We start from the raw sequence: 45,094 nt of genomic DNA, 5'->3' as shown, positions 1-45,094 counted from the left end.
ATCCCGTTGGACAAGCTGCAGGCATCGACGCCCGCCGAGCGCAAGCATGGCGTCATCGTGGTCCACGAGCGGCCGGACGGCAGCTACGGCGTCGTCATCGGCAAGCGCTGCCTCAGGCTGCTACAAGAGCTTCACGGACGCGACCTGATCCCAGCCGACACCCCGGTTCAGTGCCTGGTCCTGGACGAAGGCGGGGATCGGTGACCGGTGTCCGGCCAGAAGTCCGCCACTCCGAGCTGTCGTTCGGACGTGGCCGGAGCGCGCCGATTCTCTTGAAAAAGTCGGAGCGCCATTTCCGCGCGCAACAAAGAGACTAAAAGTAGGCGGCCGAAGCACTAAAAGATGCTATATGGCGGCCGGATCTGCAGCAAACTTGCTCGATTTTGCACTCCAAATAGTCGTTCGGGACTTTTTCAACGATATCCGCCATATCCGGACAAGGCCCAGACGTCCCAACACCGGACATTGCCCATCGCGGCGGAATCCACTGCTTTCCGGCTGCGTTGCGCGGGCTTAGGTTTCCATAGGCGGCCACCGCACTCGGCTCCTATCGGTGGACGGGAGCTCTGTGGCCGCTCTTTCCGTCGCGCCCCGGCCCGTCCTGTCGGGATCGCGTGCGGACCTGCCCCGAATTCCAAGCGGAGGCCCTTGATGGAAGTCAAATGGCTGGAGGATTTCCTCAGCCTGTCCGCGACATCGAGCTTCTCCCGCTCCGCGGAGGAGCGACGGGTCACGCAATCGGGCCTGAGCCGCCGCATCCGGCAGCTCGAGACCTGGATCGGCGTGCCGCTGTTCGATCGCACCAGCTATCCCGTCCGGCTGACCGCCGAGGGACAGGAGTTCCTGCCGCGGGCGCGGAAGATCCTGGACCTCGTGCTGCAGACCCGGGCCGACCTGCGCGATCGCCACGCGGCCACTGCCGACGTGGTGACCTTCGCGACGCTGAACACCCTGTCACTGACCTTCTTCCCGAACTGGATCCGGCGCATGGAGGAGTTGGTCGGGCCCACGCGGACCCGCTTTTGCGAGACCCGGTCGACCTTCGCAGGCATCATCGCAACGCTGATCGACGGGCATAGCGACTTCTTGCTGACTTATGCCCATGACTCGGTGCCGCTGATGAGCGAGCTGGCCTATTGCGAGCACTTTCACCTGGGCGAAGAGCGGGTCATCCCGGTCTCCGCACCCGATGCACGGGGCTCGCCGCGGCATGCGATCGAGGCCGGCAATGGGCCCATCCAATATCTCAGCTACGGCAGCGGCTCCTTCTTCGGCCATGGCCTGGTCAAGCTGTTCATCGAGCGCCCGCTGCCGCTCGCGGTGGTCTACGAGAACGCCATGTCGGCCGCGCTCAAGGCCATGGCCCTGGCCGGGCGCGGCCTGGCCTGGATCCCGGAGAGCCTGATCGCAGAGGAACTGCGCTCCGGCGCCCTGGTCCGGGCCGGCAGCCCGTCCTGGACACTCGACGTGGAGATCCGCCTCTATCGCACCTCCGCCGCCAGCCGCCCCTGCGCCGAGCGGTTCTGGTCCGCCGTGCCCGACTCGCGCGAGACGACGCCCCCGCCCCGCCGGGCCTCGGTCGCCTGACCGGCCAGCGCCAGCGCCGGTTCGAGGAAGGAGAGATCGGCCTGCGCGTCCAGCCGGTCGAGGCGGTCGTGGAGGCGGGTGGTTCCGGACGCGTCCAGCACACCGCGGCAGCAATCGGCGAATTTGGCGCGGCGGTCGGCGTCGTCGAAAGGATCGGTGATGGTGCCCTTGGCCGCGGCGCGCTCGCCCGGCAGCACCCGGCCATCGGCGAGACGGATGGTGACCCGGTGCGGCAACGGCCGCCCGGCCGCCCGTTCCGCCTCCGCCGAATGGGCGGTCATGGTGATGCGCGGCAGCAGGGCGCGCGCCGCCTCCGCCCCCACAGCCGCGGCCGTGAAGTCCGACAGCTCCAGCCGGTCCTTCAGCAGCGCCAGGGCGACGCAGTACTGCATCGAGAAGCGCGCCTGCATCTCGTCCGCGGGATCCGGATAGGCCAGGTTGCGCTGGTTGACGAGGCCGACCAGGGTCTCGACCGCCACCACCTCGGCCGCCGCGAAACCGTGCTGCGCCTTGAGGTCTAGGACGATGTCGACCGCGTTGTGGGTCGAGCCGCAGCAGGGATGGCGCTTCGGCATCAGCCCCTCGCTCTCGATCACATGCGGTGCGCCGATCGCGACCCCGTCCCAGCCGGCGGCGTCGGGCCCGCCGAACAGCTCGCGGAAGCCCTGCGGTGCCTCCAGGATGTCGGTCCGGCCGGTCATGCCGCAAGCCGCCAGCGCCGCCGCCTCGACCGCGTTGCGCGCGGCCAGCCCGGCATGCAGCGGCTTCGCCGGCGTGCCGAACTGCCCCTTCACGCCGGAGGCCATGCTGACCGCCAGGCTCATCGCCCGGGCGATGCCGGCTTGGTCCAGGCCGCACAGCCAGGCGACGCCCGCGGCGGTGCCGATGCAGCCGACGGTCGAGGTGGCATGCCAGCCGGCCGTGTAGTGCGACGGGTTGACCCCGCGCCCGACCGCGGCCTGCGCCTCCAGCCCGACCAGATAGGCGTCGACCAGCGCCCACCCCGACGCGCCGCGGGCCAGTGCCGGGCCCAGCAGCGCCGGCACCAGCACGGCCGAGGCGTGGCTGCAGCCCGGGCGGAAATTGTCGTCGTAGTCGAGCGCATGCGCCGCGGTGCCGTTGACCAGGGCCGACAGCGCCTCCGCCGCCTGCCCGCCGCCGACCACGGTGCAGCGCGGCCCGTCCGCGATCGAGCCGGCGAAGGCGGTGCGGACTGCCCGCACCGCCGGATCCCCTGCCCCGGCCAGCATGCAGCCGATGGTGTCGGCGATGGCGTGGTGGGCGCGCTGGCGGGCGAGATCGCCGAATCCGACCCCGGATCGGCTCCAGCGCGCGATCGCCTCGATGATGCCGGCCATGCGGGCCCTCCGGTCTAAGCGGCCATGCCCGCCCTGCGGGCGTCGAGGATCAGGGCGAGCAGCCGGCCGAACTGGAACCGGTCGATCTCCGGTCCCCTCGCCGCCCCGTCGATCTTTTCAGTGTCGGCGCGATGGACGATGACGAGGTCCAGCGGCGGGATGACGACGCAGACATGGCCGCCGGCGCCCTGGGCGCTGTAGGTGCCCTCGGGCACGATCGCGCCGGGGAAGGCAATGCCCTGCCGTGCCACCCACCACATATAGCCATAGGCGCCCCGTGCCCCCGCGTCGGAATAGGGCAGCACGCTGGCCGCCGCCCAGCTCTGCGGCACCACCTCGCGCTCGCCCCAGCGGCCGTCGCGCAGGAACAGCAGACCGAAGCGCGCCAGGTCGCGGCTCGACATCCGGAACGGATAGGCCGGATGGACCGAGCACGGGTCGGGCTGCAGCCAGCCATCTTCCCGCTCCGCATCGAAGCGGAAATCCTGCATGCCCAGCGGCGCGGCGATCCGGTCGCGAAAGGCGGCGTGGATGCCGAGGCCGGTCCGCTGCGTGTAGATCGTGCCGAGCGCGTTGAAGTCCCAGTTGCTGTAGCACCACACCGTGCCCGGCGCGTGGGCGTGGCGCGGCGGCTTCAGTGATTTCATCCACGCCGTCTCGTAGCCCGCCGGGTGGAAGATGCCGGACCGGGCGGTCAGCAGGTCGTAGACCGTCGCCTGCTTCTCGCGCTCGCTCAGCCCCTCGCGGTCGTCGATGCCGAGCGCCGCCAGGGTCAGCGACAGGTCGATGGTTCCGTCGCCCTCATGCGTGCCGATCAAGGCGCTGAGGAAGCTCTTGCGCATCGAATGGCACGGATAGTGCCGGGTGACGTCGCCACGGCTGGCGATCACCCGCCCGCCCTGCACCAGCATCAGGGCGGCGCTGCCGATGCGGTCGGCATAGGCCCAGACCCGGTCCAGATGGTCGAGCGACCAGCCGGCTGCCCGGATGTCCTCGACCATCTCCCACTCGGCGCCGGGCCAGGGGTCCGCTTCGTCGGTCGTGGCGACGCCCGCATCCCACATCATGCCACCGCCCCCTCTTCCACCTCCGGCGCCGGCCGGTAGCCGGTGCTCGCCTCCAGGAAGCCGCGGGTGTAGTCGTCCTGCGCCTGGCGGGCGCGGACGCCCTGTTCCGTCATTTCCTCGACGATGCGGCCGCCATTCATCATGGCGATGCGGTCGCACAGATGGGCGATCACCGGCAGGTCGTGGGTCACCATCAGATAGGTCAGGCCGCGCTCGCGCCGCAGCGCCTTGAGCAGGTTCAGGATCTCGGCCTGGACCGAGACGTCCAGCGCCGAGGTCGGCTCGTCCAGCAGCAGGATCTCCGGCTCGATGATCAGGCTGCGCGCGATGGCGACGCGCTGGCGCTGCCCGCCCGACAGCTCATGCGGATAGCGGTAGCGGAAGGCACGGCCGAGGCCGACCGCGTCGAGCGCCGCGTCGATCCGCTGCTCCTGCCGGTCGAAGCCGTGGATCCTGAGCGGCTCGGACAGCACGGCCCGCACCATCTTGCGCGGATGCAACGAGGCATAGGGGTCCTGGAACACCATCTGCACCCGGCGGAAGAACGCCTTGTCGCGCTTGCGCGGCACCTCGCGGCCGCGGAACAGGATCGACCCCTGATAGCCGGTGTTGAGCCCGGCCAGGGCGCGCAGCACGGTCGACTTGCCGCAGCCGGATTCGCCGATCAGGCCGAAGGATTCACCCTGCTTCAGGACGAAGGACACGTCGTCGACCGCGGTCATCGCCGCGGCGCCGGAGCCGAAGGTGACGCGCAGGCCGATCGCCTCGAGGATCGCGTCGGTCATGCCGCGGCCCCCGCCTGGAAGGTCGGGCCGTCGAGCCAGGCCGGGTCGCGGCTGGGCACCTGCAGCGTGTCGACCGGCCGGTCGAGCTGCGGCAGGCTGTCGAGCAGCGCCCGGGTGTAGGGATGCTGCGCCCGGTGCAGCTCCTTCGCCGGCAGATCCTCCATGATCCGGCCGGCATACATCACCAGCACCCGGTCGCAGAAATCGGCCACCAAGTTGAGGTCGTGGCTGATGAACATCAGCCCGGTGCCGCGCCGGGTCACCAGCTCGTCGAGGATGGTCAGCACCTGCCGCCGCACCGTGACGTCGAGCGCCGAGGTCGGCTCGTCGGCGATGATCAGGTCCGGCTCCGGGATCAGCATCATCGCGATCATGATGCGCTGGCCCATGCCGCCCGAGACCTCGTGCGGGAACAGGCGGAAGACGCGCTCGGGGTCGCGGATATGGACGGCGTCCAGCATCTCCAGCGCCCTTGCCTGCGCCACGCGCGCGCCGACCCGGTGGTGCAGCCGGTAGGCCTCGGTGATCTGCCGGCCCACCCGCATCAGCGGGTTCAGCGAGAATTTCGGGTCCTGCAGGATCATCGAGATGCGGTTGCCGCGGATCGCCCGCATCCGCCGCTCCGAGGTCGTGAGCAGGTCGATGCCGTCAAAGGCGAGCCGTTTCGCCGTCACCCGCGCCGCCTTCGGCGTCAGCTTCAAGACCGCCCGGCCGGTCAGCGATTTGCCGGAGCCGGATTCGCCGACGATGCCGACCTTCTCGCGCCCGACGGCGAAGGAGATGCCGCGCACCGCCTGGATGGTGCCGCGGCCGCCGGAGAAGTCGATGCGCAGGTCCTCGACTGTGAGCAGCGGGTCAGCCATGGCGGGGATCCAGGATGTCGCGCAGCCCGTCGCCGAACAGGTTGAAGGCCAGGCTGGTGAGCAGGATGGCACAGCCGGGGATCGCCGCGATCCACCAGCTGGTCAGCACGAATTCGCGGCCGCTGGACAGCATCGCTCCCCATTCCGGGCTGGGCGGCTGCGCTCCGAGGCCGAGGAAGCCGAGCCCGGCGGCGGTGAGGATGATCGCCGCCATGTTGAGCGTGACCCGCACCACCACCGAGGGCAGGCACATCGGCACCACATGGGACAGGATGATCCGCAGCGAAGACGCGCCCTGCAGCCGGACCGCGGCGATGTAGTCGGAGGACCGGATCGACAGCGTCTCGGCCCGGGCCAGCCGCGCGATCGGCGGCCAGGCGGCCAGCGAGATGGCGATGATCGCGTTCTGGATGCCGGGCCCCAGCGCGGCGACGAAGGCCAGCGCCAGCACCAGGCTTGGGAAGGCCAGGAAGATGTCGACCACGCGCATCAGCACGATGTCGACCCAGCCGCCGAGATAGCCCGAGGTGGTGCCGATCAAAAGGCCGATCGGCGCCACGATCAGCGCCGTCAGCACGGCGATGTAGAGCGTGATACGGGCGCCGAAGACGATGCGGCTGAACACGTCACGGCCGAGCTCGTCGGTGCCGAGGAAATGCGCGGCCGAGGGCGGCTGCAGCCGGGTGGCGAGATCCTGGGCATTGATATCGTGCGTCGCGATCAGCGGCGCGAACACCGCCATGAACGCGATCACCAGCAAGATGACCAGCCCCAGCAGCGCCGGGGGGTTGCCGACCAGCCGCAGCAGCTTGAGCCAGAGCTGCTGGGCGCGGGCCTGCATCGGCGAGGCCGGGACCGGGGCGTGCAGCCAGGCCCTGATCGAGCTGGTGCGAAGGGCGGTGTCGCTGGGCATGTCCGCGCTCATCGGGTGCGAGGGTCGAAGATGCGGTACAGCAGGTCGCACACCAGGTTCAGCGTCACGAAGATGACGCCGATCAGCAGCGTGCAGCCCACCACCGCGTTCATGTCGCCGGCCAGCAGCGTGTTGGTCAGGTAGCGGCCGAAGCCGGGCCAGGCGAAGACCGTCTCGGTCAGCACCGCGCCTTCCAGCAGGAAGGCGTAGGACAGCGCGACCACCGTCACCACCTGCACCGCGATGTTGCGGAAGGCGTGGATCCAGACGGTGCGGGCCCAGGACAGGCCCTTGACCCGCGCCGCCACCACATATTCCTGGTCCAGCTGCTCGATCATGAAGCTGCGGGTCATCCGGCTGATATAGGCCAGCGCGCTGAAGCCGAGGATCGAGGCCGGCAGGATGACGTGGCTGAAGACATTGCCGAACACCTCCCACTGGCCGCGCAGCGCCGTGTCGACCAGCAGGAAGCCGGTCATCGGCTCGATGTCGAACTCGTACAGCACGTCGATCCGGCCAGGCCCGCCGACCCAGCCCAGCGTGGCGTAGAACAGCACCAGCCCCATCAGCCCGAGCCAGAAGGTCGGCGCCGAATAGCCCAGCAGGCCGACGACGCGGACGATGTGGTCGACCGCGCTGTCGCGGTACATCGCCGCCAGCACGCCGAGCGGGATGCCGAGGCCGGTGCCGATGATGATGGCGACCGTGGCCAGCTCCAGCGTCGCCGGGAACACCCGGGCGATGTCCTCGACCACCGGCTTGCCGGTGGTCAGCGCCGTGCCGAGGTCGAGGCTGGCGATGTCGCGCAGGTAGCGCAGGAACTGGACCCAGATCGGCTGGTCCAGCCCGAGCTGCCGGTACACCGCGTCATAGGCGGCCTGGGTGGCGTTGTCGCCGAGGATGGCCGCGACCGGGTCGAGCGGCAGCATCCGCCCGATGAAGAAGGTCAGCGCCGCCAGCCCGAACAGGGTGACGGCGACCGACAGCACGGTCCGGCCGGCGGCCAGTGCCCAGGACGACAGCGGGTTCCGTCCTGGGGGGGCAAGCCGGCGGGGCGCGGCGATGGGGGTGTCGACCATGGCGCTACTTGGCGACGGTTTCGTAATAGGTCCGGAAGCCGTTCCAGCGCCAGTTCTTCAATGTCTTGCGGATCCCGGCGACATTGTAGGTCTGGAACATGACGGCGAAGGGCCCCTCCTGCATCATCTTCAGCTGCAGGTCGCGATAGAGCGCGTTCCGCTTCTCCGGATCCGGCTCCAGCAGCGCCGCCTCGACCGTCCGGTTGGCGTCCTCGGAGGCGTAGGAGGCGTTCCAGCTCGGGTTCTGGGTCAGCTTGGCCTCGGCCCGGTTGTCCGGGTTGTAGACCAGCCGCGAGGCGTTGCCATGCGCATCGGCAACACTGGTCTGCCACGACGACATCGAGGTCTCGAAATCCCGGCCGCGCACCCGGCTGAACAGCTGGGCATTGGCCATCCGCTCGACGGTCAACTCGACGCCGATCCGGGCGGCGTTCTGCTGCACGCTCTGCGCCACCGGCGCGGCATGCGGCAGGGTGCCGATGAAGACGCTGGCCTTGAAGCCGTTGGGGTAGCCGGCCTCGGCCAGCAGCGCCTTGGCCTTGTCGAGGTCGAGCGAGAAGGGTTGCCCTTCCGTCTCATCCAGCGCACCGACCGCGCCGATCTGGGCGAAGCTGGCCCGCGGCACGCCGATATTCGACATCACGGTCTTGGCCAAGCCGTCATAGTCGATGAGGTAGCGCATCGCCAGGCGGACCTTCGGGTTGGCGAAGATCGGGTTGGCGTTGTTGAACGACCAGTAGAACAGCTGCGGCCGGAGGACCCGGACGATCGACACGTCCGGCGAGGTCTCCAGATCCTTCAGATCCTCCGGCGTCAGGTCGCGGGCGACATCGACATCGCCCTGGGTCAGCAGCAGGCGCTGGGTTCCGGCCTCCGCCACATGGCGGATCAGGATGCGCTTCAGCGCCGGCGCCTGGCCCCAATAGGTGTCGTTCGCCTGCAACACCACAGCCTCGCCGGCGTTCCACTGCGCCAGCCGGTAGGGGCCGACGCATTCGGTGCGGGTCGTCAGGTATTTGTTGCCGAGGTCGCCATTCACCTCATTGGCCAGGATGGTCTTGCGGTCATGGGTGAAGGAGACGCGGTTCGCGGCGATCCCCTGCAGCACCAGGTTGGTCGGATAGGGCTTGTCGAGCTTGAGGACCAGCGTGCTGTCGTCCGGCGCGGTGATCTGGGCGTCGACCTTGTCCTTGGTGAAGCCGTACTCGTTCAGCGTCGCCGCATTGCCGAAGCCGAGCTTGACAACGCGCTGCATCGACCAGGCCGTATCGGCCGCCGTCGCCGGGTTGCCGGAGGGGAACACCGCCCCCTTGCGCAGATGGAAGGTGATCTGCTGGCGGTCGTCGGACACGTCCCAGCTCTCGGCGAACAGCGGCACCGCCTTGGCCTCGTCCGCCGGATCGACATCGACCAGCGGATCGCAGGTGGTCTGCACGATCTCGTTGGTCACCACCTCGCCGATCTGGGCGGGATCGAAGGTGCTGATCGCGTCGACGTTCCAGGCCATGACCAGCGCGTTCGACGGCGTGGCCGCCCCGGCGGCGAACGGCGCCGCGCCGAGGACGGCACCGCAGACCGCGCCGAGGATGAGACGAAGCGGACGGGATCCGGGCGGCGCCGGACTCGAAGCAGCGAGCATCGTGGAGCCTCCGTGCTGTGCGGAAATCGGTGTCCGGCGCCGCTACTTGCTGGCCAGGGCGTAGTAGGTGCGGAAGCCGTTCCAGGTCCAGGTCTTCAGCGATTTGCGGATTGCGGCGGGGTCGTACATCTGGAACATGATCGCCATCGGCCCCTGCTGCAGGATCTGCTTCTGCAGGTCGTGATAGATCGCGTTCCGCTTCTCCGGATCGCTCTCCAGCAACGCCGCATCGACCTTCCTGTTCGCGTCCTCGGAATAGAAGGCGGCCCGCCAGGCCGGGTACTGGGTCAGCTTGGCCTCGGCCCGGTTGTCCGGGTTGTAGACCAGCCGCGAGGCGTTGCCGTGCGCGTCGGGCACGCCGGTCTGCCAGGCCTGCATCGCGGTCTGGAACTCGCGGCCGCGGACCTTGCTGAACAGCTGGGCGTTGGCCATCCGCTCCAGCGTCAGCTCGACGCCGACCTTGGCGGCGTTCTGCTGCACGCTCTGCGCGATCGGGGCGGAATGCGGCAGGGTGCCGATGAAGACGGTGGCCTTGAAACCGTTCGGGTAGCCGGCCTCGGCCAGCAGCGCCTTGGCCTTGTCGAGGTCGAGCGAGAAGGGCTGCCCCTCCTTCTCGTCCAGCGCGCCGACGGCGCCGATCTGGACAAAGCTGGCCCGCGGCACGCCGGTATAGGCCATCACCGTCTTGCCGAGGCCGTCATAGTCGATCAGGTAGCGCATCGCCAGGCGCACCTTCTCGTTCGAGAAGATCGGGTCGGCGTTGTTGAAGGTCCAGAAGAACAGCTGCGGCTTCAGCACCCTGACGACCGACACGTCGGCCGAGGTCTCCAGGTCCTTCAGATCCTCCGGCGTCAGGTCACGGGCGATGTCGACATCACCCTGGGCCACCAGCAGGCGCTGCGTCCCCGCCTCCGCCACATGGCGGATCAGCACGCGCTTCAGCTTCGGCGCCTCGCCCCAGTATTTGTCGTTCGCCTGCAGCACCACGGCCTCGCCGGCGTTCCACTGCGCCAGCTTGTACGGGCCGACGCACTCGGTGTGGGTGGCGAGGTACTTGTTGCCAAGGTCGCCGTTCACCTCATTGGCCATGATGGCCTGCTTGTCCATCGTGGCGGCGACGCGGTTCGCGGCGATCGACTGCAGGATCAGGTTGGTCGGATAGGGCTTGTCCAGCTTGATCACGAGGGTGGCGTCGTCCGGCGCGGTGATCTGGGCCTCGACCTTGTCCTTGGTGAAGCCGAATTCGGTCAGCGTCGCCGCGTTGCCGAGGCCGAGCTTGACCACGCGCTGCATCGACCAGGCGGTGTCGGCCGCGGTGACCGGGTTGCCGGACGGGAAGGTGGCGCCCTTGCGCAGATGGAAGGTGATCTGCAGCCGGTCGTCGGAAACCTCCCAGCTCTCGGCGAAGAGCGGGACCACCTTGGCCTCGTCCGCCGGGTCGAAATCGACCAGCGTGTCGCAGATGTTCTTGATGATCTCGTCGGTCACCACCTCACCGATCTGGGCCGGATCGAAGGTGCTGATCGCGTCGATGTTCCTGGCCATCACCAGCGCGTTCGACGGCGTGGCCGCCCCGGCGGCGAACGGCGCCGCGAGGATGGCGGCGCCGCAGGCCGCGCCGAGGAGATGGCGGAGCGGGCGGGATCGGGGTGACGCCGGGATCGGACGGGCGAACATGGATCGAGCCTCCGTGCTTGTTCTGTTGGTGTCGTCCGGCGCCCTCCGCGACCTTGTTCCGGGTGGCCGGCCTCGTTCGTCGGGCCGGCCTGTCCCGCAGAGTCAGTCCACCTTGTCAGGCCGCCTTCGGCCGCGGCTGCAGCGGCGGCTGCACCTCCGCCGGGATCGGGCAGACATAGGGCGTCGCCGCGACCCGCTCCTGGTGGTCCTGCTTGGCCCGGGCCATCAGCAGCTCGTCATTCATCACGTCGAGCGCCGTGCCGGCCATGACCTTGGCGGCATGGACCATGCCCTTGTGCGCGGCCGGCGCCATGCCTTGGGCGGTGATCTGCCAGGAATGGCCGGGCGTGCCGATGGCGTGGGTGGCGACCCGCGCCTGCACCGTCGGCACCACCCAGCTGACATCGGCGACGTCGGTCGACCCGATCATCGGCTCACCCCGGGAGTCCTTCGGCACGATGAAGTCGCACAGCGGCAGGTCCTTGCGCGGCGGCACGCCGACGCGGCGGTAGTCGGTGAGGATGTCCTCCTCGCTCAGCGTCGCCTGGATCTGGGCGGCATAGTCGCGGTCGGCCGCGTCGAACGGCACCGGGCCGAGGCGCAGCAGATGCTGGTGCATCGCCTCCTCCAGCGGCGTGTTGCCGAGCATGTTGGAGACGGCGCTCATGATCGAGATCGCGACCGAGGTCTCGGTCATCATCGCGGCGCCGTGGGCGATCTTCTTGACCCGCTCGTTCAGCGCCAGCATGCCGGCCAGGTCGCGCGCCCGGATGGCGTAGCGCACCTTGGCCGAGGCCTGGACGACATTGGGCGCGATGCCGCCGGAATCGATCATGGCGTAGTGGATGCGCGCGTCGGACGGCATGTGCTCGCGCATGTAGTTGACGCCGACATTCATCAGCTCGACCGCATCCAGCGCGCTGCGGCCGAGATGCGGCGCCGCGGCGGCGTGCGAGGCGCGGCCGGTGAAGTGGAAGTCCATCCGGGTGTTGGCCAGCGACAGCGCCTCATCGACCCGGGTCAGCGACGCCGGATGCCAGGTGATGGCGATGTCGACATCCTCGAAGGCGCCGGCGCGCACCATGAAGGCCTTGGCCGCCCCGCCCTCCTCCGCCGGGCAACCATAGTAGCGCACACGGCCCGGCCGGCCGGTCGCGGCCAGGAAGTCCTTGACCGCGGTGGCCGCCAGCAGGGCGGCGGAGCCGAGCATGTTGTGGCCGCAGCCATGGCCGTAGCCGTTGCCGGGGATCGGCCTGGGCTCGGCGATGTTGGCCTCCTGGCTCAGCCCCGGCAGGGCGTCGTATTCGCCGAGGATGGCGATCACAGGCCCGCCCTCGCCCGCCTCGCCCATCACCGCGGTCGGGATCCCGGCGAGGCTCTCGGTCACGCGGAAGCCCTGGGCCTGCAGCATGGCCGTGTGCTCGGCGACCGACCGGTACTCGGTGTAGGCGATCTCGGGCATGCCCCAGATCCGGTCGCTCAGCCCCACGAACTCCGTCCGCTTGGCGTCGACCAGCTGCCAGATCTTGTCGGAATTCTGCATGGTTCTCGCTTTCGATCAGAGATGGCGGTCGAGGAAGGCGGCGACGGCGCCGAAGACGTCGTGCCGGTTCTCACGCCGCGCGAAGCCGTGCCCTTCATGCGGCACGCGGATGTAGTCGACCGGGCGGCCCAGGCCGCGCAGGCCGGAATGGATCATCTCGCTCTCGCCCGGCGGCACGCGCGGATCGTCCAGCCCCTGGGCCATCAGCAGCGGCACGCGGATGCGGTCCAGCTTGTGGATCGGCGAGATGCGCTCGAGCAGGTCCTTGTCGGAGACCGGGTCGCCATATTCGGCCGCCCGCAGGCGCCGGCGCCATGGGCCGGTGGTCTGCAGCAGGGTGTGGAAGCTGGCAATGCCGTAGAACTCGATGCCGAGGCGCCAGAGCTCCGGGTATTCGGTCAGCGCCGCCAGCACCATGAAGCCGCCATAGGACCGGCCGAAGACGCCGATCCGGGCCTCATCGACATCGTCCCGCGCGCCCAGCGCCAGTCGCACTGCCCGGAGGTCGGCGACGCTGTCCATCCGCAGCCCGACATCGTCGAGCTGATGGTAGGGCCGGCCATAGCCGGTGCTGCCACGGACATTCGGCGCCACGACCATGATGCCCTGCGCCAGCATGTACTGGATGTCGGCCCGGAAGGTCGGGGTCCACTGCGCCTCCGGCCCGCCATGGACGATGATCATCGCCGGGAAGCCGCCGGCCGGTGCCTCGCCCTGCGGCCGGTACAGCAGGAACGGCACCTGCAGCCCGTCGAAGCTGGCGATGCGCTGCACCTCCGGCTCGACGAAGCTATCGATCAGCTCGCTCGCGGGAGCATCGGTCAGCCGGCTCGCGATTCCCGTGGCAACGTCGTAGCCCCAGATCCCCGGCGGCGTCGCCGCGCCTTCCAGCGGGAAGACCAGGCCGCTGCCGTCGGGACGCCAGGACACCGAGCCGATCACGCCGGGCGGCAGCCCCGCCACCGCCGTCTCCGCGCCGCTGGCGAGGTCGCGGATCAGGAGGCGGGTCCAGCCCTCCTCGTTGATCACATAGGCCAGCCGGCCCTGGTCGGGCGACAGCGCCATCGCCTCGACATCCTGCCCCTCGGGCGCCGCCACCCATTCCAGGCTACGGCCGGCGAAGGACAGGAAGGCGATGCCCTGGAAGTCCCGGCCCTGGTCGGTCAGCAGATAGAGGCCGCTGCCGTCCTTCCGGGTCTTGGCGGCGACGTAGCGCGCCCGTCCGTCATGCGGCAGGAACGGCTCATAGGCGCCGGTCGCGAGGTCCAGCCGGAACAGGTCCTGGTCCATCGTGGCCCGGATGGAATCGCGCACCAGCAGCGCCTGCCCGTCCGGGAAGAAGGCCATGACCTCGCGGAACAGCTCGCCCTGATAGACGCAGCGCGCTTCCCGCGTGGCGACCTCCATCACATGGATGTCCATGTGGAAGCGGTCGCGGGCGTTCGACGCGTAGGCGATCCGCGTGCCGTCCGGCGACCAGGCGCCCCAGACATGGACCACGGTCGGGTCGTCGGTCAGCGCTAGCGGCGTGCCGTCGGCGCCCGGGATCAGCCACAGCTGGTGCCGCTCGTCGCCGCCGCAATCCATGGTGAAGACCAGATCCCGGCTCTTCGGGCTGAAGGCCAGGGCGCCGACCGGCTCCGGCGTCTCCGCCGCGCGCCAGGCGGCGCCGCCCGCGGCCGGCTGCAGCCAGATCTGGGGAAAGCCGGTCCGGTCGCCGAGGAAGGCCAGCAGCCCACCATCTGGCGACAGCGCCGGGCTCTTGGCGCCGGGGATGTCGAGATAAGGGCGGATCGCGGCGTCGGGCGTCATCGGGATCTCCTCACGCGGCCGCGCACGCCGGGGGTGTCGCACAGGCGATCGCTCACGGCACCCAGCGCCAGAGTCAGGGCCGGGGCGCGGTCGGTCGCCGCGTGGCTGGTCTCGTCGACGATGGTGGAGCGGGCCTCGGGCCAGGTCCGGTGCAGCGCCCAGCCCGTGGCCATCGGGGTCACGGTGTCGTAGCGGCCCTGCACGATCCCTGCAGGCAGCTCGCGGAGATCGTCGACCTTCAGCCGACGATTCCGGGATACCGCCGACCCCGCCTGGATGGCCCCGCCATCGGACACGTGACTGCCCCCTGCCAAACTGCCGGCCGTCTGTCGCGGCCGCCCGCCCAGCAAATGGGCAGGCCTAAATTATGATCATGATGTCGGTCGGCCGGAGGGGCGGCCAATTCATAATTGTCCGACTTCTATTCCAGATCGGCATAAAGATCTCGGCCGTTTCGGAGTCAGATGCTGGCCATAGCCGCATCGGCAGTATCGCCACCGGCGAGGGCTGGAGCCGCACCCTGATTGCGCATTCCCCCCCCGATCGCGCGTTCGCGGCCTCTCGCCCGAGGGCGGCGTGGCAACCGAGAGCTCCTGACGGACTAACGGTGCACGGCTGGAGGACTTGGCGAACCCTCCGTTCAAGTGGCAGGCAAGCTGGGCCTACACCGTTCCTTGAAAGTGGCCGCCCAATCTCGAGCGATCGTCAGTGACAGGCACGGAGCACGGCCGACCCGCCCTGCCCGGCTGGGGCTTGTACTCACTACACTTGCTGAAGTGAATGACGACCCCGGGAGCTTTAGGTCGACCAGCGACGGCAGCGGCGCTCAGCCATCGCTGGTCGATCAGGCTCTTTTCGTTCTTAGTGCGGGGGCGCCATTATCAATGGAGGCGCTACAACGGAACCCCCGGAACCTGCCAGATTCATATTGCCCTGGCGAAAAAACCGTTCGGGTTTGATGCAAGCGGGATTTTGAAGCGTAACTTGGATCGTATTGCCACGAGTGCCGGTGTTCTCCGCATCATAGCCACCACTGATGGGCCCGCCCGACACCCCGGCACTGACCCAAGTATTACGATGGCCGGGCTTACGTCCGTACCCACACTGACTGTATACTTGACATCGAAGACAATATTGAAAATAGCGTTGGCTTCGAACATTTACAAACCTACACGTTCATTTGGATTTTTATTCTCTGCCTCTTGTCTATATCCCGCTATCACCGCGTAAGTTTGATCCATAGCGTTGCCAATCTTTATTTCCTCTGGGGCACCACACTCCGCGGACTTTGCGTTCCGCACGAAGAAAGGAATAGTCCGGCGGTCAACACTACGATCTTATTCATTTAGACCTCCGATGAAGGTCGTTCGTTGAAATGTGCCGCATGCCCAAGATATGCCGCTTGGGCTCGTTTGTCGGCTTCTCTCTTTGGCCAACGCCTACGTGCCAACCCGGAATCGGGGAAGTAGGAAATCGCGCGGTGGCGCTCTCCCCTCCTCCCCGGCCGACCTGAGCCGGCCGAGGTGCGCCATTTCCGGCCATTGCCGTGGCATCCCGAAACCGGACATCGTCCAGGCCGACGAAGCTCTCGGTCCGGGCGCTGCCGCAATCGGTCTACACAGCGGAGTCGTCGATCCGAGCCAATAAGCCTTCATTCGGAATGGTCGCACCCACTGGAGCAACAATCTCAACAACACGGCCGTTGCATGGGCTCGGGATTTCGCTAGTTGCCTTGCTTGTTTCGACCTCCAGGAGAGGCTGGTCCCGCGTAACCAGTGAACCTACCTGCACCAGCCACTGCTGTACTGTTCCTTCATCGATGTCTTCGCCGAGTTGCGGCATAAGGACGTCGACCATGGTACCTCCGCAGGATGAAGGGTGTGAGATCACGAGCCCCGCCCAACATGGAGGCGTTCGACCGTGTGTGTTCGAAGGGCTTCAAAACGCCTGGGTAAATGTATCCGGTCGGCTCGACAAAAAGGAGCATATTCCCGTAGCGGCCTTGTGGCACTCGCCCCCCGCTGCAACTCCCAAGAAACTCGAGCCGGACTTACTCCTCTTGACGTCGGCGGCGCCGAGCTCCACCGAGCCGCCGATCATCCCATGCAGACGATGAGTCCGGCAGGAGCGCGCCATATCCGGCCATCGCCCTCGGCTCTACGAAGCGGACACGCCCCGGCCAAGCCAGTGCGACCTATTGCGTCAGAGCCAAGCGGCTCTACCTGGACCTCACGTAGGCGAAGCAGTCACGCGGCTCGCTGCCGACATTCGGGTGCACGATCCATCGCCGAAGCAGCCCTTCACGCTCCAGACCGGCCTTCTCCATCGCCCTTGCGGAGCCGATATTCTCGCAGTTGCAGACATCTCCGATCCGCCAGATGTCGGCTTGGTCCAATGCCCATTGCGCCGCATGCGAAAGCACTTCAGTCATCAGTCCCATCCCCCAGAACGGGCGAGCAAGGACATACCCGTATCCGACGCAGTGCCGGGCGGGGGGCGCCACAGCGCGAAGGACCCGATGACCTTACCGTCCCACTTGCCGACGAGCACATAGTTCTTCGATTGCATCTCGAGCTGGCAACGAGCGATGTGCGCCTCTGTCTCTGCGATCGTGGCATGGGTCCTCCATGTCAGAAAGCGGTTCACCTCTGGATCCTGAGCATACCCATCGAAAAAATGGCCACGGCATCGATCGGCGCGATCGGTCGAAGCAGAAGTCTGGCGGTCTCAAGGCGCTCTGGGAACATGCACGCCACCCTGCCATGAAACTGAGATCTGTCAGCCGGTCCACCGTCCCGCAGCGTCCAGCTGGCTTGGCTCGGACGTGCCAAATGCGGCCATCGCGATCAGGCCTCCAAAGCGGAAATGGCCGCATGCGAACCCGAAGCGGACTTGCTGTCCCGGTTGGGATAGGCTGGCGCCATGAGTCGCACCGGCATTTCACTCGCCCTGCTGTCCGCGATCTTGTTCGGGGCCAGCACTCCTTTTGCCAAGCTGCTCCTCGGAACCGTCGATCCCTGGATGATGGCCGGCCTTCTCTACCTCGGGGCAGGGATTGGCTTGGCGTCCATTCACCTGTCGCGGGCCGTCTTGCGGCTTCCCGAGGTCGAAGCTCCGCTCCGTCGCTCGGATATTCCCTGGCTGGGTCTAGTGATCCTCGCGGGCGGCATCGGGGGACCGTTGTTGCTGATGTTCGGCCTCGCCCGCACCGATGCGGCCAATGCCTCGCTGTTGCTCAATCTTGAGGGCCTGGCCACCATGACCATCGCCTGGCTGGCGTTCCACGAGAATGTGGATCGGCGACTTCTGATCGGTGCTGTCGCGATCTTGGCCGGCGCCGCACTGCTGTCCTGGCAGGGGAGAGCGTCCTTCGACTGGAGTGCGCTGCTGATCGCCGGCGCTTGCCTGTGCTGGGGGATCGACAACAACCTGACGCGCAAGTTGTCGTCGGCCGACCCGGTGCAGATCGCCATGCTCAAAGGGCTCGTCGCGGGCGCGGTCAATCTGATCCTGGCATTCACCAGTGGCGGGAAACTTCCGGCGGCGGACATCGTCTTGGCTGCAGGGATCGTCGGCTTCCTCGGGTACGGCGTGAGCCTCACGCTCTTCGTTCTAGGCCTGCGTCATCTTGGCGCCGCGCGGACGGGAGCCTACTTCTCGCTCGCGCCGTTCGTTGGCGCGGTGCTGGCCGTCACAATGTTGGGGGAGCCGCTCTCGGCAAAGCTGTTGATCGCGGGTTGCTTGATGGCTTTGGGGCTTTGGCTTCATCTGTCCGAGCGGCACGACCACGAGCACACCCACGAGGCGATGGATCACGAGCACCGACATCGGCACGACGAGCACCATCACCACGAGCACGGGTCCGACGTGCCGCCTGGAGAACCCCACACGCACTGGCACCGGCATACGCCTCTCGTGCATCGACACCCCCACTACCCCGACCTACACCATCGGCATGGCCATGGGCATGGACACTGAGATCTGAAGGAAGGTCCGGAATCCGCCGATTCTGTTGAAAAAGTCGGAGCGCCATTTCCGCGCGCAACAAAGAGACTAAAAGTAGGCGGCCGGAGCACAAAAAGATGCTAGATGGCGGCCGGATCTGCAGCAAACTCGCTCGATTTTGCACTCCAAGTAGTCGTTCGGGACTTTTTCAACGATATCCGCCCATTCCTGCCGGCGCGACCAGGCTGAGATGCGCCATTGCCAGCCGTCCTGCCCAGTCCCCAACAACGGACATCGACTGAATTGGAGGATCCCTCCCATTTCGGTTGAGGGTGACGAATAACGGCGTCCCAAAAAACAGACGCAGCTGGCGCTGCCGCATTGCGGACAGTTGGGCCGCAAAAGGCAGTGTTTCCCGTATCGCACTTTCGGTGAGGATCGATCGGCTCTTCGTCGTGTTGATCCGGTCGGATGTGTTTACTCAGTTCGGAGGGCCAGAGATGAACGACCACCCGGAGACCGCCCGGGTGTCCACGGGCAGCAAGGGGCTGGACGACATTCTCTGTGGGGGGCTCGACCCCGACCGGCTCTATCTCTACGAAGGCCAGCCCGGCACCGGGAAGACGACGATCGCGCTGCAGTTCCTGCTCGAAGGAGTCCGGAACGGCGAGCGCGTGCTGTTCGTGACGCTGTCCGAGACGGAACGCGAGCTCACGCTGGTGGCGCAGCGTCATGGCTGGTCACTCAAAGGCATCGACATCTTCGAGCTGGTACCCCCGGAGACCACCCTCGACCCGGCGCAGCAGGTCACCGTGTTCCATCCGGCCGAGATGGAGCTGAGCGAGACGATCAACCTGATCTTCGAGCGCGTGCAGCAGTTCGATCCGACCCGGGTGGTGATCGACAGCCTGTCCGAGCTGCGGCTGCTGGCGCAGAACCCGCTGCGTTATCGACGCCAGGTGCTGGCCCTGAAGCACTTCTTCGCCAAGCGCCGCTGCACCGTGATCGTGCTCGATGACCTGACATCGGCGCAGAACGACCTGCAGCTGCATTCGATCTCGCACGGCGTCGTGCTGCTGGAGCAGTTGGCGGTCGACTACGGCAGCGAACGGCGTCGCCTGCGCGTGGTCAAGATGCGCGGCATTCAATTCCGGGGCGGCTATCACGATTTCACCATCACCTCCGGCGGCCTGCGGGTCTTCCCGCGGCTCGTCGCGTCCGAGCACCACGCGGAGTTTCCCGCGAGCGTGGCGCCCAGCGGGAACGCCGATCTGGACGCGCTGCTCGGCGGCGGGCTTGACCGCGGCACCAACGCGCTGCTGATCGGCGCCGCCGGCGTCGGCAAATCATCGCTGGCCCTCACCTTCGCCATCGCCGCGGCACAGCGCGGCGAACACGCGGTGATCTTCGCCTTCGACGAAGGGCGCGGCACGGTCGAGGCGCGTGCCCGCGCGCTCGGCCTGCCGCTCGACGAAGCCCTGGCCTCGGGGCGGATCCAGTTCCGCCAGGTCGACCCGGCCGAGCTGTCGCCCGGCGAGTTCGCTAGGCTGGTGCGCGACGCCGTCGAACACGACGGTGCCAGGCTGATCGTCATCGACAGCCTAAACGGCTATCTCAACGCGATGCCGGACGAACGCTTCCTCGTGTTGCAGATGCACGAGCTGCTGAGCTATCTCAACCAGCAGGGCGTGCTGACGCTGCTGCTGCTGGCACAGCACGGCATGGTCGGGCCGCAGGAGACGCCGATCGACATCAGCTATCTCAGCGACGCGGTGATCATGGTCCGGTACTTCGAGGCGATGGGGGAGGTCCGCCGCGCTCTCTCGGTCGTCAAGAAGCGGACCGGAAACCACGAGCACACGATCCGGGAGTTTCGCCTCACCAGCACGGGCATCCATATCGGGCCGCCGCTCTCGGACTTCCGGGGCGTCCTGACCGGGACGCCGGAATATGTCGGAAACGCCGAGCCGCTGCTGCAGCCCAGTGGACAGAATGGAGCCTGATCCGCACAGCCTGCGCGTCCTGGTGTTCGCGCCCATCGGGCGGGACGGCCCGGCCTCCGCGGAGATCCTGACGCGGGAGGGCCTGACCGCAGCGATCTGCAGCAATCTCGACCAGCTGCTGGCGGAGCTGGAGGCCGGGGCCGGCGCGGCCTTCGTCGCCGAGGAAGCCATCGTGGGCCGGGACATCACCGGCCTGCTCCGATGGGTGGACGCCCAGCCGCCCTGGTCCGACCTGCCCTTCGTCCTCCTCACCAGCCACCGCGAGCCGGAGGCGGTCGCCGCTTGGCGCCTGGACATCGTCCAGCGCCTGCGCAACGTCACCCTGGTCGAGCGGCCGGTGCAGCCGATCAGCCTGTCCAGCACGCTGCAGGCGGCGCTGCGCGGCCGACAGCGGCAATACGATGTGCGCGGCTTCATCGAGGCCCGGGAGCGCACGGCCCAGGAGCTCGAGGCCCAGGTCGCCGCCCGGACGGCGGAGCTGAACGCCAGCAACGCCCAGCTGCGCGAGGAGATGGCGGAGCGCGCGCGCGGCGAGGAGCAGTTCCGGCTGCTGATCCAGAGCGTGACCGACTACGCCATCTACATGCTGGACCCCCGGGGCCGGATCAGCAGTTGGAACGCCGGGGCCGAGCGCATCAAGGGCTACACTCCATCGGAGATCATCGGCGAGCACTTTTCCCGCTTCTACACGGATGAGGACCGCGCCGCCGGCCTGCCGGCGATCGGCCTCGCAACAGCAACACGGGAAGGGCGGTTCGAGAGGGAAGGATGGCGGGTCCGCAAGGATGGGACTCGGTTCTGGGCGCATGTGGTCATCGATGCGATCCGTGATGATGCCGGAACCCTGACCGGCTTCGCCAAGGTGACCCGCGACATCACCGAGCGCCTGAAGTCGCAGAAGCAGCTGGAGGAGGCCAGGGAGGCCCTGTTCCAGTCGCAGAAGCTGGAGGCGATCGGGCAGTTGACCGGCGGCATCGCCCATGACTTCAACAACCTGCTGATGGTCATCCTCGGCAGCCTTGCGCTGATGCGCAAGCGCCTGCCGCCGGAGACGGGCGCCGCCCTGTCGCTGCTCGACAATGCCGTCCAAGCGGCCCAGCGCGGCGCGACTCTGACCAAGCGGATGCTGGCCTTCGCCCGCCGCCAGGAGCTGAAGATCATGGCCGTCGACATTCCCGACCTGGTGCGCGGCATGGCCGACCTGCTGCAGCGCTCGCTGGGGCCGTCCATCACCATCGAAACCCGGTTCCCGCTCGGACTGCCGAAGGCGTCGACCGATCCCAACCAGTTGGAATCCGCCCTGCTGAACATCGCGGTCAATGCCCGGGACGCTATGCCGGAGGGCGGATCGATCACCATCGCCGCCAAGGCCGCGACCGCCGACGAACCGGCTCCCGGCCGCTATGTCTGCCTGTCGGTGACCGACACCGGGCAGGGCATGGACCCGGAGACGCTCGCCCGGGCGACGGAACCGTTCTTCACCACCAAGGGCATCGGCAAGGGAACCGGGCTCGGCCTGTCGACGGTGCATGGGCTGATGGAGCAGTCGCATGGCCGGATGGTGCTGGCCAGCCGGAAGGGGACCGGCACCACGATCGAGCTGTGGCTGCCCGTGGCGTCCGCCGAGGCCGATCTGTCGCCGCCGGCGGACGAAGCCTCGGTTCCGAAGGCATTGGCTGGCCCAACCGGACTGCACATCATGGCTGTGGACGACGACGGCTTGGTGCTGATGAACACGATCGCGATGCTGGAGGAGTTGGGCCATGTCGTCGTCGGGGCGATCACGGGGGCCCAGGCACTTGAGTCGCTCCGCCGCAAGGCTGCGGATCTCGTAATCACTGACCATGCCATGCCGGGGATGACCGGAGCCGAGCTGGCCGAGCGGATCGCGGCGGAATGGCCTGGGCTTCCGGTGATCCTGGCTACCGGCTATGCCGAGTTGCCGATGGGGATTGCGGCCAATCTGCCGAAGCTCGCCAAGCCCTTCTCGCTGGACGAGTTGGAGTCGGCGATCCGCTCCGCTGCCTCTGCCCAAACGTAGATTGTACCGCTCAGCGCGAGCGGTCGACCTGCTGGGCCAATCGTAATCGGCTGTGGTGCGCCACAAGCGGCCGCTGCAGTGACATCTCGAGACCGGACATTGTTTCAGCCCGGTAGAATCCGGCGCTCTCGTCAACTTATTCTCAGAGTGCGGCCAGAAGGATCTCTGCCGCGGTCCCTGGTGACCGGCGGCACCCATGCTCGATCCGGGGGATCGCAGCGGATAGGGAATGCGGGGATGCCGCCGGCGGCGAGATCATGATGGTCTCCTCGTGATCGGGGTTGGGTTTCCCGGCGCTCACGCCCCCGCGGCAATTTCGGTCGCGAAATCGCGATAGGAGTGCAGCGGCCGACCTAAGATCCTGGTCAGGCGCTCGACGTCGCCGGCCTCCGGGATCATGCCGTCGCTGACGTAACGCTCGGCCATCAGGCGCATCTCATAGGCCATCCACTTCGGCATGAAGGTCGCCAGGTTCTGCTCGAACCCGGTGGGATCGTCGCCGGCATAGAGGACCGGGCGGCCCAGGATCTTCGACCAGATCGCGGCCACGTCCGGGCCCGTCAGCGTGTCAGGACCGACCAGGTTGATGGTTTCGATCGGTAGCTTGCCCGGCGCCTGGTCACGGCGGATCAGCTCGATCGCCGCCACCTCCGCGATGTCGCGGGCGTCGACCATGGCGACACCCTTGCCGCCGATCGGCATCGGATAGACGCCGTGGTTGAGGATGACGTCCTTGATCATCAGCTCGTTGTCGATGAAGTAGGACGGACGCAGGATCGTGGCGCTGAAGCCCATCTGTTCGATCATCCGCTCAGCGCCGGATTTCACCGCGAAGTGCGGCACGTTCACGAAGCGGTCCGCGTGGATCACCGACAGGTAGACGACGCGATCGACGCCCGACTCGCGGGCGATGTTCAGGGTAACGAGCGCCTGGGTGAATTCGTCGCCCGTGACCGCGTTGAGCAGGAACAGCGTGCTGACGCCGGCGAATGCGGAGCGCAGCGCGTCGATATCGAGCAGGTCGCCCTGTGCGACCTCCACGCCGGCCGGGAAACCGGCCTTCGCGGGATCGCGGGTCAGCACGCGCACCGCGGCGCCGCGCTTGACGAGCTGGTTAACGACATGGCGGCCGACACGACCGGTGGCGCCGATAACAAGGATGGTCATGGGGATGACTCCGGTTTGGGGCGAAAGACATCCTGTAAATGACCGATCCATTTCCGAGCCGGGAGACGCTATATTTGGACACACCGTCTCATTAGTGGAACATCGATGGATCTGCTTGCTCTCGCTGATTTCAATCTCGTCGCCCGCCACCGCGGGTTCGGTCGAGCCGCACGCGCTGCGGGGCGTCCCAAGGCGACCCTGTCCCGGCGGGTTGCCGAGCTGGAAGCCGCCCTCGGCCTGCGCCTGTTCGAGCGCGGCTCGCGCGCGCTGAAGCTCACTGAGGAAGGACGCGCGCTGTTCGTGCGGGCGGGTCCATTGCTGACCGAGCTCGAAGAGACGGCGGCGGCGATCGCCTCCGGCGGTGAAAGGCCGCGAGGCCGGTTGCGGATCAGCGCCCCGTTGCTGTTCTCCCAGACCGCGATGGGCAAGATCGCCGCCGGGTTCGCCCTGACATACCCGGAGGTGAGGCTCGAGGTCTCGACCGAGGACCGTGCCGTCGACCTGATCGAGGAGGGATTCGATCTGGTGATCCGGGTCAACCCGGATCCCGATGACAGCCTGGTTGGACGGGCCTTCCTGCACGACCGGCTGGTGGTCGTGGCAAGCCCCGGGCTCGACCGGCCAGCCGGAGATCTCGCGGCTCCTGCCGTCGTCCGCTCGGCAGCCGATCGAGTGGCCTGGACTGTGAAGACGCCCGCTGGCCGGGCCATGATCGCGATCGAGCCGGTCCTCGCCCTGTCATCGCTCATCATGGTCCGGGATGCCGTGCGGGCGGGCGTCGGTGCCGGCCGCCTCCCCGTGTCGCTCGTGAGCCATGATCTGGCCGACGGCTCGCTGGTGCACTGGGGCGATGTCGAGGGACCCGACATCGCCTTGTGGGCTCTCTACCCGTCCAGGCGGCTGCTCAGCGCTCGGGTATCTGCCTTTCTCGACTATCTGAAACAGGCATTTCCGATGGGTACGCCCGACGAGCTGGCGGCCTACATCGGCAAGTGACGGCCGCTGGATTGATAATCGAACAGGCCGCGAACGCCTCGATGCCGGAGGTCTCCACGGGTGGCATCGCCGCCCTCGAGGCGCACCGCGATGCGACAGGCGAGGCTGCAACGGCGCCTCCCGAGGTTCGGCGCCCCGTGCCGCTGAACGTCGTCGGCGACGCTGCCGAGAGGTCGGCGTCCGTCCCTACCTGCCAGCATTGCTTGGCTCGACCGCGCCAATAGGAGACATAGCGACCACGCCTCAGAAGCGGACGCGGTAGTCGCCTGTGGTAGGATTGGCTCGCCCACATCGGCGGGCGTTGGCGCGGGAGGGAGGCCTTGGAGTGATAGGCCATGCCGATCACCAGTGATCCAAACTCCTCAACGAGTCGACGAGTCCCATGGAACAAGGGCCGGCTAGTTGGACAGAAGCGGCCGCTGAGGCCGAAGGACGTCTGGTCCATACGCGCACGGCTCGAAATCGATGGCCGCGAGCGAGATCTAACCCTGTTCAATCTCGCCATCGACAGCAAGCTCGGGGCCAGCGACCTGGTCAGCTTGAAGGTTGAAGACGTTCAGGTCGGTGGCCGCACCCGCGAGCGAGCAACCATCATTCAACAGAAAACTGCCCGGCCGGTCCAATTCGAGCTGACCGACAGCACTCGCAAGTCGATACTGGCTTGGTTGGCGCGCCTCGGCTCAGATGCAGGCTTCCTGTTCCCCAGCCCACCAGGAGCCAAACCCATCTTTCGACACGCCAGTACGCGCGCATCGTCCACGGCTGGGTGTCAGATGCCGGCCGGACAGCCCAGCCTACGGAACACACTCGATGCGTCGTACAAAGGCGGCCCAGATCTACCGCAAGACTGGCAGTCTGAGAGCGGTCCAGCTCCTGCTCGGGCATAGGAAGCTAGAGAGTACCGTCCGATACCTCGGCATCGAGGTTGACGACGCCCTCGGCATTTCTGAACAGCTCGACCTGTGAGGTTGTTTGGAGGGGGGCTCGCCGCCCCGACGCATCTCGCCGGTCGGGAGCGGAAGTCCTCTGCCCCGGCCGGCCCGCGCCATGTGGGACCTTCGCAATCGGACGCAATGCGGACATTCGGCCGACTTGCCGGCCGGTGATGCCTGAGCGGAACTCATCGTCCTTCACACTGCCGGCGGTGCCTTGACGAGCGCCATCCCCTGTTGCGCGACGGCGGCGGCCGAGGGCTCGCCGCCGGCGACCTGCACGGTCGGAAACGCGAATTTGATGCCGTTGGCGTCGAACGCCTTCTTGATCAGTGCAAAGGCCCGCCGGCGGATGACGAACTGCTCGCCCGGCTTGGCCATGAGTTTCAGACGGATCTGGATCGCGTAGTCGCCGAACTGCTCCACGCCCTGCATCTTCAGCGTGTCGATGATGTGCGGCGCCAGCTCGGGATCCTGCGCCAGCTCTTTGCCGATCTCCTTCACCAGCTTCTTCACCTGGTCGAGATCCGTGTCGTAGGTGACGCCGATGCTGAGCTTGTCGATCACCCAGTCGCGACTCATGTTCTGGATCGCACCCAGCTCGCCGAACGGCACGGTGAAGAGCGGGCCGCGTTGGTGCCGCAGCTTGACCGAGCGCAGGCTGAAGGATTCGACGGTGCCCTTGTATGCGCCGCTCTGCACGTATTCGCCGACGCGGAAGGCGTCGTCGAGCAGGAAGAACATGCCGCTGATGATGTCCTTGACGACCGTCTGGGCGCCGAAGCCGATGGCGACGCCGACCACGCCGGCGCCGGCGATCAATGGTGCGATCTCGACGCCGAGCGACGACAGCGCCATCAGCGCCGCCATGACGAGAAGGATGATGAACAGGACGTTGCGGAGGATCGGCAGCAGGGTCCGGAGCCGCGCCTGCCGCCGCACCTCTTCGCTGTTGGCATGGCCGCCGGGGACCTGCGTCGATGCGAGGGCGCGGTCGATCAGCGCCCGCGCGATGTGCCAGGCGACGTCGGCGAGGAGGAGGATGATCACCGCGTTGACTCCGCCCCGGACCAGCCGGGTGAGCACGGTGTCGCCGACCGTGAGCGCACCCAGGTCGACACGGAAGCCGCGGGCGAGCAGCACGGCCGCGCCGATGATCAGCGCCGCCCGCGCCACGCGCTCGATGCCGACGGCGAGCACGCCCGGCGCCCCGCCGGTGCCGGATTCGCCGGCCGGCCGGAGCACGTGGTTCACCGAACGCTGCGTCGCCCGGATCAGCACGGGCAGAGCGACGACCACGACCCCCAGCCAGAACAATCCGATGGCGCTGACCACCCAGAACAGCCACAGCGCCAGGAAATAGGTCGAGAGCAGCCAGGCGCTCGCAGAACCGACGCGCCGGCGCCGGCGCCGGCCGAGCTCGGGAGCTTCCTCGACCGCGGCGCGCGGCCGGCGCCACGCGATCTCGATGCCGAGAGCCAGGAGGCCGAGGCCGAGCACGTAGGCGACGAGCTGGCGCATATCCATGGTGAAGCCGAGCGTGCTCAACAGCCCGAGCGTGGCCGAGCCGAAGGCGAACCAGCCGACGAACAACCCGAGCCGGAGGTGCCAGAACCGGGCGGCGCCGTTGTCCATCGGCACGATCCGGAACCGCTCCTCGTCGCCGGATCGCCGGCCGCCCGGCGCCAGCAGGACGCGGCCGATGACCAGCGCGAGGCGAAGGGCGACGAAGGCCACGAGATAGCCCAGCACGATCTCCCGCAGCAGCACCGGCCATTCGAGCGCCAGGAAGGCGCCGATGCTGCCCAGGGCGAACACCGCCACCAGCCCAAGCCCGTCGGCGAGCCGCAGGCCGATCAGGCGCAGGCGCTCGCCGACCGTGCCGGGCTGCGCCATGCCGATCCGCTCGCGCACCCGGGCGGTCGCCCGCCGGAACAGCCATTCGGCGCCGAAGCCCAGGGCCGCGAAACCGAGCGCGAGCAGCAGCACCTTGAGCGGCCCGCGCTCCTCGACCTCGAGGTAGAGGGTGGCGCCGGCCCGGCGGAATTCATCGGGCAGCGCCGGCAGGGCGGCGGCCAGCGCCGCCGTGTGGTGACGGATGGCTTCCAGCCGCGTCGCGAGATCGTGGGAGGGCGAGGCGGCGGCATCGACGGCGTCGGCAGCTGCCGGACCGGGCGTCGTCGCGGTCTTGCCGGCGATGTTCTGCTGCGCAAGCCAGTCTCGCACGGCAGGGTCTGCCAGAAGGTCGAGGAACCTCTGCACCGCCGGCTGCGTCACTTCGGCCGGGGCCGGCGCCGCGTCCTCGGCCGCCGCGGCCGAGGTGCCGGCAAACAGGCCCGCGACGGCAAGCGCGGCGAGCAGGCGAGCGACGGCGTGGAGCATCATCGGCACGGCCGTCATGGCCGGATGCCTCGTCATCTGGGCCTCTCTCGTTGAGTCGAGGGTGCGGGCCACAGCAGGGCTGTCAGGCAAAAGGTGCAGACGATGGCGAACAGCACCAGGCCGATGCGGGTGGCGAAGCTGTCCGGCGTGCTGGCGGGCAGCGGCGAGACGCCCAGGCCGAACAGGATCAGGAAGGTGGTGAGCGCGCCGGCATAGACCTTGCCGGCCTTGGGATCCGCCGCCGCCCGGCCGCCGAACAGCAGCCCGACGACGAGGACTATCAGGAAAAGGAAGGGCAGGGTCGGGCGCAGCTCGACGAAGGCGAAGGCCAGCGAAGCGACGATGCCGCCGAGGAGATTGACGATCATCAGCCCGAAGGCGGCGCGGCCGCTGACGGCCAGATCGAGCTGGATCAGCAGCGAGGCCACGGTGATCGGCACGACCATGGCGGTGGAAAAGCGGCTGTCGACCAGGCACAGGACGACCATGGCCAGCAGGATCGCGGTGTTGGCCAAGGCCCGGCGGACCGCCCGGTCGACGCCGGACGCGACGGCGGGCGCAGGGGCATCGCCGCCGGGATCGGGAAAGACCGCATGGGCGAGCCAGGTGAGGACGACACCCCCCAGCACCCCCTTGAACAGGATGAGGACGATGCTCTCGCCCAGATCCTTCTGCAGGATGCCGAGCATCGGCACCATCACGGCGATGACGATGATGAGGAAGGCCGCCGCCCCGCCCTTGCCCTGTGCCTGCAGGAGGAAGCAGGCGAAATAGATCAGACCGAGCAGGATGAGCAGCACCGCCGGCCGGTCGCCGAAGAGCCCGGTCAGCCAGACCAGGGCCTCGCCGGCGACCAGGATCAGCACGATCATGCCGACTGCCTGCTTCGCCCCGAGCGGGCGCGGGCTGGCGACGAGGAATTGCGCCGCGAACATCGGCGCCAGGAAAGGCAGGATCTCACCCTTCGCGACCCCCACGGTGAAGCCGACGGCCACTGCGGCGGCGATCCGCAGGCCCTGCCGCCGCGCCCGCAGGACGGGCCTGAAGGACGGGGCCTGGGCGGCCTCAACTGACATAGGTCAGCATCGAGATCAGCCGGATCCAGACATGGCCGACGGTGTTCACCACCGGATTCTCGCCGGTATAGATCACCACATTGACCTGCGAGCCGTAGCGGATGCCGCGCGGCGGCGGGTCCTTGAAGACGAGCCGCACCGGGAAGCGTTGCGGCTCGCGCACCCAGCCGCTCTGGTTGCGGATGGTCGGCAGGCCGGTGGAGGGGTCCACGCTGCCCTGGGATACGCCCCAGCCGACGCTCTCGACGCGCATGGCGAAGACCGTGCCGGGCAGGGAATCCAGCACCACCTCCGCCTCGTCGCCGGGCGCCATGTATTCCAGGCTGTTCTCCTTGTAGGCGGCCGCGACCCAGATCGTGCCGGCGTCGATGAAGGTCAGCGCCGCCTGGCCGGTGCCGACCACCTGGCCCACGCCGAGCTGGAGATTGGTGACGACACCGTCGGACGGGGCGAGGACGGTCGTGTGCAGCAGGTTCAGGCGGGCACGCTCGAGAGCGGCCAGGGCTTCCTTGAACTGCGGATTGTCATTGCCCTGCGGTCCGAGCTCCTCGCGCGCCTTGGCGAGATCGGCTTCCGCGCCGGTGACCGTCGCTTCCGAAACGCCCAGGGCCGAATTGGCCTCGTCGAGCCTGGAGCGGGCATAGACGCCGCGTTCGACCAGGGTCCTGGCGCGCTCCGCCTGCGCCCGTACATTCTCGCGATCGGCCTGCGCCTGCACCAGCTTGGCCTGGGCGGATTCCACCGCCTGGGTCGAGGCGCCGATGGTCTGGCCGATGCGTTCGAGGCGCGCCTGCGCTTCGGACACGGCGATCTCGTAGGGTTGCGGATCGATGCGGAACAGCACCTGCCCGGCCGCCACCCGGGCATTGTCGGTGACGCCGACCTCAAGCACCCGGCCGGCGACCTCGGACGCCATCCGTACCACATAGGCCTGAATGACAGCCTGCGAGGATGAGGGCGTCAGCCGCTCCATCACGACCGACAGCGCGAACAGCACGATGGTGACCGCGACGACGATGAGCGCCGTCCGCCGCAGGGGATTTTTCGGCGGTCTTTGCGCTGGCGTCGGCGGCGGCGCGACGGGACCCGGGGTGTCCGGGGAGGCTCTGTCGTCGGTCATCGTCCGGGCTACCTCGCTGGATGCGGATGTGTCGGTGGCCTTTCCGGCGCACGCAGTGGCTGCGCCACCCCGTGCCTAAGCGGGCCTGCCGTCAGTATCCCGGCGGCCGGGTCTGCCACGGATATCCCTGGGCCCCCAGTTTGAGACCGAGATCGAACAGCGCCCGCATGTAGGTCTGGTCGAAGGGTGTCTCGAGCTTCACGTCGAAGCTGGACGGGATATAGGCGAGATGGAAGCCGACCCCGTCCCGCTGGCTGACCGTATAGATCCGGTAGAGATCGCCGACGCCCTGGGTCTGGATCAGCGAGGAGATGGCGCGGCCCGCGATGCTCAGGGTGCTGCGCCTGACGTCGGCCCAATCGGCATCGAGGCGGGCGTTGCGGATGACGTAGACGTCGCGCCGGCGCACAATGCCCGCCTTCTTGGCGAGTTCTCCGATCTTCAGCGATGGCGGGTAGATGAAGACCTGAGCGGTCGCGCCGCCGTCGACATGCATTTCTTGATAGGGTTGCCCGTCCGCCGTGACATCGATCATGACCGGCGGGAAAGCCCCGGGGATGGCGGCGGAGGCGACGAGGATGCTGCGGACCAGCTCCAACGCCCCAGGGTCGCCGCTTGCCGCGATCTTGCCGATGTTCCAGATCACGCCGCGCTGCGCGTCCAGGTCCGTGGTTCCGATCAGCAGGATGCGGCCCTTTTCGTGTTCGCGGGCGATCGCGGCGAGCAGGTCGGGGGTCACATATTTGGCGATCGTTCGGCGCAGCGGGGCCGTGTCGGCCATGGCATCGTCGGTCAGCGCGGCGAGGAAGCCGCGCGATTCGAGCACTTCGGCCGCGGTGATCGAGGTGTAGATCCCGGCCAGCCTGTCGTCATACGCCGGGCCGAGAAAGGCGAAGGGCGCGGTCAGCGCCCCGGTGCTGACCCCGGTTACCACCTTGAATTCCGGGCGCGTTCCGGTCTTGGTCCAGCCGACCAGAAGGCCGGCGCCGAATGCGCCATTCTCGCCACCGCCCGACACGGCGAGATAGCTTGCTGGCGGCAGCGGGCCCTTGTGGCCGGCGGCCGCAAGGACGGCGCGTTCACGGTCGACCGAGGCCCGCGCGTCGGCCTCGATCGTGCCGAGGTGATCCGGCGGATAGTAGCGGACGCCCTGCATCGAGCCGATGGTCGCGTTGAACTCGTGACGTTCGGGCACCGCCGCCAACCGGGTCGGAGGGGAGCAGCCGGAGGCAATAAGAGCGACGGCCAGGATGACGAGCCGCGGAAGATCGCGTCGCGCCGACGGGCGGATCGCGCGGCATCGAGACCAGACGCGCGCGATGACAGCGGATGAGATCATAGTCAGCCTCCATTGGGCATTGGGGGCGAGCGGTCTCTACCGGTCCGTCGCGACCAACGGTGAACCTCCGCCGGAATCAGACGCGCGCCTGTCAAAGGAAACCGGCCAAGGGAACCGCACACCTGCGCTCCCGTCCGTTGACGGCGACGTCGCTCGACGCCTCAAGCTGCCTCATGCCGGCAGCGCGGCCAAGTTGCCTACGGGTGGTCGGGGGGTAATTTACCCCTTCCAACATGCCGGAAACGGGCCGCCTGCCGCGAGATAAGCTTTTGCCAACGGCTTCGCGTGATGTACCGTGGTGTCGTTGGGATCGATACCTCGGCGGTCCGAATATTTGCGTATTTGTCATCTCATTTTGTTCAGGGCCGACGCGATATCCATTTCCAGATCCTCTACGAGCGTGCGGTATTCATGAACGATCTTGTCGTCCATCGAACGTCTGGCGGTGAGGCCGTCCAGGGTCTCCACCGCCAATTGGTGGTCTTCGCAGAGCGAGCGGAACGTCTCACTCTGCCCGACCAGGCGGCCGATCAGGTCTGCCTGATCCGGAAATCGCTCGATGGCCTTCTTCATGCCTTGGCAGCCCTCACAAACGGCCGCCACCGCGGTCTGCGGTCGCTTCGAGCCGGACGCCTGCTGCCTTGACCAGGATCAAATAGGAACCGAACGAGCGGGAGTAATTTACGGTATCAATCGAGGCGTCGCCGCAGGGAGGCGGCCACAGAATGGACGCGTCAATCCACCGACGGTCCGGCGCGGGAATTGAGAATCGGCCCAACGAAGCCGAGCGGAGCGACGAAACCGGACCTCCGAGACGATCGCAATTCCTGAAGAACAGGCGCGCGCCCGCCGCCCGCCCTGGCGACATGGCCTCCACCTCCCGGAGGGCGCCGTGATGCCGGATGCAACCTCACCGGTGCTGCCGGTCGGGGCGATCCGCGAGGCGCTCGAACACATTCTCGCCAGCACGGATTTCGACGCCTCCGAACGGAACCGCCGCTTTCTCCGGCACGTCGTCGAAGAGACGCTCGCGGGGCGGGCTGACCGCATCAAGGGCTACAGCGTCGCCATGGCGGTCTTCGATCGCGAGGCGAGCTTCGACCCGCAGATCGATCCGATCGTCCGGATCGAGGCCAGCCGGCTGCGTCGTTCGCTGGACCACTACTACCTCACCGGCGGCCAGGACGACGCGATCCGCGTCAGCATCTCGAAGGGCGGCTATGTCCCGACCTTCACCGTCAAGGAAGCCGCGGATCCGACGATCGATTTGCCCGGTGCGGCACTTCCCGCATCGCCGCCGCGTCCGGCCGATCCGGTTTCAATCGGCCCGCCCGAAGCCCACCCGGTGCGGGAGAACCTCGGCCGGCTGCCCCGGTGGCTTCCGTGGCACGTCATCCTGGTCGCGATCGTCGCGCTGGTCGCCGTCTGGCGCCTGGGGGCGCTGCCTTGGCCGCCCCATGCGCAGACCGAGGCGACTAGGCGTCAGGGCCCGGCCGTGGTGGTGGCGCCGCTGGAGGAAGGCGATGCCGAAGCCGCACGGCTGCATCTCGGGCCGGGCCTGACCCGCGAAGTCATCGCCGCGCTGAGCCGCTACAGGAATCTCTTCGTGTTCGGCACCGACACCAGCCTCCAGCCCGCTCCGGGGAACAGCGCCGATGCCCTCGCGCGGCAACTGTCGGCTGATTATGTGCTGTCGGGGACCGTCAGCACGACGCCGGACCGCATCCGGCTGCTGGTCTCGCTGGTCGACGCCAGGTCGGGTCGCCATCTCTGGTCGCAATCCTATGAGAGCCCGCTCGTTGCCGCCCGGATCGTGGATACGGAAGCGGATATCGCGCGACGGGTCGTCGACAGCGTGGCGCAGCCCTATGGCGCCATCTATGTCGACAAGATCAGCGGGTTGACCGGCAAGGCGCCGGAGCAGTTCAGCTCCTACGAGTGCGTCCTGCTCTTCCATGCCTACTGGCGTCGAACGGACATCGCTCTCTATCCGTCTGCGCGAGACTGTCTGGAACGAACCATCATCGACGACCCGGACTATGCCGACGCTTGGGCTGCGCTGGCCCTGACCTATGCCGATCAGGTCCGTTTCGGCATACAGGCAGGCTCTGGTGTCGCCGATCCACTCGAGCGCGCGCTGCCCTTGGCGCAGCGCGCCGTCAGTCTCGCGCCCAACGCGCCGCTCGGCTATCAGGCAGAGCATCTCGTGTTCTGGCTGCGGCATGACGTCGAGCAGAGCTTTGCGGCCGCCCGCGCCGGCCTGGCACGCAGCCCGAACAATGCCGAACTCCTGGCCGATCTCGGCGGACGTCTGTGCCTGAGAGGACAGTTCGACGAAGGCCTGCCGCTCCTGACCGCAGCCTTCGACCGCAACCCGGGCCAGTCGACGATCTATCGGCTCGGTTTCTTCCTGGCGCATTACATGGCCGGACGGTTCGAGGACGCATTGACCGAGGCGTCGAGGATCGACCAGCGCGAAAATCGGTTCACGCACATCGCCCAGGCGATCGCCTATGCCCAGCTCGGCCGGAAGAACGAGGCGGCCGCGGAGCTCGACCTGCTGCTGAAGCTCAGCCCCGACTACGGCGACCGGGTCGTGTCCGACCTGCAGGACCGGAACGTGGCACCGGCGATCATCCGCGCGGTCGTCGAGGGGCTGCGCAAGGCCGGGCTCAGCGTTCCGAACGCGGGAATCTAGCGGCTTCCCACCGGCATATCGGCATGCGGTCGACACCGATGGTCGGGATCGGCCACTGCAACAGTAAATTACCCGTGGATACCTGTCGGGGCACTGCCGTCACCCGCATCCTCGCGGCGGAAATCGATGAATGTGGCCAGGACTGGTCATGGTCGATGCCGATCAATGTCGTCGTCACGGTCACGCCCGGCCTGCTTCTCTGCCGATTTTGCATGGAGTGATTGCTGTGGATCGCTTGGCATTTCAACACCATCGTCCCCTCAAGGCCGGCCGTCCGCCGGCGAATTGGCTCGGCGCATGTCTGGTCGGGGGATTGCTGGCGCTCGCCGCCTGCTCCCAAGCGCCCTCTGACTCCGGCGCTTCGTCGACCGAGGCCGCACGGCCACCGGATGGCACTGTCGAGATGAGCCAGGTTCAGGCCGCCTTCATCGGCAGCGGCAACACCGGCAGCGGCACTCTGACCTATCGCGGTCGGACCTATCCCTTCACCGTCGCCGGCCTCGGCATCGGCGGCATCGGTGTCTCCAAGATCGAGGCCCGCGGCGAGGTCTACGACCTGTCGAGCCTCGAGCAGTTCCCGGGAACCTACGCCCAGGGCCGCTACGGCTTTGCCCTCGGCACCAAAAGCGCCGGGGATCTCTGGATGAAGAACGGGAACGGCGTCGTGATGCACCTGGTCGCCAAACGGACCGGCCTGATGCTGAGCCTCGGGGGCGATGCCGTCGTGATCAGGATGGGACAGTGATGCGGGCGCGAGCCGGAATGGACCTGAAACAAGGCTCACCTCATCTCCGCCGATCCAGAGGTGGCCAATAGCGGGGCGGCAAAGCCGGATTCGGCGACGGCAGCGAAGGTGATCGGCAGGCGGCGCCGGGCGAAACCGGCCCGCCATGCGGCGCGGAACCATTAGACCAGCGGGAAAGCGGACCCTCCAATGGATCTTTCGATCATCGATGCCAACGTCGCGCTGACGCTGCTGCTGCTCCTGCTCATCGGGATGGGGCCCAAGATCGCATTGGTGCCGTTCCTCGAGAAGACCAGGCACTTCGATGCGGAGACGCAGCGGGCGGTGGGCCGGCGAATGGTGATAACGGCGGTCGTCACGGCCATCGTCCTGTTCGCCACCGGCGCGCTCCTCATGCGTCTCCTCCACATCACGGGCGGCGCCGTCGCGGTTGGTGGCGCGATCATCCTTGCGATCCTCGCCATCAACATGGTGTCCGGGCCGGGCAAGAAGGTCGAAGTCGAAACCGGGGTGCAAGAGGATCCGAAACACATCGCGGTCTACCCCCTCGCGGTGCCGTATCTGCTGAACCCGGTGGGCATGACGATCCTCATCGTGGCGTCCGGCGAAGTCGTCTCGATCGCGAGCGCCGCACTCGTCCTTGGGCTCATCCTGCTGGTCGGTGCGTTCGACTACCTGGTCTTTGCCAACATCGACAAGGTTTCGAAGCGCCTGAATCCCACCGGCCTGGTCATCTCTGAAGTCGTGTTCGGGATCCTGCTGACCGCGGTTGCCGTCCAACTGATGGTTTTCGGATTGGGCCTGCTCGGGATCATTGCCGTGGCCAAACACTAGGCATGAAGCCTCGGCTCTCATGCCGTCATGCATCGCAAGGGGACCGCCATGTGCACTGCGCCCCGCCTTCGAGCAGCCCTCGTCACCGCCGTCCTCGCGCTGGGGCCGGCATGCTTCGGTTCGCCGGCCTGGCCGCAGGCCGTGACGCCGACAGCGACCGCGGCTGAGGCGGCGCCGGGCCTGCGCGAGGTGGTGGCGCGGATCGCGCTCTATCCCGACGACGTGCTGAGCCTGGTGCTCCCGGCCTCGACCGCGGCGCTCGACGTGGTCGAGGCGGCCCGCTACCTCGACAAGCGGGCCAAGGACCCGTCGCTTGCCCCCGATGCTGGTTGGGATCCGTCGGTGATCGCCCTCCTGAACTACCCCGAGGCGCTGCGGCTGATGGACTCCGACCTGGATTGGACCAACCGGCTCGGCCAAGCCGTGACCGACGACCTCGACGGCGTCTTCGCCTCGATCCAGACGATCCGGTCGGAGGCGGCGGATGCAGGCTACCTCGCCTCGAATGACCAGGTCGTCGTCACGCGCCAGCCGGCCCCAGGAGCCGACGGCGCCGGCCAGCCCATCCTCATCAAGAGCACCGATCCCGACATCGCCTATGTCCCGAGCTATGACCCGGCGACGGTGGTGAACCAGACCTATGTCTCCGCGCCGCCTGTCGCGTACGCCAACCCGTATCTGAGCTACCAGTCGCCGGCCGCGCCCTTCTTCACCGGGCTCCTGTTCGGAACAGCCATCGGCTATGGCCTCAACTGGGACGACGACGACATCGACTTCAACGTCCACGATGTCGACTTCGACGACATCGACTGGGACCGGGTCGACTGGGACAAGGCCGGCCGGTTGCGAGGCGACCTGACCGTCAACGGCGACGTCAACATCAACAACATCGTCAACAACGGCATCCTGAAGAACGTCGACCGCGGCACGTTCAAGTCGCGGATCGACGCCAATCGCGGCACCTTCCAGGCCGCGCATGAGCGGATCGGCAACGGCGAGCGCCGGGCATGGCGACCCGAAACCCGCCCCGCGGGCCCGCGGAACGTGGCCGGAGACCGCGCCCGGCAGCGGGTCCAGGGTCTGGCCCCGACCCGCGGTCCGGCTGCGGCGGACCGGCCGCGCCGCGCCGACCCCGCGGGAGCCGGCCAGCGGCGACCGCAGCAGAGGGTCGGCGACGGCCAGCGCCGCCAGGACAGTGCCTTCGGCGGCGTCCAGCCGCGGCGCGAGACCGGCCGCGCCTCGGCGCGGGGCCGCGAGAGCCTGGACCTGCCGCGCCGCTCGGCGGCCACCCCGCAGCGCGACCGGCCGGCACAGCGCCAGTTGAACGCCCGCCCGCCCCGACAGGCACAGTCCGTCCGGCAGGGCGGCGGCGGTTCCCGTCCCTTCGGCAATGTCTCGAACGGCAATCGCAGCCGCGCCGAAAGCGCCCGCGGCAATCGTGGCGGCCAGGGTGGCGGCGGTCGTCAGCGCAGCCGGTGAGTCCGAGCCCAGGAGCACAGCCATGCTGAAATCGATGAACCACCCCTTCGGGCCGCGCCTTCGCCTGGCGGCTCTTTTCATCGCGCTGGCGCCGGCGGCGATCGCGCAGGAGATTGACGGGCCGCAGCGCTTCGACACGCCCGACGCGGCGAGTACGGCGCTGGTCCAGGCGCTGGAGGCCAAGAACGTCGATGGAGTGGTGCAGATCCTGGGGCCGCGCTACCGCGACGATCTGATCCCCGACGACACCGCCGATTTCGAGCAGGGGCTGAGCGACGTGATCGACGCCGCCAAGGCCGGGGTGAGGCTCGATGGGGACGGCGACCACCGCACCATCGTCATGGGCACCGCCGGATGGACCTTCCCGGTCCCGCTCGTGCAGGTCGAGGGCGCCTGGCGGTTCGACACCGAGGCCGGGCTGGACGAAATCGCGGCCCGCCGCATCGGCGGCAACGAATTGTCGGCGATCGAGGTCGCCCAGGCCTACGGCCCGGCACAGATGGCCTTCGCATCGAAGGACCGGGACGGGGACGGCGTGCTCGAATACGCCCGACGGCTGCTCAGCACTCCGGGCAAGCATGACGGGCTGTACTGGCCCGACGAGGCCGGCGAGGACCCCAGCCCGTTCGGCCCGCTGGTGGCCGACGACAAGACCTATTTCGGCAGCTATCAGCCGGGTGCGCCGTATCACGGCTACACCTTCTGGATCCTGACGCGGCAGGAGGACGGCGTGCCGGGCGGCCGCTACGACTACGTCATCAACGGCAACATGATCGCAGGCTTCGCCCTGGTCGCGGTGCCTGCCGTCTATGGCGAGACCGGCCGCACCACGTTCCTGGTCAGCCACCACGGCCAGATCTGGCAGAAGGACCTCGGCGACCGCACCGAGGTGCTGGCTGCCGCGATCCAGTCCTTCGCGGTCGACGACAGCTGGGACGAGGTCGAGCCCTGAAGCTCTCCGGGCGCCTAAAGGGGTAAATGGCCCCCCAGGCTACCGGTAGACACCTTCGCTGCGCTGCGGGCATGGGGCAGCCTGAACGGAAGCCCTCGATGGACCGTCGCGCCGAGCCTGGCAGGCTGATCGGAGAAGGTCGGTGTATCCATCGTTCGATTCGACCATGGCAGCGAAGAGCGAGGACGGCGCCCCGCCTGGCCGCATGATGGAGTGCCACGAATGCGGGCTGCGGCACACCGTGCCGGTGCTGCCGGATGGCACCACCGCCCGCTGTGTGCGCTGCGGCGCGACCCTGCACCGGTTCCGCGCCAGTTCGCTCGACCACGCCTTCGCCTACGCCTGTGCCGGGCTTGTGTTCTTCCTGATGGCGACCTTCCTGCCGTTCATCTCGCTGGAAATCTCCGGACGGGTGCAAACGGCAAGCCTGGTCACCGGCGCGGTCGTCCTCTACGGCCAGGGCTTGTGGGAGCTGGCGGCGGTGGTGGCGCTGACCATGTTCGTCGCCCCGGCGCTCCGGCTCGGCACCTTGGTCCTGGTGCTGGGCGGCCTGCGCCTGAGGCGTCGGCCACGCTGGCTGCCGGCGCTCTATCGCTGGGCCGTGATGCTCGGACCCTGGGCGATGATCGAGGTCTATCTGCTCGGCGTCTTCGTCGCGTATGTGAAGCTGATCGACCTCGCCACCGTCGTGGTCGGTCCAGGCCTCTATTCGGTCGGCGCCCTGATGCTGGCGATCATCGCCGCCGGCACCGCGCTCGACACCGAGACGGTGTGGCGGGAGTTCGAGCGGCGCGGCCTCGTCCCGCCGGTACCGCCGGTCGATCCGTACCGCCCGGCCTGCCTCTGCCACATCTGCGGCCTCGTCTCCAACCTCCCGGCCGGCGGGCAGGGCGGCTGCCCGCGCTGCGGCGCGGCGCTGCACCGGCGGCGCCCGGACAGCCTGACCCGAACCTGGGCGTTGGTGATCACCGCGATCATCCTTTACATCCCGGCCAACCTGTTCCCGGTGATGACGGTGATCTCGCTCGGCAGCGGGGCGCCGGACACGATCATGAGCGGGGTGATCGAGCTGGCCGATTCCGGGATGTGGCCGCTGGCGGCGCTGGTGTTCTTCGCCTCGATCACCGTGCCGGTGCTGAAGTTGATCGGCCTGATCCTCCTCCTGGTCTCGACCCAGCGCGGCGCCACGCGGCGCCTGAGGGACCGCACGGTGCTGTACCGCATCGTCGAGGCGGTGGGCCGCTGGTCGATGATCGACATCTTCATGATCTCGATCCTGGTCGCGCTGGTGCAGCTCGGCGAGCTGGCCACGATCGAGCCGGGAATCGGGGCCGTGTCCTTCGCCGCCGTGGTGGTCATCACCATGATCGCGGCCATGACGTTCGATCCGCGCCTGATGTGGGATGCCGCGGGAGAGAACCATGACTGATGCCCAGACCCTTCGCGACACGGCCGCACCGGTGCCGCCGGCGCCGCGGGTCGACCGCAAGCGCCGGTTGCCGGCGATCTGGCTGATCCCGATCGTGGCGGCGCTGGCGGCCCTCTATCTCGGCTGGGTCACCCTGTCCGAGAAGGGGCCGACCATCACCATCAGCTTCCAGACCGCAGACGGGCTGGAGGCCGGCAAGACCCTGATCAAGCACAAGGAGGTGGTGTTCGGCACGGTCACGAGCCTGGCCCTGTCGGAGGATCTGAGCCATGTCGAGGTCACCGCCGAAATGACCAAGGAGGCGGCGGCGCATCTCCGCCAGACCACCCGGTTCTGGGTGGTGCGGCCGCGGCTGTCGGCCAGCGGCGGCCTGTCCGGCCTGGGCACGATCGTCTCGGGAGCGTTCATCGAGCTCGATCCGGGGCAGGGCGACAGCGCCCGCAGCTTCACTGGCCTCGAAGACCCGCCGGTGGTGCGGGCCGGTGTGGCGGGCACGGCCTTCATCCTGAAGGCGGACCGGATCGGCTCGGTCGGGCCCGGCTCGCCGATCTATTTCCGCGACCTGCAGGTCGGCCAGGTGATGGGCTTCGATTCCGCCAACCTCGAGACCGGCGTCACCATCCACGCCTTCGTCCGGGCGCCCTATGATCGCTACGTCCATGACGGCACCCGCTTCTGGAACGCCTCGGGCATCTCCATCGGCACCGGGCCCGAAGGCTTTAAGATCCAGCTGGAATCGCTGGCGGCGGTGCTGGCCGGCGGCATCGCCTTCGACACTCCGGCAACAGCCCGGATCGGGGAGCCGAGCAAAGCTGGCGCCGTCTTCACCCTCTTTAAGGACGCGACCAGCAGCCAGGAGTCGGACTACACGATTCGGCTGCCCTACCTGGTGTATTTCGACGGCTCGGTGGATGGGCTCGCACCAAACGCGCCTGTGGAGTGGCGCGGCATCAAGGTCGGCCGAGTCCTCGATCTCAAGCTGGAGTACGACGCCGCGGCGGACAAGCTGCGCATCCCGGTGGTGATCGAGATCGAGCCGCAGCGCGTCGCGCTGGTCGGCGAGAAACAGGGCTTCGGCACGGGCGAATACATGCCCGAGCTGGTGCGCAGAGGCCTGCGGGCCCAACTGAAGACCGCCAGCCTCCTGACCGGGCAGCTGATGGTTTCGCTCGACTTCATGCCGGATGCACCGCCGGCGACGATGGGCACGGGCGAGCGCTACCCGGTGATCCCAAGCGTCCCGGGCGACCTCGCCGCCGCGATGCGGTCGGTCAACGGCATTCTCGAGAAGATCTCCGCCCTGCCGCTCGACAAGGTGGTGCAGCAGGCCGATGCGACGCTCAAATCCTTCGAGACGCTGGCCGCCTCGCCCGAGATCACGGAGTCGCTGCGCTCGCTGGCCGGGGTCCTGTCCTCGACTCAGCAGCTGCTGGGCCGGGCCAACACCGATCTCGGCCCGGCGCTGCAGCAGCTGCCGCCGCTACTGGCCACGGCGCAGCAGGCGGTCCGGCGGCTCAGCGGCACCCTCGGTTCGGACGGCTATGGCGCGGGGTCTGGCTTCAAGCGCGACCTCACCCGGCTGCTGGGCCAGGTCGAGGACACGCTGCGCTCCATCCGCGTGCTCACGGACTATCTCGAGCAGCATCCCGAGGCGCTGATCCGAGGCAAGACCGAATGACCGAACCGATGATCCTGTCCCGCCGCGCCGTCCTTGCCGTGTTCCTGGCCGGGTCGGTGCTCGCCGCCTGCTCCTCATCTCCGCCCAAGGTCTACACCCTGGCGGCGGTGCCCGGCGCGGCCGTCGGCGGCCGGCCGCTGACCCCGTCTGTGGCCGCGGTCGAGGTCCCGAAATATCTCGACCGGCCGCAGATCGTTACCCGCTCGGGCACGGTCGAGCTCGGCGTCGCCGAATTCGAGCGTTGGGGCGAACCGCTGGCGAACATGGTGCAGCGGGTGCTGGCGGAGGATCTGACCCGGCGCCTGCCCGCGGGCTCCGTCGTCACCACCAGCCGGACTCTGTCGGGCGACGAGGCCGTGATCGTCGAGCTGGCGCTCAGCCGGTTCGATCCGGAATCCGACGGCACCATCGTGCTCGAGGCGCAATGGCGCCTGCGGCCCAGGACCGGCGGCAGGGCCAAGACCGAATCCACCCGGATCACCAGGCGACCGACGGACCAGAGCACCGCGGCCGAGGTGCAGGCGATGAGCGACGCCCTCGGCGAGCTCGCCGACCGCATTGCCGGCGGGCTGCCGGCCACCTCCAAGCGGCGTTGACATCGGTGTGAGCTGGCACATGGTCAACGTGGGGGTCGGTCGCCGCCGATGCGTCCCGGTTAATCCTCAAGATCGACACGGCCACATCCGGACCTGGGAACCTGCCGATTTTCGGGTGAATCGTGTCGCTAATCTTGAGGGCCGCAACAGATCGATCTCGCAGTCGGTTTGCAGAGCCACGAGGCGCCACGATGGCGGCAGCTTTCTTCCAGGTAATCTGCGGCGGCCGCTGATCGAGCTGCGGCGCGGGTCACATCAACTCCGACCGATCGCGCGTATCTCCACTCTGAATTGGCCGAGAATATCATTCAGGCCGACTGAGAGTTGCAAAGGGCGACCGGACCAATGTCCGCCTTCCGGCACGGATCGGTCGCCGGGACTGTCCGGTCCGGAGGAGTTGGGAACACCGGTGAAGGTCTGCAAAGGGGACGAACCGGAAATGGACCCGATTGCATGCCCGCACGTTCGGATAATCCAACGGTAAGGCGTGACCTGCATGAAAGCCGGGGCTGCTGAGCGGCCCCGGCCACTGGTCCTGCTCGGCAGCATCGGCAAACGTCTCGCTCTCAACGTGCTGATGCTCGCCGCCAACTCCTCGATCCCGCTCTCGCGCCCGGTCCGGCGTGCGTTGTGCGCCGAGGGGACCAGCTTCGACAGCGGGATATCGCGAATGATCGTCGTCATGGTCGCTCTCCATTGGCAATACCACCGCGCCTTTCCCCGGCAAGCGGGGTGGGCCGCGGAGAGCGGCCGGCAGGCCCGCCGAGGGAGGCGGTCCGCATCCGGTCGGGGCAGTCGCGACTGTGTGCGGCATGGCCCAGGGCTTGAACGAAGTGGAGGACGCGCGGCGCGCGCATTGCGGACCGGCGCGGCGGGCCTACAGGCAAGCGACGCCCACCCCGTGCCATCGGGGAAAGACCAGAGCGGGACGGTGCGCACCGCTGCGGCGATCGAGGCGATGCTGTCCCGGTCGTCACATGTCCTGAAAACCGGAGAGTCGGACAATGAAGCAGCGCTCTGCCAAAAGGCAGGGCGCTGGCGATGCGTCAGGCCCGGATGCTCTCGAGACGCTGCGCCTGGTCTGCGCAGCGGCTCAACGGGCGGTCGGCCTTGAAAAACAGGTTGCGTTCGACCGGGAGACCGAGCGCACCACGGACGGATGCGTTTTCCGAGAGCCGGACATAGCCGAGTTCGGGCCGCATGGACTTACCCATGCCTCGCCGCGAATGGAGAACCTCCATCCCGGGCAACAAGACGAACGCGGCTCGTCGCCACCGAACGGGTAAGATGGCGGCTCGCAAAGTGAGGGCTGACGCATGAGATTTGCGACGGAAATTGCGAGTCGGGCGCCGCGGCAGCGCCGGCCGGAGCCCCGCCATTGCGCGCTGCAACATGCATCCAGTTGCTTCCCCGCGCCGTGAAGCGGGGCCGGGGAAGCAGAAAACGCCCCTGAGGGCGCTTTCTTAGTCTCTGATTTTATTGAGAGAAAATGGGGCAGGCGAAGCGATTCCAACCCTCGACCCCAACCTTGGCAAGGTTGTCGTTCAAAGAAACTGAGCGTGCGATCCAGACGGCGCCCTGCGGTGCGAAGAACACAGGTCTTTGCGCGACGCTACACCAGTCGGTCACCCGCCATCGGCGCCGATCATGCGCGAGCGCCCTTCGGCACAGGACCTCAACGACGGCCGCACGGGACCGTCTCACTTCGCGACCTATCGCCCACCGGGCATGCTCTGCTCATGCCCAAACATTCCCCTTCCTCGACCGGCCGCCGCCCCGATGATCTCTTCGACTATGTGGGAACAGCCCAATCCAGACGAGATCGTAGAGATCGCCGTTCCGCCGATTGTGACTGAAGGGGAATTCGACGCGGTCCGCACGATCCTCCGATCCCGCAGCCCGCAATGGACGGGGTGCGCGCAGTCAGTGGGCCGACCTTGCTGACCGGCATCTGCTTCTGCGCGACTTGCGGCGGGCCAATGACCCTGCGCACCGGCAAGAGTGGCCGCTATCGCTATTACACCTGCTCGACGGCGGCCCGCCAAGGTGTTCGAGGCTGTCCTGGCCAGAGTGTATGGATGGACAAGCTCGATCGCACTGTGGTCGATCATCTGGAATGGCGGCTGCTCGATCCGCGACGCCTCCAGGAGGTCCTGAAGCAACTCTTGGAGCGGCGCGATGAATGGGTCGAACGCCGCCGCAGCCATATTGCCGAACTGCGCAAACGAACGACGGAGGCTGAGGCGAAGCTGAAGCGCCTCTACCAGGCGATCGAGGACGGAGCGGAGCTCGCTGGAATCCGCGACCAAGCTCGGGCTGACGCCGAACGGGTGGCATCTCTCGTTGAGGGGGCTGGCTCGACCGTCACGCCGGACGCAATCCGGAGATTCGCCCGGGCAGCGCGGCGCAAGCTTCGGAACGAAGATGGAACATACCGGCGTGACCATCTCCGCGCGCTAGCGCAACGCGTCGAAGTCGTCGACGGTCGGGAGATTCGCATCACGGGCTCAAAAGCGGAATTGCTGCGGGCACTTACCACCACTGCCAGCGTGGCAACGGCGGCGTTGGGAGTGCCCAGTTTTATACCGAAGTGGCGAGCCATGGTGGATGAAAATGAGTACTACTCGTTCGCTGTGACTCTATGATTAGGCTACGGTGGCAGGTCGATGCTGGCGGCTACTCCGCTTAGCTGTCGCGTTGTCAAGCGGCAATGCCCACCCCTGCCTTCAGCGGCTATCGCCAACTCAGCTTCAAATCGGGGACACGCAGCTAACTACGCTCCCGCATGCCAACGCAGAGTGGACCCCGCTGGTGAGACCGAGAAAATAGGGACAGTTCTCTGAGAAGGAGAACCGATGTCCAAGCGGGAGAGCCGGACCTTCAGCCGGGGGTTCAAGCTGGGCGGTGCGGCGGATCGAGGCCGGAGAGAACGTCAGCGCGCTGGCGCGGGAGCTCGAGATCAAGCGAGCGATCCTGTACCGGTGGCGGGATGCCTACCGGCTGGGCGGGTCGGAAGCGCTGCGGCTGCGCGGGCGGCCGAGCAAGGCGGAGGCGCCAAAGCCGTCGGCAGCGCGGCTGGGCGGCCAGCGAGCCGCAGCGGGAGGTAACTGGCTCAGGGATGCGATCCAGCGCCTGGCGCTGGCCCACCGGTTCTGCGGCTACCGCCGGGATCGGGGAGATGCTGCGGCGCGAGGGCTGGGCGGTCAACCGCAAGCGGGTGCTGCGGTTGATGCGCGAGGATAACCTGTTGTGCCTCAGGCGCGCGGCCTTCCGGGCACCGACGACGGATACGCGCCACGGCTGGCCGATCTGGCCCAACTTGGCGCGCCGCCTGATCCGACCGCGCCCGACCAGCTGTG

General features: G+C 67.7%; 39 protein-coding genes. 18 read left to right on the top strand and 21 right to left on the bottom strand.

Annotated elements, in window-relative coordinates; all coding sequences use genetic code 11:
- Both AB4112_RS33460 and AB4112_RS33455 read left to right on the top strand, forming a co-directional pair.
- Positions 1-204, top strand: a 204-nt coding sequence (locus AB4112_RS33460; RefSeq protein ID WP_441716919.1) for a hypothetical protein, incomplete at its 5' end; no start/stop codon positions are given.
- Between the two features lie 447 nt (positions 205-651).
- A complete protein-coding gene (locus AB4112_RS33455) occupies positions 652-1,587 on the top strand; it encodes a LysR family transcriptional regulator (RefSeq protein WP_309792098.1) in 936 nt (311 codons plus the stop codon).
- On the opposite strand, the gene AB4112_RS33450 is transcribed toward AB4112_RS33455, so the two are convergent.
- From AB4112_RS33450 to AB4112_RS33390, 13 genes are all read right to left on the bottom strand, one after another.
- On the bottom strand, positions 1,482-2,945 hold the full coding sequence (locus tag AB4112_RS33450; RefSeq protein ID WP_441726363.1) for an MmgE/PrpD family protein: 1,464 nt from the start codon (positions 2,943-2,945) through the stop codon (positions 1,482-1,484). The genes AB4112_RS33455 and AB4112_RS33450 overlap by 106 nt on opposite strands.
- Before the next feature lie 14 nt (positions 2,946-2,959).
- On the bottom strand, positions 2,960-4,012 hold the full coding sequence (locus AB4112_RS33445; protein ID WP_309792096.1) for a serine hydrolase domain-containing protein: 1,053 nt from the start codon (positions 4,010-4,012) through the stop codon (positions 2,960-2,962).
- Positions 4,009-4,797, bottom strand: coding sequence for an ABC transporter ATP-binding protein (locus tag AB4112_RS33440; protein WP_309792095.1), 789 nt, complete (start codon positions 4,795-4,797; stop codon positions 4,009-4,011). The genes AB4112_RS33445 and AB4112_RS33440 overlap by 4 nt, the downstream gene beginning before the upstream one ends.
- Positions 4,794-5,660 carry an ABC transporter ATP-binding protein gene (locus AB4112_RS33435; protein WP_441726358.1) on the bottom strand — a complete coding sequence of 289 codons (867 nt, stop codon included), beginning with the start codon at positions 5,658-5,660 and terminating at the stop codon, positions 4,794-4,796. The genes AB4112_RS33440 and AB4112_RS33435 overlap by 4 nt, the downstream gene beginning before the upstream one ends.
- Entirely contained in the window at positions 5,653-6,573 is a 921-nt protein-coding gene (nikC, locus tag AB4112_RS33430) for a nickel transporter permease (protein WP_441726355.1), read from the bottom strand. The genes AB4112_RS33435 and nikC overlap by 8 nt, the downstream gene beginning before the upstream one ends.
- An 8-nt stretch (positions 6,574-6,581) precedes the next feature.
- A complete protein-coding gene (locus tag AB4112_RS33425) occupies positions 6,582-7,652 on the bottom strand; it encodes an ABC transporter permease (protein ID WP_441726352.1) in 1,071 nt (356 codons plus the stop codon).
- A 4-nt stretch (positions 7,653-7,656) separates the two neighbouring features.
- Complete coding sequence (locus AB4112_RS33420) at positions 7,657-9,291, bottom strand: ABC transporter substrate-binding protein (protein ID WP_441726349.1); 1,635 nt, start codon at positions 9,289-9,291, stop codon at positions 7,657-7,659.
- Positions 9,292-9,333: 42 nt separating this feature from the next.
- On the bottom strand, positions 9,334-10,968 hold the full coding sequence (locus AB4112_RS33415) for an ABC transporter substrate-binding protein (protein WP_441726347.1): 1,635 nt from the start codon (positions 10,966-10,968) through the stop codon (positions 9,334-9,336).
- Positions 10,969-11,083: 115 nt separating this feature from the next.
- Entirely contained in the window at positions 11,084-12,511 is a 1,428-nt protein-coding gene (locus tag AB4112_RS33410) for a M20 family metallopeptidase (RefSeq protein ID WP_309792084.1), read from the bottom strand.
- A gap of 15 nt (positions 12,512-12,526) precedes the next feature.
- Entirely contained in the window at positions 12,527-14,323 is a 1,797-nt protein-coding gene (locus tag AB4112_RS33405) for a S9 family peptidase (protein ID WP_309792083.1), read from the bottom strand.
- A complete protein-coding gene (locus AB4112_RS33400) occupies positions 14,320-14,619 on the bottom strand; it encodes a hypothetical protein (RefSeq protein WP_309792081.1) in 300 nt (99 codons plus the stop codon). Before AB4112_RS33400 ends, AB4112_RS33405 begins: the two co-directional genes overlap by 4 nt.
- 1,318 nt (positions 14,620-15,937) lie before the next feature.
- Positions 15,938-16,180 carry a biotin/lipoyl-containing protein gene (locus AB4112_RS33395; RefSeq protein ID WP_309792080.1) on the bottom strand — a complete coding sequence of 81 codons (243 nt, stop codon included), beginning with the start codon at positions 16,178-16,180 and terminating at the stop codon, positions 15,938-15,940.
- 361 nt (positions 16,181-16,541) lie between these two features.
- On the bottom strand, positions 16,542-16,826 hold the full coding sequence (locus AB4112_RS33390; protein WP_309792079.1) for a GNAT family N-acetyltransferase: 285 nt from the start codon (positions 16,824-16,826) through the stop codon (positions 16,542-16,544).
- A 419-nt stretch (positions 16,827-17,245) separates the two neighbouring features.
- On the opposite strand from AB4112_RS33390, the gene AB4112_RS33385 reads away from it, so the two are divergent.
- The 3 genes from AB4112_RS33385 to AB4112_RS33375 all read left to right on the top strand — a co-directional run bounded on the left by AB4112_RS33385 (position 17,246) and on the right by AB4112_RS33375 (position 22,312).
- The gene (locus tag AB4112_RS33385) at positions 17,246-18,301 is read left to right on the top strand and encodes a DMT family transporter (protein ID WP_441726342.1); all 1,056 of its coding nucleotides are present in this window, start codon (positions 17,246-17,248) and stop codon (positions 18,299-18,301) included.
- A gap of 467 nt (positions 18,302-18,768) precedes the next feature.
- Positions 18,769-20,271 (top strand): ATPase domain-containing protein, encoded by a 1,503-nt coding sequence (locus AB4112_RS33380; protein WP_441726339.1) that lies wholly within the window; start codon positions 18,769-18,771, stop codon positions 20,269-20,271.
- Positions 20,261-22,312, top strand: coding sequence for an ATP-binding protein (locus tag AB4112_RS33375; RefSeq protein WP_441726336.1), 2,052 nt, complete (start codon positions 20,261-20,263; stop codon positions 22,310-22,312). The genes AB4112_RS33380 and AB4112_RS33375 overlap by 11 nt, the downstream gene beginning before the upstream one ends.
- Before the next feature lie 297 nt (positions 22,313-22,609).
- On the opposite strand, the gene AB4112_RS33370 is transcribed toward AB4112_RS33375, so the two are convergent.
- Complete coding sequence (locus tag AB4112_RS33370; protein WP_441726333.1) at positions 22,610-23,629, bottom strand: SDR family oxidoreductase; 1,020 nt, start codon at positions 23,627-23,629, stop codon at positions 22,610-22,612.
- Here AB4112_RS33370 and AB4112_RS33365 point away from each other — a divergent pair.
- Together AB4112_RS33365 and AB4112_RS33360 are read left to right on the top strand one after the other, a co-directional pair.
- Entirely contained in the window at positions 23,585-24,475 is an 891-nt protein-coding gene (locus tag AB4112_RS33365) for a LysR family transcriptional regulator (protein ID WP_441726330.1), read from the top strand. The genes AB4112_RS33370 and AB4112_RS33365 overlap by 45 nt on opposite strands.
- Positions 24,476-25,159: 684 nt before the next feature.
- Complete coding sequence (locus tag AB4112_RS33360; protein ID WP_441726327.1) at positions 25,160-25,441, top strand: tyrosine-type recombinase/integrase; 282 nt, start codon at positions 25,160-25,162, stop codon at positions 25,439-25,441.
- Positions 25,442-25,605: 164 nt separating this feature from the next.
- On the opposite strand, the gene AB4112_RS33355 is transcribed toward AB4112_RS33360, so the two are convergent.
- The 5 genes from AB4112_RS33355 to AB4112_RS33335 form a co-directional block, all read right to left on the bottom strand.
- On the bottom strand, positions 25,606-27,807 hold the full coding sequence (locus tag AB4112_RS33355) for a mechanosensitive ion channel domain-containing protein (protein ID WP_441726325.1): 2,202 nt from the start codon (positions 27,805-27,807) through the stop codon (positions 25,606-25,608).
- Between the two features lie 14 nt (positions 27,808-27,821).
- The gene (locus AB4112_RS33350) at positions 27,822-28,865 is read right to left on the bottom strand and encodes a DUF2955 domain-containing protein (RefSeq protein ID WP_441726322.1); all 1,044 of its coding nucleotides are present in this window, start codon (positions 28,863-28,865) and stop codon (positions 27,822-27,824) included.
- The gene (locus AB4112_RS33345; RefSeq protein WP_441726319.1) at positions 28,855-29,985 is read right to left on the bottom strand and encodes an HlyD family secretion protein; all 1,131 of its coding nucleotides are present in this window, start codon (positions 29,983-29,985) and stop codon (positions 28,855-28,857) included. The genes AB4112_RS33350 and AB4112_RS33345 overlap by 11 nt, the downstream gene beginning before the upstream one ends.
- A gap of 91 nt (positions 29,986-30,076) precedes the next feature.
- Positions 30,077-31,324: a patatin-like phospholipase family protein gene (locus AB4112_RS33340; RefSeq protein ID WP_441726316.1), complete on the bottom strand. Its 1,248-nt coding sequence runs from the start codon at positions 31,322-31,324 to the stop codon at positions 30,077-30,079.
- A gap of 345 nt (positions 31,325-31,669) precedes the next feature.
- Positions 31,670-31,897, bottom strand: coding sequence for a hypothetical protein (locus AB4112_RS33335; protein WP_309792068.1), 228 nt, complete (start codon positions 31,895-31,897; stop codon positions 31,670-31,672).
- A 322-nt stretch (positions 31,898-32,219) separates the two neighbouring features.
- On the opposite strand from AB4112_RS33335, the gene AB4112_RS33330 reads away from it, so the two are divergent.
- From AB4112_RS33330 to AB4112_RS33295, 8 genes are all read left to right on the top strand, one after another.
- Positions 32,220-34,022: a tetratricopeptide repeat protein gene (locus AB4112_RS33330; RefSeq protein ID WP_441726313.1), complete on the top strand. Its 1,803-nt coding sequence runs from the start codon at positions 32,220-32,222 to the stop codon at positions 34,020-34,022.
- Positions 34,023-34,170: 148 nt separating this feature from the next.
- Positions 34,171-34,767: a hypothetical protein gene (locus AB4112_RS33325; protein ID WP_309792066.1), complete on the top strand. Its 597-nt coding sequence runs from the start codon at positions 34,171-34,173 to the stop codon at positions 34,765-34,767.
- A 189-nt stretch (positions 34,768-34,956) separates the two neighbouring features.
- Positions 34,957-35,601: a MarC family protein gene (locus AB4112_RS33320; RefSeq protein ID WP_309792065.1), complete on the top strand. Its 645-nt coding sequence runs from the start codon at positions 34,957-34,959 to the stop codon at positions 35,599-35,601.
- Between the two features lie 48 nt (positions 35,602-35,649).
- Positions 35,650-37,080 (top strand): DUF3300 domain-containing protein, encoded by a 1,431-nt coding sequence (locus AB4112_RS33315; RefSeq protein ID WP_441726308.1) that lies wholly within the window; start codon positions 35,650-35,652, stop codon positions 37,078-37,080.
- A gap of 22 nt (positions 37,081-37,102) precedes the next feature.
- Positions 37,103-38,032, top strand: a complete 930-nt coding sequence (locus tag AB4112_RS33310) for a DUF2950 family protein (protein WP_441726305.1) — start codon at positions 37,103-37,105, stop codon at positions 38,030-38,032.
- A 166-nt stretch (positions 38,033-38,198) separates the two neighbouring features.
- Positions 38,199-39,461, top strand: a complete 1,263-nt coding sequence (locus AB4112_RS33305; RefSeq protein ID WP_441726302.1) for a paraquat-inducible protein A — start codon at positions 38,199-38,201, stop codon at positions 39,459-39,461.
- The gene (locus AB4112_RS33300) at positions 39,454-41,139 is read left to right on the top strand and encodes a PqiB family protein (RefSeq protein ID WP_309792060.1); all 1,686 of its coding nucleotides are present in this window, start codon (positions 39,454-39,456) and stop codon (positions 41,137-41,139) included. The genes AB4112_RS33305 and AB4112_RS33300 overlap by 8 nt, the downstream gene beginning before the upstream one ends.
- Positions 41,136-41,735: a PqiC family protein gene (locus AB4112_RS33295; RefSeq protein ID WP_309792059.1), complete on the top strand. Its 600-nt coding sequence runs from the start codon at positions 41,136-41,138 to the stop codon at positions 41,733-41,735. The genes AB4112_RS33300 and AB4112_RS33295 overlap by 4 nt, the downstream gene beginning before the upstream one ends.
- 255 nt (positions 41,736-41,990) lie before the next feature.
- Here AB4112_RS33295 and AB4112_RS33290 read toward each other — a convergent pair whose 3' ends face one another.
- Together AB4112_RS33290 and AB4112_RS33285 are read right to left on the bottom strand one after the other, a co-directional pair.
- Positions 41,991-42,419: a hypothetical protein gene (locus AB4112_RS33290; protein ID WP_441726297.1), complete on the bottom strand. Its 429-nt coding sequence runs from the start codon at positions 42,417-42,419 to the stop codon at positions 41,991-41,993.
- A 362-nt stretch (positions 42,420-42,781) separates the two neighbouring features.
- Positions 42,782-42,937: a DUF2958 domain-containing protein gene (locus AB4112_RS33285; RefSeq protein ID WP_309792058.1), complete on the bottom strand. Its 156-nt coding sequence runs from the start codon at positions 42,935-42,937 to the stop codon at positions 42,782-42,784.
- Between the two features lie 702 nt (positions 42,938-43,639).
- On the opposite strand from AB4112_RS33285, the gene AB4112_RS33280 reads away from it, so the two are divergent.
- The 3 genes from AB4112_RS33280 to AB4112_RS33270 form a co-directional block, all read left to right on the top strand.
- Positions 43,640-44,380 (top strand): zinc ribbon domain-containing protein, encoded by a 741-nt coding sequence (locus tag AB4112_RS33280; protein WP_441726294.1) that lies wholly within the window; start codon positions 43,640-43,642, stop codon positions 44,378-44,380.
- Positions 44,381-44,639: 259 nt separating this feature from the next.
- Positions 44,640-44,978: a transposase gene (locus AB4112_RS33275; protein ID WP_441726291.1), complete on the top strand. Its 339-nt coding sequence runs from the start codon at positions 44,640-44,642 to the stop codon at positions 44,976-44,978.
- On the top strand, positions 44,914-45,094 hold a 181-nt coding region (locus tag AB4112_RS33270), incomplete at its 3' end, for an IS3 family transposase (RefSeq protein ID WP_441726288.1). The genes AB4112_RS33275 and AB4112_RS33270, both read left to right, overlap by 65 nt.

This window comes from Inquilinus sp. 2KB_23, from assembly GCF_052115705.1.
Classification (GTDB): domain Bacteria; phylum Pseudomonadota; class Alphaproteobacteria; order DSM-16000; family Inquilinaceae; genus Inquilinus; species Inquilinus ginsengisoli_A.
This window is presented reverse-complemented; position numbering and strand designations above follow the sequence as displayed.

What these genes read in the sequence shown, in the direction of transcription:
- AB4112_RS33455 (WP_309792098.1), top strand. Translation starts at nt 652, where the DNA reads ATGGAAGTCAAATGGCTGGAGGATTTCCTCAGCCTGTCCGCGACATCG.
- AB4112_RS33450 (WP_441726363.1), bottom strand. Translation starts at nt 2,945, where the DNA reads ATGGCCGGCATCATCGAGGCGATCGCGCGCTGGAGCCGATCCGGGGTC.
- AB4112_RS33445 (WP_309792096.1), bottom strand. Translation starts at nt 4,012, where the DNA reads ATGATGTGGGATGCGGGCGTCGCCACGACCGACGAAGCGGACCCCTGG.
- AB4112_RS33440 (WP_309792095.1), bottom strand. Translation starts at nt 4,797, where the DNA reads ATGACCGACGCGATCCTCGAGGCGATCGGCCTGCGCGTCACCTTCGGC.
- AB4112_RS33435 (WP_441726358.1), bottom strand. Translation starts at nt 5,660, where the DNA reads ATGGCTGACCCGCTGCTCACAGTCGAGGACCTGCGCATCGACTTCTCC.
- nikC (WP_441726355.1), bottom strand. Translation starts at nt 6,573, where the DNA reads ATGCCCAGCGACACCGCCCTTCGCACCAGCTCGATCAGGGCCTGGCTG.
- AB4112_RS33425 (WP_441726352.1), bottom strand. Translation starts at nt 7,652, where the DNA reads ATGGTCGACACCCCCATCGCCGCGCCCCGCCGGCTTGCCCCCCCAGGA.
- AB4112_RS33420 (WP_441726349.1), bottom strand. Translation starts at nt 9,291, where the DNA reads ATGCTCGCTGCTTCGAGTCCGGCGCCGCCCGGATCCCGTCCGCTTCGT.
- AB4112_RS33415 (WP_441726347.1), bottom strand. Translation starts at nt 10,968, where the DNA reads ATGTTCGCCCGTCCGATCCCGGCGTCACCCCGATCCCGCCCGCTCCGC.
- AB4112_RS33410 (WP_309792084.1), bottom strand. Translation starts at nt 12,511, where the DNA reads ATGCAGAATTCCGACAAGATCTGGCAGCTGGTCGACGCCAAGCGGACG.
- AB4112_RS33405 (WP_309792083.1), bottom strand. Translation starts at nt 14,323, where the DNA reads ATGACGCCCGACGCCGCGATCCGCCCTTATCTCGACATCCCCGGCGCC.
- AB4112_RS33395 (WP_309792080.1), bottom strand. Translation starts at nt 16,180, where the DNA reads ATGGTCGACGTCCTTATGCCGCAACTCGGCGAAGACATCGATGAAGGA.
- AB4112_RS33385 (WP_441726342.1), top strand. Translation starts at nt 17,246, where the DNA reads ATGAGTCGCACCGGCATTTCACTCGCCCTGCTGTCCGCGATCTTGTTC.
- AB4112_RS33380 (WP_441726339.1), top strand. Translation starts at nt 18,769, where the DNA reads ATGAACGACCACCCGGAGACCGCCCGGGTGTCCACGGGCAGCAAGGGG.
- AB4112_RS33375 (WP_441726336.1), top strand. Translation starts at nt 20,261, where the DNA reads ATGGAGCCTGATCCGCACAGCCTGCGCGTCCTGGTGTTCGCGCCCATC.
- AB4112_RS33365 (WP_441726330.1), top strand. Translation starts at nt 23,585, where the DNA reads ATGGATCTGCTTGCTCTCGCTGATTTCAATCTCGTCGCCCGCCACCGC.
- AB4112_RS33360 (WP_441726327.1), top strand. Translation starts at nt 25,160, where the DNA reads ATGCAGGCTTCCTGTTCCCCAGCCCACCAGGAGCCAAACCCATCTTTC.
- AB4112_RS33355 (WP_441726325.1), bottom strand. Translation starts at nt 27,807, where the DNA reads ATGACGGCCGTGCCGATGATGCTCCACGCCGTCGCTCGCCTGCTCGCC.
- AB4112_RS33350 (WP_441726322.1), bottom strand. Translation starts at nt 28,865, where the DNA reads ATGTCAGTTGAGGCCGCCCAGGCCCCGTCCTTCAGGCCCGTCCTGCGG.
- AB4112_RS33345 (WP_441726319.1), bottom strand. Translation starts at nt 29,985, where the DNA reads ATGACCGACGACAGAGCCTCCCCGGACACCCCGGGTCCCGTCGCGCCG.
- AB4112_RS33340 (WP_441726316.1), bottom strand. Translation starts at nt 31,324, where the DNA reads ATGATCTCATCCGCTGTCATCGCGCGCGTCTGGTCTCGATGCCGCGCG.
- AB4112_RS33335 (WP_309792068.1), bottom strand. Translation starts at nt 31,897, where the DNA reads ATGAAGAAGGCCATCGAGCGATTTCCGGATCAGGCAGACCTGATCGGC.
- AB4112_RS33330 (WP_441726313.1), top strand. Translation starts at nt 32,220, where the DNA reads ATGCCGGATGCAACCTCACCGGTGCTGCCGGTCGGGGCGATCCGCGAG.
- AB4112_RS33325 (WP_309792066.1), top strand. Translation starts at nt 34,171, where the DNA reads ATGGTCGATGCCGATCAATGTCGTCGTCACGGTCACGCCCGGCCTGCT.
- AB4112_RS33320 (WP_309792065.1), top strand. Translation starts at nt 34,957, where the DNA reads ATGGATCTTTCGATCATCGATGCCAACGTCGCGCTGACGCTGCTGCTG.
- AB4112_RS33315 (WP_441726308.1), top strand. Translation starts at nt 35,650, where the DNA reads ATGTGCACTGCGCCCCGCCTTCGAGCAGCCCTCGTCACCGCCGTCCTC.
- AB4112_RS33310 (WP_441726305.1), top strand. Translation starts at nt 37,103, where the DNA reads ATGCTGAAATCGATGAACCACCCCTTCGGGCCGCGCCTTCGCCTGGCG.
- AB4112_RS33305 (WP_441726302.1), top strand. Translation starts at nt 38,199, where the DNA reads ATGGCAGCGAAGAGCGAGGACGGCGCCCCGCCTGGCCGCATGATGGAG.
- AB4112_RS33300 (WP_309792060.1), top strand. Translation starts at nt 39,454, where the DNA reads ATGACTGATGCCCAGACCCTTCGCGACACGGCCGCACCGGTGCCGCCG.
- AB4112_RS33295 (WP_309792059.1), top strand. Translation starts at nt 41,136, where the DNA reads ATGACCGAACCGATGATCCTGTCCCGCCGCGCCGTCCTTGCCGTGTTC.
- AB4112_RS33290 (WP_441726297.1), bottom strand. Translation starts at nt 42,419, where the DNA reads ATGACGACGATCATTCGCGATATCCCGCTGTCGAAGCTGGTCCCCTCG.
- AB4112_RS33285 (WP_309792058.1), bottom strand. Translation starts at nt 42,937, where the DNA reads ATGCGGCCCGAACTCGGCTATGTCCGGCTCTCGGAAAACGCATCCGTC.
- AB4112_RS33280 (WP_441726294.1), top strand. Translation starts at nt 43,640, where the DNA reads ATGGACGGGGTGCGCGCAGTCAGTGGGCCGACCTTGCTGACCGGCATC.